This window comes from Sphingomonas sp. H160509, assembly GCF_024124765.2.
Lineage (GTDB): Bacteria > Pseudomonadota > Alphaproteobacteria > Sphingomonadales > Sphingomonadaceae > Sphingomonas.
Genome location: NZ_JAMXSR020000002.1, coordinates 1460167 through 1517302 on the forward strand (window position 1 = coordinate 1460167; position 57136 = coordinate 1517302).

Annotated in this window: 54 protein-coding genes, 1 tRNA gene and 12 pseudogenes (2 of these 67 running past the window's edge); 28 read left to right on the forward strand and 39 right to left on the reverse strand. The window is 65.7% G+C overall.

Features of this window, described 5'->3' with window-relative positions; translation table 11 throughout:
• The 9 genes and pseudogenes from NHF48_RS08820 to NHF48_RS08860 form a co-directional block, all read left to right on the forward strand.
• Window positions 1-1101 carry the 3' portion of an ATP-binding protein gene (locus NHF48_RS08820; protein ID WP_253070871.1) on the forward strand. 126 nt of this gene lie to the left of the window's left edge, so only the last 1101 of its 1227 coding nucleotides appear in the window; the start codon falls outside the window, past its left edge; the stop codon is at window positions 1099-1101.
• A 46-nt stretch (window positions 1102-1147) separates the two neighbouring features.
• Window positions 1148-2208: pseudogene (locus NHF48_RS08825) on the forward strand (substrate-binding domain-containing protein).
• Window positions 2209-2513: 305 nt separating this feature from the next.
• Window positions 2514-3890: a phosphate ABC transporter permease subunit PstC gene (pstC, locus tag NHF48_RS08830; protein WP_253070872.1), complete on the forward strand. Its 1377-nt coding sequence runs from the start codon at window positions 2514-2516 to the stop codon at window positions 3888-3890.
• Window positions 3883-5181 carry a phosphate ABC transporter permease PstA gene (gene pstA, locus NHF48_RS08835; protein WP_253070873.1) on the forward strand — a complete coding sequence of 433 codons (1299 nt, stop codon included), beginning with the start codon at window positions 3883-3885 and terminating at the stop codon, window positions 5179-5181. The genes pstC and pstA overlap by 8 nt, the downstream gene beginning before the upstream one ends.
• On the forward strand, window positions 5181-5960 hold the full coding sequence (gene pstB / locus NHF48_RS08840; protein WP_056489020.1) for a phosphate ABC transporter ATP-binding protein PstB: 780 nt from the start codon (window positions 5181-5183) through the stop codon (window positions 5958-5960). Before pstA ends, pstB begins: the two co-directional genes overlap by 1 nt.
• A gap of 14 nt (window positions 5961-5974) precedes the next feature.
• Window positions 5975-6664: a phosphate signaling complex protein PhoU gene (gene phoU / locus NHF48_RS08845; RefSeq protein ID WP_056057297.1), complete on the forward strand. Its 690-nt coding sequence runs from the start codon at window positions 5975-5977 to the stop codon at window positions 6662-6664.
• A pseudogene (phoB, locus tag NHF48_RS08850) lies at window positions 6664-7350 on the forward strand (phosphate regulon transcriptional regulator PhoB); the annotation flags it as partial. The gene phoU and the pseudogene phoB, both read left to right, overlap by 1 nt.
• Window positions 7351-7579: 229 nt before the next feature.
• Entirely contained in the window at window positions 7580-7837 is a 258-nt protein-coding gene (locus NHF48_RS08855; protein WP_253070874.1) for a hypothetical protein, read from the forward strand.
• A 98-nt stretch (window positions 7838-7935) separates the two neighbouring features.
• Window positions 7936-8834: pseudogene (locus NHF48_RS08860) on the forward strand (SDR family NAD(P)-dependent oxidoreductase).
• 144 nt (window positions 8835-8978) lie between these two features.
• Here the strand turns inward: NHF48_RS08860 and NHF48_RS08865 are convergent.
• Window positions 8979-9611, reverse strand: a complete 633-nt coding sequence (locus NHF48_RS08865; protein WP_253070875.1) for a S24 family peptidase — start codon at window positions 9609-9611, stop codon at window positions 8979-8981.
• Window positions 9612-9724: 113 nt separating this feature from the next.
• Between NHF48_RS08865 and NHF48_RS08870 the strand changes: the two genes are divergently transcribed.
• The 5 genes and pseudogenes from NHF48_RS08870 to NHF48_RS25895 all read left to right on the forward strand — a co-directional run bounded on the left by NHF48_RS08870 (window position 9725) and on the right by NHF48_RS25895 (window position 12754).
• Window positions 9725-9901, forward strand: coding sequence for a hypothetical protein (locus tag NHF48_RS08870; protein ID WP_192974860.1), 177 nt, complete (start codon window positions 9725-9727; stop codon window positions 9899-9901).
• 2 nt (window positions 9902-9903) lie between these two features.
• Window positions 9904-10224 (forward strand): hypothetical protein, encoded by a 321-nt coding sequence (locus NHF48_RS08875; protein ID WP_253070876.1) that lies wholly within the window; start codon window positions 9904-9906, stop codon window positions 10222-10224.
• A 67-nt stretch (window positions 10225-10291) separates the two neighbouring features.
• Window positions 10292-11477, forward strand: a pseudogene (locus NHF48_RS08880) (acyl-CoA dehydrogenase).
• A gap of 216 nt (window positions 11478-11693) precedes the next feature.
• Window positions 11694-12074, forward strand: a complete 381-nt coding sequence (locus tag NHF48_RS25890) for a CoA transferase (RefSeq protein WP_446741135.1) — start codon at window positions 11694-11696, stop codon at window positions 12072-12074.
• Complete coding sequence (locus NHF48_RS25895) at window positions 12071-12754, forward strand: CaiB/BaiF CoA transferase family protein (RefSeq protein ID WP_446741136.1); 684 nt, start codon at window positions 12071-12073, stop codon at window positions 12752-12754. Before NHF48_RS25890 ends, NHF48_RS25895 begins: the two co-directional genes overlap by 4 nt.
• A 61-nt stretch (window positions 12755-12815) precedes the next feature.
• Here NHF48_RS25895 and NHF48_RS08890 read toward each other — a convergent pair whose 3' ends face one another.
• The gene (locus tag NHF48_RS08890) at window positions 12816-14111 is read right to left on the reverse strand and encodes a sugar MFS transporter (protein WP_253070877.1); all 1296 of its coding nucleotides are present in this window, start codon (window positions 14109-14111) and stop codon (window positions 12816-12818) included.
• 105 nt (window positions 14112-14216) lie between these two features.
• On the opposite strand from NHF48_RS08890, the gene NHF48_RS08895 reads away from it, so the two are divergent.
• Window positions 14217-14762, forward strand: coding sequence for a (2Fe-2S)-binding protein (locus NHF48_RS08895; RefSeq protein ID WP_253070878.1), 546 nt, complete (start codon window positions 14217-14219; stop codon window positions 14760-14762).
• Between the two features lie 306 nt (window positions 14763-15068).
• On the opposite strand, the gene NHF48_RS08900 is transcribed toward NHF48_RS08895, so the two are convergent.
• The gene (locus NHF48_RS08900; RefSeq protein ID WP_253070879.1) at window positions 15069-15854 is read right to left on the reverse strand and encodes a hypothetical protein; all 786 of its coding nucleotides are present in this window, start codon (window positions 15852-15854) and stop codon (window positions 15069-15071) included.
• A 49-nt stretch (window positions 15855-15903) separates the two neighbouring features.
• On the opposite strand from NHF48_RS08900, the gene NHF48_RS08905 reads away from it, so the two are divergent.
• From NHF48_RS08905 to NHF48_RS08920, 4 genes and pseudogenes are all read left to right on the forward strand, one after another.
• Entirely contained in the window at window positions 15904-16182 is a 279-nt protein-coding gene (locus NHF48_RS08905) for an RcnB family protein (RefSeq protein WP_253070880.1), read from the forward strand.
• Window positions 16183-16295: 113 nt separating this feature from the next.
• Window positions 16296-16979: a prolyl hydroxylase family protein gene (locus NHF48_RS08910; protein WP_446741137.1), complete on the forward strand. Its 684-nt coding sequence runs from the start codon at window positions 16296-16298 to the stop codon at window positions 16977-16979.
• Between the two features lie 396 nt (window positions 16980-17375).
• Window positions 17376-19141, forward strand: a pseudogene (recJ, locus tag NHF48_RS08915) (single-stranded-DNA-specific exonuclease RecJ).
• A gap of 47 nt (window positions 19142-19188) precedes the next feature.
• Window positions 19189-19263 (forward strand) — tRNA-Glu (locus NHF48_RS08920).
• A 573-nt stretch (window positions 19264-19836) separates the two neighbouring features.
• Here the strand turns inward: NHF48_RS08920 and NHF48_RS24915 are convergent.
• A pseudogene (locus tag NHF48_RS24915) lies at window positions 19837-20270 on the reverse strand (DUF2239 family protein).
• A gap of 395 nt (window positions 20271-20665) precedes the next feature.
• Here NHF48_RS24915 and asd point away from each other — a divergent pair.
• The gene (asd, locus tag NHF48_RS08930) at window positions 20666-21517 is read left to right on the forward strand and encodes an archaetidylserine decarboxylase (protein WP_253070882.1); all 852 of its coding nucleotides are present in this window, start codon (window positions 20666-20668) and stop codon (window positions 21515-21517) included.
• A gap of 187 nt (window positions 21518-21704) precedes the next feature.
• Here asd and NHF48_RS08935 read toward each other — a convergent pair whose 3' ends face one another.
• Window positions 21705-22007, reverse strand: coding sequence for a cupin domain-containing protein (locus tag NHF48_RS08935; RefSeq protein WP_263816822.1), 303 nt, complete (start codon window positions 22005-22007; stop codon window positions 21705-21707).
• Between the two features lie 282 nt (window positions 22008-22289).
• The gene (locus NHF48_RS08940) at window positions 22290-23195 is read right to left on the reverse strand and encodes a TetR/AcrR family transcriptional regulator (protein ID WP_263816823.1); all 906 of its coding nucleotides are present in this window, start codon (window positions 23193-23195) and stop codon (window positions 22290-22292) included.
• A gap of 196 nt (window positions 23196-23391) precedes the next feature.
• Between NHF48_RS08940 and NHF48_RS08945 the strand changes: the two genes are divergently transcribed.
• Entirely contained in the window at window positions 23392-23991 is a 600-nt protein-coding gene (locus NHF48_RS08945) for an alpha/beta hydrolase family protein (protein WP_253070886.1), read from the forward strand.
• A 224-nt stretch (window positions 23992-24215) separates the two neighbouring features.
• On the opposite strand, the gene NHF48_RS08950 is transcribed toward NHF48_RS08945, so the two are convergent.
• The 4 genes from NHF48_RS08950 to NHF48_RS08965 form a co-directional block, all read right to left on the reverse strand.
• Window positions 24216-24899, reverse strand: coding sequence for a hypothetical protein (locus NHF48_RS08950; RefSeq protein WP_253070887.1), 684 nt, complete (start codon window positions 24897-24899; stop codon window positions 24216-24218).
• Between the two features lie 62 nt (window positions 24900-24961).
• Window positions 24962-25279 carry a hypothetical protein gene (locus tag NHF48_RS08955; RefSeq protein ID WP_253070888.1) on the reverse strand — a complete coding sequence of 106 codons (318 nt, stop codon included), beginning with the start codon at window positions 25277-25279 and terminating at the stop codon, window positions 24962-24964.
• Complete coding sequence (locus tag NHF48_RS08960) at window positions 25269-25577, reverse strand: hypothetical protein (protein WP_253070889.1); 309 nt, start codon at window positions 25575-25577, stop codon at window positions 25269-25271. Before NHF48_RS08960 ends, NHF48_RS08955 begins: the two co-directional genes overlap by 11 nt.
• 388 nt (window positions 25578-25965) lie before the next feature.
• Window positions 25966-26127, reverse strand: coding sequence for a hypothetical protein (locus NHF48_RS08965; protein WP_253070890.1), 162 nt, complete (start codon window positions 26125-26127; stop codon window positions 25966-25968).
• A gap of 246 nt (window positions 26128-26373) precedes the next feature.
• Here NHF48_RS08965 and NHF48_RS08970 point away from each other — a divergent pair, with 246 nt between their 5' ends.
• Entirely contained in the window at window positions 26374-26724 is a 351-nt protein-coding gene (locus NHF48_RS08970; protein WP_253070891.1) for a hypothetical protein, read from the forward strand.
• A gap of 1 nt (window position 26725) precedes the next feature.
• On the opposite strand, the gene NHF48_RS08975 is transcribed toward NHF48_RS08970, so the two are convergent.
• The 22 genes and pseudogenes from NHF48_RS08975 to NHF48_RS09080 form a co-directional block, all read right to left on the reverse strand.
• The gene (locus NHF48_RS08975) at window positions 26726-27565 is read right to left on the reverse strand and encodes a glucosaminidase domain-containing protein (protein WP_253070892.1); all 840 of its coding nucleotides are present in this window, start codon (window positions 27563-27565) and stop codon (window positions 26726-26728) included.
• A 92-nt stretch (window positions 27566-27657) separates the two neighbouring features.
• Complete coding sequence (locus NHF48_RS08980; RefSeq protein WP_253070893.1) at window positions 27658-29037, reverse strand: hypothetical protein; 1380 nt, start codon at window positions 29035-29037, stop codon at window positions 27658-27660.
• 10 nt (window positions 29038-29047) lie between these two features.
• Window positions 29048-29605, reverse strand: coding sequence for a protein kinase domain-containing protein (locus NHF48_RS08985; RefSeq protein WP_253070894.1), 558 nt, complete (start codon window positions 29603-29605; stop codon window positions 29048-29050).
• A complete protein-coding gene (locus NHF48_RS08990) occupies window positions 29606-29785 on the reverse strand; it encodes a hypothetical protein (RefSeq protein WP_253070895.1) in 180 nt (59 codons plus the stop codon).
• Window positions 29782-29994, reverse strand: a complete 213-nt coding sequence (locus NHF48_RS08995; protein WP_253072379.1) for a hypothetical protein — start codon at window positions 29992-29994, stop codon at window positions 29782-29784. The genes NHF48_RS08990 and NHF48_RS08995 overlap by 4 nt, the downstream gene beginning before the upstream one ends.
• A 21-nt stretch (window positions 29995-30015) precedes the next feature.
• Window positions 30016-30261 (reverse strand): annotated as a pseudogene (locus NHF48_RS09000) (AAA family ATPase); the annotation flags it as partial.
• 91 nt (window positions 30262-30352) lie between these two features.
• Window positions 30353-31141, reverse strand: a pseudogene (locus NHF48_RS09005) (type VI secretion system ATPase TssH); the annotation flags it as partial.
• Window positions 31142-31365: 224 nt separating this feature from the next.
• Window positions 31366-32259 (reverse strand): Clp protease N-terminal domain-containing protein, encoded by an 894-nt coding sequence (locus NHF48_RS09010; RefSeq protein WP_253070896.1) that lies wholly within the window; start codon window positions 32257-32259, stop codon window positions 31366-31368.
• Window positions 32256-33296, reverse strand: coding sequence for a type VI secretion system baseplate subunit TssG (tssG, locus tag NHF48_RS09015; RefSeq protein WP_253070897.1), 1041 nt, complete (start codon window positions 33294-33296; stop codon window positions 32256-32258). Before tssG ends, NHF48_RS09010 begins: the two co-directional genes overlap by 4 nt.
• A complete protein-coding gene (tssF, locus tag NHF48_RS09020) occupies window positions 33260-34435 on the reverse strand; it encodes a type VI secretion system baseplate subunit TssF (RefSeq protein WP_253070898.1) in 1176 nt (391 codons plus the stop codon). Before tssF ends, tssG begins: the two co-directional genes overlap by 37 nt.
• Window positions 34389-34703, reverse strand: a complete 315-nt coding sequence (locus NHF48_RS24920) for a type VI secretion system baseplate subunit TssF (protein ID WP_342454734.1) — start codon at window positions 34701-34703, stop codon at window positions 34389-34391. The genes tssF and NHF48_RS24920 overlap by 47 nt, the downstream gene beginning before the upstream one ends.
• A gap of 67 nt (window positions 34704-34770) precedes the next feature.
• Window positions 34771-35178 (reverse strand): annotated as a pseudogene (locus tag NHF48_RS09030) (type VI secretion system baseplate subunit TssF); the annotation flags it as partial.
• Window positions 35178-35690 (reverse strand): type VI secretion system baseplate subunit TssE, encoded by a 513-nt coding sequence (locus NHF48_RS09035; RefSeq protein ID WP_056488967.1) that lies wholly within the window; start codon window positions 35688-35690, stop codon window positions 35178-35180. The pseudogene NHF48_RS09030 and the gene NHF48_RS09035, both read right to left, overlap by 1 nt.
• Window positions 35687-36394 carry a type VI secretion system accessory protein TagJ gene (locus NHF48_RS09040; RefSeq protein WP_253070900.1) on the reverse strand — a complete coding sequence of 236 codons (708 nt, stop codon included), beginning with the start codon at window positions 36392-36394 and terminating at the stop codon, window positions 35687-35689. The genes NHF48_RS09035 and NHF48_RS09040 overlap by 4 nt, the downstream gene beginning before the upstream one ends.
• A gap of 22 nt (window positions 36395-36416) precedes the next feature.
• On the reverse strand, window positions 36417-37859 hold the full coding sequence (locus NHF48_RS09045) for a hypothetical protein (RefSeq protein WP_253070901.1): 1443 nt from the start codon (window positions 37857-37859) through the stop codon (window positions 36417-36419).
• 76 nt (window positions 37860-37935) lie between these two features.
• A complete protein-coding gene (locus NHF48_RS09050; RefSeq protein ID WP_056488962.1) occupies window positions 37936-38421 on the reverse strand; it encodes an Hcp family type VI secretion system effector in 486 nt (161 codons plus the stop codon).
• A gap of 45 nt (window positions 38422-38466) precedes the next feature.
• On the reverse strand, window positions 38467-39957 hold the full coding sequence (gene tssC, locus NHF48_RS09055; protein ID WP_056488959.1) for a type VI secretion system contractile sheath large subunit: 1491 nt from the start codon (window positions 39955-39957) through the stop codon (window positions 38467-38469).
• A 28-nt stretch (window positions 39958-39985) separates the two neighbouring features.
• Window positions 39986-40291, reverse strand: coding sequence for a type VI secretion system contractile sheath small subunit (locus NHF48_RS09060; RefSeq protein WP_253070902.1), 306 nt, complete (start codon window positions 40289-40291; stop codon window positions 39986-39988).
• Entirely contained in the window at window positions 40269-40544 is a 276-nt protein-coding gene (locus NHF48_RS09065) for a type VI secretion system contractile sheath small subunit (protein WP_253070903.1), read from the reverse strand. The genes NHF48_RS09060 and NHF48_RS09065 overlap by 23 nt, the downstream gene beginning before the upstream one ends.
• A 94-nt stretch (window positions 40545-40638) precedes the next feature.
• Complete coding sequence (locus NHF48_RS09070; protein ID WP_253070904.1) at window positions 40639-40980, reverse strand: hypothetical protein; 342 nt, start codon at window positions 40978-40980, stop codon at window positions 40639-40641.
• Window positions 40958-42298 (reverse strand): ATP-binding protein, encoded by a 1341-nt coding sequence (locus tag NHF48_RS09075; protein ID WP_263816824.1) that lies wholly within the window; start codon window positions 42296-42298, stop codon window positions 40958-40960. The genes NHF48_RS09070 and NHF48_RS09075 overlap by 23 nt, the downstream gene beginning before the upstream one ends.
• A gap of 259 nt (window positions 42299-42557) precedes the next feature.
• Complete coding sequence (locus tag NHF48_RS09080) at window positions 42558-43310, reverse strand: response regulator (protein ID WP_056488956.1); 753 nt, start codon at window positions 43308-43310, stop codon at window positions 42558-42560.
• A 338-nt stretch (window positions 43311-43648) separates the two neighbouring features.
• Between NHF48_RS09080 and tssK the strand changes: the two are divergent.
• From tssK to NHF48_RS09110, 5 genes and pseudogenes are all read left to right on the forward strand, one after another.
• Window positions 43649-46260: pseudogene (gene tssK / locus NHF48_RS25900) on the forward strand (type VI secretion system baseplate subunit TssK); the annotation flags it as partial.
• A gap of 97 nt (window positions 46261-46357) precedes the next feature.
• Entirely contained in the window at window positions 46358-49753 is a 3396-nt protein-coding gene (tssM, locus tag NHF48_RS09095) for a type VI secretion system membrane subunit TssM (RefSeq protein WP_253070907.1), read from the forward strand.
• Window positions 49754-49783: 30 nt separating this feature from the next.
• A complete protein-coding gene (gene tagF / locus NHF48_RS09100; RefSeq protein ID WP_263817027.1) occupies window positions 49784-50233 on the forward strand; it encodes a type VI secretion system-associated protein TagF in 450 nt (149 codons plus the stop codon).
• 78 nt (window positions 50234-50311) lie between these two features.
• Window positions 50312-50845 (forward strand): PP2C family protein-serine/threonine phosphatase, encoded by a 534-nt coding sequence (locus NHF48_RS09105; protein ID WP_253070908.1) that lies wholly within the window; start codon window positions 50312-50314, stop codon window positions 50843-50845.
• Complete coding sequence (locus NHF48_RS09110; RefSeq protein ID WP_253070909.1) at window positions 50842-51000, forward strand: hypothetical protein; 159 nt, start codon at window positions 50842-50844, stop codon at window positions 50998-51000. The genes NHF48_RS09105 and NHF48_RS09110 overlap by 4 nt, the downstream gene beginning before the upstream one ends.
• Window positions 51001-51067: 67 nt before the next feature.
• Here NHF48_RS09110 and tagH read toward each other — a convergent pair whose 3' ends face one another.
• The 5 genes and pseudogenes from tagH to NHF48_RS09135 all read right to left on the reverse strand — a co-directional run bounded on the left by tagH (window position 51068) and on the right by NHF48_RS09135 (window position 54792).
• On the reverse strand, window positions 51068-52012 hold the full coding sequence (gene tagH / locus NHF48_RS24925) for a type VI secretion system-associated FHA domain protein TagH (RefSeq protein WP_253070910.1): 945 nt from the start codon (window positions 52010-52012) through the stop codon (window positions 51068-51070).
• Between the two features lie 112 nt (window positions 52013-52124).
• A pseudogene (locus NHF48_RS09120) lies at window positions 52125-52289 on the reverse strand (type VI secretion system-associated FHA domain protein TagH); the annotation flags it as partial.
• Window positions 52290-52472: 183 nt separating this feature from the next.
• Window positions 52473-52661 (reverse strand): annotated as a pseudogene (locus NHF48_RS25905) (DUF6931 family protein); the annotation flags it as partial.
• Between the two features lie 162 nt (window positions 52662-52823).
• A complete protein-coding gene (locus tag NHF48_RS09130) occupies window positions 52824-53516 on the reverse strand; it encodes a bacteriophage T4 gp5 trimerisation domain-containing protein (RefSeq protein ID WP_263816825.1) in 693 nt (230 codons plus the stop codon).
• Window positions 53455-54792 carry a type VI secretion system Vgr family protein gene (locus NHF48_RS09135; RefSeq protein ID WP_253070913.1) on the reverse strand — a complete coding sequence of 446 codons (1338 nt, stop codon included), beginning with the start codon at window positions 54790-54792 and terminating at the stop codon, window positions 53455-53457. The genes NHF48_RS09130 and NHF48_RS09135 overlap by 62 nt, the downstream gene beginning before the upstream one ends.
• 113 nt (window positions 54793-54905) lie before the next feature.
• Between NHF48_RS09135 and NHF48_RS09140 the strand changes: the two genes are divergently transcribed.
• Window positions 54906-55895, forward strand: a complete 990-nt coding sequence (locus NHF48_RS09140) for a type VI secretion system protein TssA (protein ID WP_253070914.1) — start codon at window positions 54906-54908, stop codon at window positions 55893-55895.
• Window positions 55896-56082: 187 nt separating this feature from the next.
• On the opposite strand, the gene NHF48_RS09145 is transcribed toward NHF48_RS09140, so the two are convergent.
• Both NHF48_RS09145 and NHF48_RS09150 read right to left on the reverse strand, forming a co-directional pair.
• Window positions 56083-56268, reverse strand: a complete 186-nt coding sequence (locus NHF48_RS09145) for a hypothetical protein (protein WP_253070915.1) — start codon at window positions 56266-56268, stop codon at window positions 56083-56085.
• A 709-nt stretch (window positions 56269-56977) separates the two neighbouring features.
• Window positions 56978-57136: the 3' end of an SDR family oxidoreductase gene (locus tag NHF48_RS09150; RefSeq protein WP_253070917.1), read on the reverse strand. Its footprint extends 708 nt past the window's final position; the window shows 159 of its 867 coding nt (coding positions 709-867); its start codon lies off the right edge, out of view; its stop codon occupies window positions 56978-56980.

A 57136-nucleotide genomic window follows, 5' to 3' on the forward strand; every position in this document is an offset into this window, starting at 1 on the left:
GCCGCGCTGGTCGCCGCCGGCACCGGGGACGAGACGCCTGCCATGGATGACGCGACGAGCGTGTCGCCGTCGGTGCTCGACGACGTTCTCGATGCGATCGTCGCGCCGGTGATGCTGGTCGAGGACGGCCGCGTAGTGGTCGCCAATCGTGCCGCGCGGACGTTGCTCGGCGCGCATATCCTTGGCGAGGACGCGCGCGTTGCGATCCGCCATCCTGCGGCGGCAGAGCGCCTCGGGACGCCGGGGCCGATCGACGGCGAGCGACCGATCGAGCTGGTCGGGCTCGGCACGCGGGATCAGCGCTGGGAAATGCTGCTCAGCGAGACGTCGGAGGGCCAGCGGATCGTCCACCTCGTCGACCAAACCGGCAACTACGCCGCCGAGCGGATGCGGATCGATTTTGTCGCCAATGCGAGCCACGAATTGCGCACGCCCCTGGCGTCTATTCTTGGCTTCATCGAGACTCTGCGTGACGAGGCTGGCGAAGATGCGGAGGTCCGCGCGCGCTTCCTCAAAGTGATGGACGACGAGGCGCGGCGGATGCAGCGGCTGGTCGAGGACCTGATCTCGCTGTCGCGCATCGAGGCGGAGAAGTTTCGCCTGCCCGACCAAGCGGTCGATTTCGCGCAGCTGGTCGAGGACACGCGCGAGGAACTGGCCGATGCGGCGGGCGATCGGGGACATGATCTGGTCGCGACGATCGATCCGAACCTCTCCTCGGTGTCGGGGGATCGGGTGCAGCTGTCGCAGATGCTCCACAACCTCATAGGCAATGCGATGAAGTACGGGCGTGCGGGGACGCCGGTGACGATCGAACTGAAGCGCGACGATGCCGGGATGATCCGCTTGTCGATCCGCGACGAGGGCGACGGGATCGCGGCGGTGCACATTCCGCGGCTGACCGAGCGCTTCTATCGCGCCGATGCAGGGCGCAGCCGGTCGCTGGGCGGTACGGGTCTTGGGCTCGCCATCGTCAAGCATATCGTCGAGCGACACCGTGGCCGTCTCGATATCGCAAGTCAGGTCGGCGTCGGGACGGTGGTTTCGGTCATCCTGCCCCCGAGCGGCGGCGCTACCAAAGGCGCTGTCATAAAAGGGTAACCCAACTGTCACACAGGATCGTCTTAGGTACCGCTAAGGCCGGTGCATGACGGGAATTCTGGTGCAGCGGTTCGTTTTTCTTGGAGTGTTGGGGGCTCTGGCCGCGTGCGTCGATCAGGCGAATGGCGGTGGTGCGGGATCGCGCGACCAGATCACCGCGGTCGGGTCGTCGACGGTCTATCCGTTCACGACGATGATCGCAGAACAGCTTGTCGCGAACGATCCCGATGCGAAGGCGCCGGTGATCGAATCGACCGGGACCGGCGCGGGAATGAAGCTGTTCTGCGCAGGCGTCGGCGCGGCGCATCCCGATATCGAGGACGCATCGCGGCGGATGAAGGCGAGCGAGTATGCGACGTGCGCGAAGAACGGCGTGCGCGACGTGATCGAGATTCAGGTCGGGATCGACGGCATCGCCTTTGCCGAGGCGAAGAACGGCCCCAAGATGCAGCTGACGCCGACCGATCTCTACAAGGCTCTCGCCGCCAACCCAGGGGGCAAGGTGAATACGGCACGCGTCTGGCACGACGTGAACCCGGCGCTGCCGGCTGTGCCGATCCAGGTTTACGGCCCGCCGGCGACGAGTGGCACGCGCGATGCACTGGCCGAGCTGATCCTGACCAAGGGGTGCGAGGCAAGCGATCCTTCGGCCAAGGCGCTCGCGAAGTCGGATGCCGAGGCGCACAAGGCGCTGTGCACGCGGGTGCGCGAGGACGGCGTGTATGTCGATGCCGGCGAGAACGACAATCTGATCGTCCAGAAATTGCAGTCGAACCCGAATGCGATCGGCGTCTTTGGGTACAGCTATCTCGAAGAGAACAAGGACGACGTGAACGGGGTGTCGATCTCGGGCGTGGCGCCGACCTATGCAACGATCGCGGACAATGCGTATCCGGGGTCCCGGCCGCTATATATCTACGTGAAGAAGGCGCATCTGACCGCGATTCCGGGACTGCGGAACTTGTTGAAGCTGTATGCGGCGAATTGGGGGGGCGACGGGGCCTTTGGTTAAGCGGGGGGTTGATTGCTTCGCCGGCGGCGATTCAGGCGCGGTCTGCGGCGATTATTGCGAACGAGACTGTGCTGGATCCGGCGGTTTTGTCGTGATGCCACTTCCGTTCAACTGCACGCCCTTGCTAGTTCCCCCGCGAACGCGGGGGCCCATGAGCCGAGCGCGCGATCGGAACTTAGCTGCCCCCGCGTCCGCGGGGGAACGGCGGCTTGGCGTCGGCAACATCACGTAACGGGGACACCACCCCGGCGGAGGCCGGGGCCCAGTTGGGCTGCGTTGCATTGGTGGGCGCTGCGCTCCGTTACCCGGACCTTTCCAACTGGGCCCCGGCCTTCGCCGGGGTGGTGGTTGGTGGGATGGCGCGTGCGCGCGCGACCAAACGCCACGGGCGAGAACTATAATGTCCCCCATCGCCCTCCTCTTCCTAGTCCTCGGCTTAGGCCTGATCGGCTGGCTCACCGCCCGAGTCCGCGCCACGCGCTTCCGTGCCGGCAGCACCGTGCGGTTCAGTTCGCTCCCCTCGCATCACGGCTGGTACGTCGCGCTGTGGACCGCGATCCCGCCGCTGGTCTTCCTCGTGATCTGGTCGATGACCGCGCCCGCGCTAGTCACCGATGCGGTGCTTGCGACCCCCGCCGCGATCCAGCTCCCGCCGCCCGGCTTCGACCGCGCCTCGATCCTGTCCGAAGCGCGGAGCCTCGCGGAAGGTCGCAGCTTCGGTGCGTTCCACGGACTCGCCCGCACGCTCGCCCCGTCCTACGCCGCGGCGCAATCTCGCTACGACTGGATCGCGACCGCCGCCGCGCTGTTGCTCGCCTTTGCCGGCGGCGCGTTCGCCTTCACCCGCGTCAAACCCGGGTTCGGCGCGCGGACTCAGGTCGAGCGGGTCGTGATGCTGATGCTGCTCGGCGCGTCACAGATCGCGATCCTGACCACGGTCGGTATCGTCGCGTCGCTGCTGTACGAATCCGCACGGTTCTTCTCGGTCGTGCCGATCACCGATTTCCTGTTCGGGACGCACTGGAGCCCGCAGGTGATCGACGCGCGCGACCCGGGCGCGTCGCTCGGCGCGGTGCCGTTGTTCTGGGGGACGTTCTTCATCGGCGCGGTGATCGCGATGATCGTCGCGATTCCGTTCGGGCTGATGAGCGCGATCTACCTCACGCAATATGCAGCGCCGAACACGCGCAAGTGGATGAAGCCGATCCTCGAGGTGCTCGCGGGCGTGCCGACCGTCGTCTACGGCTATTTCGCCGCGCTGACCGTCGCGCCCGCGGTGCGTGACCTCGCCGTGTCGGTCGGGATCAGCTGGGCATCGTCGGAAAGCGCGCTCGCCGCGGGGCTCGTGATGGGCATCATGATCATCCCGTTCGTGTCGTCGATGGCGGACGATTCGATCGCCGCCGTCCCCTCGTCGATGCGCGACGGCAGCCTCGCGATGGGCGCGACCTCGTCCGAGACGATCCGCCGCGTGCTGCTTCCGGCCGCCCTCCCCGGTGTGGTCGGCGGCGTGCTGCTCGCGGTCAGCCGCGCGATCGGCGAGACGATGATCGTCGTGATGGCCGCCTCCGGCGTCGCGACGCTGACGCTCAACCCGTTCGCCAGCACCACCACGGTCACCAAACAGATCGTCGACCTGCTCACCGGCGAGGCCGAGTTCGATAGCCCCAAGACGCTCGCCGCATTTGCGCTCGGCCTGACGCTGTTCGTGGTCACGCTCCTTCTCAACATCGTCGCGCTGCGCGTCGTCAAACGGTACCGCGAAGCCTATGAGTGACACGCTCGTGCCCCAACTTCCGGTGACCAATGCCGAGCCGGTGCGCCGCGTGCCGACCGACTGGACGACGCAGGCGATGCAATCGCGCATCCGCCGTCGTTATGCGTCCGAACGCCGGTTCCGCTTCGCCGGGCTCGCCGCGGTGTGGCTGTCCGCCGCGTTCCTCGCCTATCTGCTGATCACGATGGTGATGCAGGGCGCGAGCGGGTTCGTCGAGACGCGCGTGTCGCTCCCGGTCGATCTTGCCGCCGCCAAGCTGCCGATCGAGCCCGCCCGCCTCGTCGGTCGCGGCGCCGATCTCGCGCTCGCCGGTGCAGGGCTGGAAGGCACGGTCGACCTCGCCGCGACGAAGGCGTTCGGCAAGGACGGCACCGACCTGCTTTCCGACGGCGCCTGGGCGGTGGTGCGCGATGCGATCAAGGCCGATCCGTCGCTGCTCCAGCGCAAGACCGTGTTCGAAGTCCCCGTCTCCAGCCCGATCGACGTCGCCGCCAAGGGCAACGGCACGCGCGACGCCGAAGCGGTCGTGGCACGGCTGAAGGCGAGCGGCGCGCTGACCCGTGGGTTCAACGCGGGCTTCCTCACCTCGGCGGACTCGACCGATGCCACCCGAGTCGGGATCTGGGGGGCGTTCAAGGGGTCGCTACTGACGATGATCGTCACGCTGTTGCTGGCGTTCCCGATCGGCGTGCTGTCCGCGCTGTATCTCGAGGAATATGCGCCTAAGAACCGCTGGACCGACCTGATCGAGGTGTCGATCAACAACCTCGCCGCGGTCCCGTCGATCATCTTCGGTCTGCTTGGTCTCGCGGTGTTCCTCGGGACGTTCGGTATGCCGCGTTCGGCGCCTATAGTGGGGGGCCTAACCCTCGCGCTGATGACCATGCCCGTGATCGTCATCGCCGGCCGCAACGCGATCAAGGCCGTCCCGCCGTCGATCCGCGATGCCGCGCTCGGTATCGGCGCATCGCCGGTGCAGGTCGTCTTCCACCACGTCCTGCCGCTCGCTTTGCCCGGCATCCTCACCGGCACGATCATCGGCATGGCGCGCGCACTCGGCGAGACTGCGCCGTTGCTGATGATCGGCATGCGCGCGTTCATTGCAGCCCCGCCGTCCGGGCTAAGCGATCCCGCGACCGTGCTGCCCGTCCAGATCTTCCTCTGGTCCGATCAGGTCAGCCGCGGCTTCGTCGAGAAGACCTCCGCCGCGATCATCGTCCTGCTCGTGTTCCTGCTCGCGATGAACGGCGTCGCGATCTACCTCCGCAACCGATTCGAGACCCGCTGGTGATGCCAAAACATTCTAAGCCTCCCATCCTCAAGATGACGGCGCGCAACGTCTCCGTCGCCTATGGCAGCAAGATCGCGATCAACGACGTCTCGATCGACGTCGACCAGGACGAGGTGGTCGCGTTCATCGGCCCGTCGGGCTGCGGCAAATCCACCTTCCTGCGCACCTTGAACCGCATGAACGACACCGTCGCCAGTGCGCGCGTGACCGGCGAGATCAAGCTCGACGGCCAGGACATCTATTCGCCCGACATGGACGTGGTGCAGCTCCGCGCCCGCGTCGGCATGGTGTTCCAGAAGCCCAACCCGTTCCCGAAATCGATCTACGAGAACGTCGCCTACGGCCCCCGCATCCACGGTCTCGCGGGCGCGAAGGCGGATCTCGACCGGATCGTCGAGAAGTCGCTGCGGCGTGCGGGCTTGTGGGACGAGGTCAAGGATCGGCTGAGCGACAGCGGCACCGCGCTGTCGGGCGGACAGCAGCAGCGGCTCTGCATCGCGCGCGCGATCGCGGTCGATCCCGAGGTCATCCTGATGGACGAGCCGTGTTCGGCACTCGATCCGATTGCGACCGCCAAGATCGAAGAACTGATCCACGAACTTCGCGGCCGCTACGCCATGGTGATCGTCACGCATAACATGCAGCAGGCCGCGCGCGTCAGTCAGAAGACCGCGTTCTTCCACCTCGGCACGCTGGTCGAATACGGCAACACCTCGGACATCTTCACCAATCCCCGCGAAGAGCGGACCAAGGATTACATCACCGGCCGTTACGGCTGAGTCGGGAAACGACCATGAACACGCATACGGTCAAGGCCTTCGACAACGACATCGGCGAGCTCCGCGGGTTGATCTCGCAGATGGGCGGGCTCGCCGAGGACGCGATCGACAAGGCGATGCAGGCGCTGCAACGCAACGACCTCGCGCTCGCGGAACAGGTGCGCGTCGCCGACAAGCAGATCGACGTCATCGAGGCGGAGGTCGAGCGACTGGCGGTGCGGATCATCGCCCTGCGCGCGCCGATGGCGGTCGATCTCCGCGAAGTGGTCGCCGCGCTGAAGATCGCGGGCGTCGTCGAGCGGATTGGCGATTACGCGAAGAACATCGCCAAGCGCGTGCCGATGATCGAGAGCGAGCACCGGATCGAGCCGATCTCGATCCTGCCGGCGATGGGCCGAATGGCAAGCGAGATGGTCCACGACGTGCTCGACGCGTTCGCCGCGCGCGATCCCGAGGAAGCCGTCCGCGTCGTCGAATGCGACAATGCGCTCGACGATTTCTACGACAGCATCTTCCGCACGCTCGTCACCTACATGGTCGAGAACCCCAGGACGATCGGCCAGGTCGCGCATCTGCTGTTCGTCGCGAAGAACCTCGAGCGGATCGGCGATCACGCCACCAACGTCGCCGAGATGGTCTATTTCGCCGCTACCGGCACGCAGATGGTCGATCGCGAACGCGGTATAAAGAAGGAGCAGGCATAATGGCACGCGCAAAAATGCTGTTGGTCGAGGACGACGCTGCGCTGGCCGAATTGCTGGTCTGGCATTTCAAGCGCGAGGATTTCGAGATCGCGCATACCCCCGATGGCGAGGAAGCCTTGCTGCTCGCCAAGGAGAAGGTGCCCGACATCGTCCTGCTCGACTGGATGGTCGAGGGGCTGTCGGGGATCGAGGTGTGTCGTCGCCTGCGCCGCGCACCCGAGACGCAGAACGTGCCGATCATCATGCTGACCGCGCGCGGTGAGGAAGAGGATCGCGTGCGTGGCCTCGAAACCGGCGCAGACGATTACGTGACCAAGCCCTTCTCGCCGCGCGAACTCGTCGCACGCGTCGGGGCCGTGCTGCGCCGTGTCCGCCCTGCCCTCGCCGGCGAAGCGCTCAGCTATGCCGACATCGAGATGGATACGGTCGGCCACAAGGTTCGCCGCTCGGGCGAAGTCGTGTCGCTCGGACCGACCGAGTTCCGCCTGCTGAAGCATTTCCTCGAGCATCCGGGCTGGGTGTTCTCGCGCGAACGGCTGCTCGATGCGGTCTGGGGGCATGACAGCGATATCGAAAGCCGCACGGTCGACGTGCACATCCGTCGGCTCCGGAAAGCGATCAACGTCGGCGAGCGTCCGGACATCATCCGCACCGTTCGTTCGGCGGGCTATTCGCTCGATACGGGGGGTAACGAGACTGTCCCGCGGTGGGGCGAATGGAATCGGATGCGAAACGAAGGACCCAAGCACGACTTAGTGCGTTCAGACGTCGCGCTACCAAAATGGTGCACCCATTTAGGAGATTCACATGAAGTCCATCCTTCTCGCCGCTGCCGCTCTTCTCGCGTCGCCCGTGATCGCCCAGACGACGCCGCCGGCAGACCCCGCCGCGCAGACCGCACCGGCCGATCCCGCGATGCAGACGGCACCCGCCGATCAGGCTGCCCCTGCTGACCCCGCAGCGCCTGCTGCACCGGCGGATCAGGCAATGGCTGCTCCTGCCGATCCGGCAGCGGCACCAGCCGCACCGATGGCAGGCGCACCGATGGCGCCTGGCGCAGGTCGCGTGACGTTCGGCCAGCCGACGGTAACGCCGCCGACGCCAGCACCGGCGACGTATCCGGTGTGCTCGAAGACGGTCAAGGACGGCTGCCGCAACCGCGGCGGCAAGTAACTGACGTCTGCGTAGGTGGCGGATCTATCCGCCGCTTGCACGGCTAGCTTTACGTTCTAGGAAAGGCGCTCCAACGATAAGAGAGGAGCGCCTTTTCCATGTCTATTCGCTTTGACGGCCGGGTTGCCATCGTGACCGGTGCGGGTGGCGGCTTGGGGCGCGAATATGCGCTCGAACTCGCCCGCCGCGGCGCGAAGGTCGTGGTCAACGATCTGGGTGCGTCGCGCGACGGTACCGGCCATTCCGACGCCGCGCTGAAAGTCGTCGAGGAAATCGAAGCGGCCGGCGGCGAAGCGATGTCGAACGGCGGCAGCGTCACCGACTACGACCAGATGGTCGAGATGGTCGCCCGCGCTTCCGAGAAATGGGGCGGCGTCCACATCCTCATCAACAACGCCGGCGTGTTGCGCGACAAGAGCTTCGCCAAGATGGAGCCCGCCGATTTCAAGTTCGTCGTCGACGTCCACCTCAACGGCTCGGCCAACGCCACCAAGGCGGTGTGGGACACGATGCGCGGCCAGAATTACGGCCGCATCCTGATGACCGCGTCGTCGACCGGCCTCTTCGGCAATTTCGGCCAGGCGAACTACGGCGCCGCCAAGCTTGGGCTCGCCGGCTTGACCAAGACGCTTGCGATCGAGGGCGCCAAGAACAACATCAAGGTCAACACGATCGCGCCGACCGCGGGTACGCGGATGACTCAGGACATTTTCCCCGAGGAAGCGTTCAAGGCCTTTTCCCCGACAAGGTCGCGCCCGCCGCGGTGTTCCTCGTGTCGGAGGACGCGCCTACCAACATGATCGTCGGGGCCGGCGCCGGTGTGTTCCAGGCGGCGTATGTGACGCTGACGCAGGGCATATTGCTGACCGGCGACGACCTGTCGGTCGAGGGTGTCGCGGCGCACTGGGACTCGATCATCGACCGGACTGGTGAGATCGTCCCGCAGTCAGGCTCGGAACAGTCGATGACCATCCTGAGCAAGCTTCAAGGGCGCTGAGCACTTGCCCCACATGGCGGGCTAGAATATTTCCTACCGTTCCCCCGCGAAAGCGGGGGCCCAGGACCACAAAGGGTGTAACCTGTAACCCTGGGCTCCCGCTTTCGCGGGAGAACGGGATTGGTTCGGGAAAACTGCTAGCCCTCAGCGCGGTTCGCGCATTTGCCAGACTACGCGGCCGTTGACGGCGATCGCTCCGTCCGGCACAGCCGCCGCGTCCGGATTATCGCTCGTCGCCACTAGCGCACCGCGTACCAGAGCTACACGCTTCACCATCACCGCATCGTCGATCCGGATGACGTACACCCCGCCCTTTGCGCGCGGCGTACGGTCGGCGGTGTCGACCACGATGTGATCGCCGTCGAACAGGCCCGGCTCCATCGAATTGCCGCGCACGCGGATGATCGCCGCCTGCCCGTCCCTTAGCCCGAGTTTCCGCGCGAGGCCGGGGTCCAGCGTGTCGGTGCCGAGCACGATCTCGCCATCGACCAGCGCGCCCGGCCCCGCCGACGCCGCGACGTCGAGCTTGCGGATGCGGAACCCTGCCGGCCGGTCGGCGGGCGCGCCCAGCGTTGCTTCGCTCACCCCCAGATAGTCCGACAGCAAGCGGCGGTCGCGTTCGCCCAGCACCCGCGGCGATCCACGCCGAACATATTGCTGAAGATAGGCCGCGTTGCGCCCCAGCATCGCCGACAGCGCTGCAAGACTGTCGCCACGCGCGGCGGCCAGCGTTGCCAGCGCGGTTCTTGGATCGGGATCGGACACGGTTCTAGCCACGCCCGAACCGTAGCGTAGGAATTTTCCTAGACAAGTAGGATTTGCCGGAACAGATCAAGAACGAAGGCAAAGACTCGGGCGGGGTCTTGGGCTAGGAACAGGAAGGAGCGACCATGTCCGTTCTCATCAAGATCGACCGATATCTGCGGCAGACCGGCATGCCGACGTCGAAATTCGGCCGACTGGCGGTCGGCGATCCGCGGTTGGTCCACGATCTCCGACTCGGTCGCCAGCCGCGCGCGCCGATGGTGGCGCGGATCGAAACCTTCATAGAACGGCACGGCGCGTGAGGATGGACGCGATCCGTGGCCCCGATGCGGGCACGCTGTTGATCCGCGCGGTTCGCGGCCATGCGGCGGCGACAGGCCTGACGATGCACGTCGAGTCGATCGCGTGCACGCCCTGGGCAAGCGCGACCTTCGTCGGCACGCTGCACCGGCTGACGATCGCGGCAATGCCCGTACCCGGTCTTCGAGACTGGATCGACGCGTTGCCCGAAGCGGAGTTCGCGATGCGCGGGCATATCGTCGCCGATCTGGTGGTCGACCGCATCGAGTCGATCGGCGACCGCGAGCATGTGACGATCGCGGTGCTGACGCTGATCGACGCGTAAACGTCTCGACAGGGGTGGACTTTCGACGGCCGAACCACGAAGTCGGCGGTCAACGAAGGAGATTCATATGGCCGGGATGGGCAAGTTCGACTGGGCGGATCCGTTCCTGCTCGACGATCAGTTGAGCGAGGACGAGCGGATGATCCGCGACAGCGCGAAGGCCTATGCCGACGACAAGCTCGCGCCCAGGATCATCGACGCATTCCAGCACGAGCATACCGATCCCGCGATTTTCCGCGAGATGGGTGCGCTTGGGCTGCTTGGGCCGACGATCCCCGAGGAATATGGCGGCGTCGGTGCGTCCTATGTCGCCTACGGACTGGTTGCGCGCGAGGTGGAGCGGATCGACTCAGGCTATCGCTCGATGATGTCGGTGCAGTCGAGCCTGGTGATGTATCCGATCAACGCGTTCGGCTCCGAGGCGCAGAAGCGCAAATACCTGCCCAAGCTTGCGAGCGGCGAGTGGATCGGCTGCTTTGGGCTGACCGAGCCGGATGCGGGGTCCGATCCCGGCGGGATGACGACGCGCGCAAAGAAGACGGCCAACGGCTATGTGATCTCGGGCGCGAAGACGTGGATCTCGAACTCACCGATTGCCGACGTGTTCGTGATCTGGGCGAAGTCCGACGAGCATGGCGGCGGCATCCGCGGCTTTATCCTGGAGCGCGGGATGAAGGGACTGGAGACGCCGAAGATCGAGGGCAAGCTGTCGTTGCGCGCGTCGATCACCGGCATGGTGATGATGGATGAGGTCGAGGTTGGCGAGGGCGCGCTGCTGCCCGACGTGCAGGGGTTGAAGGGCCCGTTCGGCTGCCTCAATCGCGCGCGGTACGGGATTTCATGGGGTGCGCTCGGCGCGGCGGAGTTTTGTTTCCATGCCGCGCGGCAGTACGGGCTCGATCGCAACCAGTTCGGAACACCCTTGGCGGGGCGGCAGCTTTTCCAGAAGAAGCTGGCGGACATGGAGACCGAGATCGCGCTCGGGTTGCAGGCGTCGTTACGCGTCGGGCGGTTGATGGACGAGGGCCGGTTCGCGCCGGAAATGGTCTCGATCGTGAAGCGGAACAACGTAGGCAAGGCGCTCGATATTGCGCGGATGTCTCGCGACATGCATGGCGGGAATGGGATTTCTGGGGGAGTATCAGGTGATGCGCCATTTGATGAACCTGGAAACGGTCAACACGTATGAGGGTGCGCATGATGTTCATGCTTTGATCTTGGGCCGGGCGATCACGGGTATTGCTGCGTTTTGAGTTCACCCCCCTACGTCCTTCCACCCCGGCGGAGGCCGGGGCCCAATTGGGGGACGCATATTGGCTAACGCTGCGTGTCGTTACTCCAACCTTGCCAATTGGGCCCCGGCCTTCGCCGGGGTGGTGTTATGACGGAGGAACGCAAACCTTCCCCCCCTCACCGGCCTGAAGGTCGTCGAACTTGCTCGGATTCTTGCAGGGCCTTGGGCGGGACAGGTGCTCGCCGATCTCGGCGCGGACGTGGTCAAGATCGAAAGCCCGGCCGGTGACGACACGCGAACCTGGGGTCCGCCGTTCATCGACAACCCTGACGGCACGCGCGACGCCGCGTATTTCCATGCCGCCAATCGGGGCAAGCGGTCGGTCGTCGCCGACTTTACCACCCCTGAAGGACAGGCGATCGTCCGCGACCTGATCGCCGACGCCGACGTCGTGATCGAGAATTTCAAGGTCGGCGGGCTCGCCAAATACGGGCTCGACTATGCCGCGCTGTCCGCGATCAACCCGCGGCTGGTCTATTGCTCGATTACGGGGGTTCGGCCAGGACGGGCCCCTACGCTCCTCGTGCGGGTTACGACTTTATCGTCCAGGGCATGAGCGGGATCATGGACCTGACCGGCGAGCCGGACGGCGCGCCGCAGAAGATCGGTGTCGCGTTCGCCGACATCATGACCGGGCTGTATTCCGTGATCGCGATCCAGGCGGCGCTGGCGATGCGCGAGCGGACCGGCAAGGGTCAGCAGATCGACATGGCGTTGCTCGATACGATGACGGGGGTGCTCGCCAACCAGGCAATGAACTGGTTTGCGAGCGGCGTGTCGCCGACGCGGGTCGGGAATGCGCATATGAACGTGTGTCCGTATGCGGTGTTTTCGTGTGCCGATAGGTGGTTCATACTGGCGGTCGGGAATGACGGGCAGTTCCGGCGGTTCTGCGATGCGATGGGCTTGCCCGAGATGCGCGACGATCCGCGGTTCGCGACCAATGCCGGGCGGTTGGCGTTCAAGGATTTGCTGTTCACAGGGATCGAGGCGGCGACGTCTCTGGTGCCTAAGCTCGAGTTGCTGGCGCGGCTGGAGGCGGTGGGTGTGCCGGCCGGGCCGATCAATACGGTGGCGCAGGCTTTCGAGGATCCGCAGGTCGTCGCGCGGGGAATGGCGATAGAAGTCGCGCGGCCTGATGGGTCTCTGGTTCCGGGGCTGCGTACGCCAATCCGGTTTTCGGAGGCCGATCTTGCGACCGGGCGGGCGGCGCCGATGCTTGGCTCTACCGACTAAGCATGTGTCCCCGCGAAGGCGGGGACCCAGTCTGGGCCCCCGCCTTCGCGGGGGAACACGCTCAGTAGGCCGCTTCGACTACCGGCTTGCGGGCATACAACCCGTACGCCAGGATCAGCGCGTAGCAGATCGCCGGGAGCAGCAGCGCGAAGTGCAGGCTGCCCGACTTGTCCGCCAGCATTCCCGTCAGATACGGGACGATCGCGCCGCCGACGATCGCCGTGGCGATCACGCCCGAGCCTTCCGCCGCGCGCTTGCCGAGACCTTCGGAGGCCAGCGAGAAGATCGTCGGGAACATCACCGCGTTCATCAGGCCGATCGCGAGCAGTGCCCAGCCCGACAATGCACCCTCGGTGTTCGCCGAGATCAGGATCAGCGCCAGCGTGCCCGTCGCGACGCCCGCAAGCACCTTGCCCGGCGACACCTTGTTCAGCACGTACGCGCCGATGAACCGGCCGACCAGCGCGCCGCCCCAGTAGAACGGCACGTGCTTGCCCGCCGCGACGTCGCTCAGGCCCATGACGCTCGGCTGCATCAGGTAATTGACGATCAGCGAGCCGACCGCGACCTCCGCGCCGACGTACAGGAAGATGCACGCCGTCCCCATCGCGAAGCGCGGGCGCTTCAGCAGCGTGAACGCGTGGAAGATGCTGCCGGTCTGGTCCTGCTCCTCGTTGAGCCGGTTGCGGCGGGTCCACACCACCGCGGCGACGATCAGCAGCGCGATCGCGAGGCCGATATAGGTGTGGACGACGGTCCGCGACGATTCCGTCCGGTAGGCGTCGAGCGCGGCGCCGGTGAGGGTCGAGGAGTCGACCGTCGCCAGCCCACCGAGGATCAGCGCGGAGCCGACATACGGGAAGATCGTGGTGCCGAGCGAGTTGAACGCCTGCGCGAAGGTCAGACGGCTCGACGCCGACTTGGGATGGCCGAGCGCCGAGATCAGCGGGTTGGCGACGACCTGCACCACGGTGATGCCGGCGCCGAGCACGAACAGTGCGAACAGGAACATGCCGAAGCTCGCCTGCCCTGCGGCGGGGATGAACAACAGGCAGCCCGCGGTCATCGTCACGAGGCCGATCGACGCTGTCCGCATATAGCCCGCTTTGCGCACGATCGCAGCGGCGGGGATCGAGAACAGCGCATAGGCGAGGAAGAACGCCGACTGGACCAGCATCGCGGTCGCGTGGTCGAGCGTGAAGAGCTCCTTCATCTTGGGGATGATGATGTCGTTCAGCGAGGTGATGCCGCCGAAGATGAAGAACAGCGCGAACACGAACACGCGCAGGTCGGGCGCGTCGTAGCCGTGGCTGGCATCGCCCCCGGCCGCTGGTGTGGATTTGGTATCGACGTGCATCGTGGTGCGCCCCCTCGCGGTATTATCTGCGCGACATAAGCCGGGGCGACGGCGCGTGGCAATGCCGCGTGGTGCGATCCGTCCCGGCGAGCTAGGACGGCGGGCATGAGCCGCTTCACCGTCAACAACGAACCGATCGAATACAAGCTCGACAATGCTACGCCGCTGCTGTGGGCGTTGCGCGATGCGTCGAACCTAACGGGGACGAAATATGGATGCGGCACGGGGCAGTGCGGCGCGTGCACGGTCGATGTCGACGGGCGCGCGGTGCGGAGCTGTCGGGTGCCGATCGGCTCGATCGAAGGCGCGTACGTCACGACGATCGAGGGGCTGTCGCGCGAGCGTAACCATCCGGTGCAGCTGGCGTTTATCGCGGAGTCGGTGCCGCAGTGCGGGTTCTGCATCCCGGGGATGATCATGGCCGCCGCAGCTTTGCTGAAGCGCAATGCCGACCCGAGCGAAGCGCTGATCCGCGAGCAGATCACGAACCTGTGCCGATGCGGGGTGTATCCGCGGGTGGTCGAGGCGGTGCAGCGCGCGGGGCGGGCAATGCGCGGGGAAGAGGTTATTCCTGCAGGGCCGAGGCCGGGGATCGACCCGGCGGACTCCGCGCGGCTGGTGCCGGCGCTGGTGCCGCCGCCGGCGCGATAGGGTACGCTTCAGTCCCAGCCAAAGCTTGTTCTCCCGCGAAGGCGGGAGTCCAGTCTGGGCTCCCGCCTTCGCGGGAGAACAAGGTGGGGGAAACAAACCGTAGCCTAACGCCCCGTAAGGCTCGGAAAAACCGGCGCCCCCCCGTTCTTCACCTCCCCGGCGGAGGCCGGGGCCCAGTTGGAACGTCCAGAGTAATGCATCGCCGCACTCAGTCACCCACCATCCCCAACTGGGCCCCGGCCTCCGCCGGGCCGGTGGCTGTTTGGAAGATAAGTTTCATGCATCCGCTACGAAGACTAGCCGACATCAACTTCCGCCCGCCCCGCAACTAAACCTGTCTAATCGCTGACGAACCCATTCAGCCTCTCCACACACGAGATCGACTAGACCCGACACATCATGGGGAGCCGGCTCGTGCGCCGGCAGTCGAGGACGACGGCGATGACGGGCAAGTTTCTCAAACTCTTGATGGCGGCTTCCGCGTTGGTGCCTGCAACCATGATGGCAACGACCGCGACCGCGCAACAGGTCGACCAGGACCGCGGTGACCAGGGCCAGCGTCCCGACCGGGGCCAGCGTCAGGATCGTGGCGATCGGGGCCCACGTCCGGACGGACAACCCTTCCAGCAGCAGCGCCCCGACCGCCCCACCGTGCCCGACCAAGGCCAGCGCCCGCAACGCGCCGATCTCGGCACGCAGCGGCAGGTCCGCGGCGACCGTCCCGACGGGCAAGGCCATCCCGACTGGAACGGGCAGCGCGGCGACCGTAATGCTTGGAACGGCCAGCGCGGCGCCGGCCAAGGCTGGAACGGCCAGACCCGTCCCGACCCGCAAGCCGGCCAGAACCGCCCCGACTGGAACCGCGACCAGGGACGCCCCGGTTTCGATCGCGGTAACCAGCAAGCGGATCGCGGCCAGTTCGACCGCAACGGTGGACGCGGCGATTGGCGTAACGACGGGCGCAATGACAATCGGGGCGACAACCGCGGCGACTGGCGCAACGGCGGCCGCGATGGCTACCAGAACCGCCAGCCCAACCGCGCCTACGGCAACGTCCAGGGCTATGGTCGCGGCGGCTACAACCAGGGCCATTACAACCAGGGCGGCGCATGGAACCGTGGCTGGCGTAACGACAACCGCTATGCCTGGAGCAATTACCGCGCATCAGAATCGCGGCGCCTACCGCCTCCCACGCTACTACGCGCCGAGCGGCTGGGGGTCGGGCTATCGTCGCTTCGGCGTCGGCTTCTCGCTGAACAGCATCCTCTACAACCAGAATTATTGGATCCAGGATCCGTACACCTACCGCCTGCCCGAGGCGTACGGCCCGTATCGCTGGGTGCGCTATTACAACGACGCGTTGCTGGTCGACCTCGACAGCGGCCGCGTGGTCGACACGGTGTACGACATCTTCTGGTAGGCCCTTTCTGAGAATTGCGGCCTGCCGTCACGCAGTAACAGGGGGAGCCCCGCGGTGGTGAAGATCACCGCGGGGCTCTTGCGTTTTGAAGGCGTTTCGCCAAATCCTGCGGCGTGGGTATCTTTTCAAAAGCCAAGAAGGTCGATCCGGCCATGGCGCTTCGCCAGGCCTTCGGATCGCAGGTCGCCGCGCGCCTCGACGCCAATCCCGCGGTGCAGCGCATCGCGATGGACACGGTGCAGTTCTATTATCAGGACAAGTTCCTCGATCCCGCGACCTGCAAGCGGCTGATCGCGGTGATCGATTCGAAGCGGCGGCCGTCGACGCTGCTGTCCGATCGCCCGAACAGCAATTTCCGGACCAGCGAGAGCTGCGACATGGACCGCTGGTCGCCCGACGTGCAGCCGACCGACGAGGCAATCGCGACCTTGCTCCGGATCGACCTGCTCCACGGCGAGACGATGCAGGGCCAGCGCTACGCCCCCGGCCAGCAATTTCGCGCGCACCATGATTACTTCCACGAATCCGAGAGCTATTGGGCGAAGATGCAGGAGCAAGGCGGCCAGCGCACCTGGACCGCGATGGTGTTCCTCAACGACGTCCCCGAAGGCGGCGCGACGTGGTTTCCGCAGGCCGGCGTGAAGATCGCGCCGAAGCGCGGCATGCTGCTCGCATGGAACAACATGAACCCGGATGGGAGCCCGAACGGGCTGACGCTGCATGAGGGCATGCCGGTGGTGGAGGGCGTGAAGTATATCGTGACGAAGTGGTTTCGCGAGCGACCATGGATGAAGTGAAGGGGCTTGAGCAGAGCATAATGTCACCTGCCCGCCTCCGTTGCCGAGCTACGGTCGCGCCCCCCTCCCCGTTCGTCCTGAGTAGCCGTCGAGTAGCCGCCGCAGGCGGCGTATCGAGACGGCGTATCGAAGGACAGTTGGCGCACGAAACCCTGCTTCGATACGCGCCCTCGATACGCTTCTACGAAGCTACTCGGTCGCTACTCAGCACGAGCGGGGGAGAGTTTACATTCCGCCAGTCCGCGCAAAACCGTTTCCCCGCGAAGGCGGGGACCCAGACTGGACTCCCGCCTTCGCGGCAGAACAAGACGCAAGTGGTGCACGCGGTTGCCAGATCGCCCTGACCACGCGTCCCTCCCCGCTCGACAATCCCCCCGCAGCCACTACGTCCGAGGCATGACAGTTCTTGGCGTAACCTCCTCCATCCTCGGCCAACCCTGGCGCTGGCGCGCGCTTGCCGCAGACGGCCGGGACGGTTTCGGGATCAACGGCTCGGGAGACGACCTCGTCACCCAACTCCTCCTCGCCCGAGGCTGCCCGCGCGAAGGCCTCGACGCGCACCGCACCCCCTCGATCCGCGCATTCATGCCCGACCCGTCGATCTTCCGCGACATGGACCGCGCCGCCGACCGCCTCGCCGACGCCGTGCAAGCCGGCGAACAGGTCGCGATCTTCGGCGATTACGACGTCGACGGCGCCACCTCAGCCGCGCTGATGGTCCTAGTCCTGCGCGACCTTGGCATCGAAGCGCGCCCCTACATCCCCGACCGCCTGCTCGAAGGCTACGGCCCCTCGGGCGAAGCACTCGTCCGCCTCGCCGGCGAAGGCGCCACGCTGATCGTCACGGTCGACTGCGGCGCGCAGGCGTTCGACGCGCTGGACGTCGCCCGCGACGCGCAGGTCGACGTGATCGTCATCGACCACCACAAATGCTCGACCGCGCTCCCGCACGCGCTCGCGCTGGTAAACCCCAACCGCCTCGACGAGACCGAAGGCGCCGCGCATGGCCATCTCGCCGCGGTCGGCATGTGCTTCCTCGCCGCCGCCGCGCTCGTCCGCACGCTCCGCACGCGCGGCTTCTTCAAGGACCGCGCCGAGCCGAAACTGATCGACCTGCTAGACATCGTCGCGCTCGGCACCGTCGCCGACGTCGCGCAGCTTCGCGGCATCAACCGCGCGTTCGTGTCGCAGGGCCTCAAGGTCATGGGTGCGCGCAAGAATATCGGCGTCGCCGCGCTGATCGAAGCGTCGCGGCTGACGCGCAACCCGACCTGCACCGACCTCGGCTTCGCGCTCGGCCCGCGCATCAACGCCGGCGGCCGCGTCGGGCGCGCCGATCTTGGTGTCCGCCTGCTCACCACGCAAGACCCCGACGAAGCCCGCGCGATCGCCACCGAACTCGACCGCCTCAACGAAGAACGCCGCGCGATCGAGACCGCGGTGCAGGAGGCCGCCGACCTCCTCTCCAGCCGCGACCGTGCCGTCGCCGTGGTCGCTGGGCACGGCTGGCACCCCGGCGTGATCGGCATCGTCGCCGGCCGCCTCAAAGGAGAAACTCGGCCGCCCCGCAATCGTCATCGCGATCGACGAGAACGGCATCGGCAAGGGCTCCGGCCGCTCGATCCCCGGCGTTGATCTCGGCGCCGCGGTGATGGCTGCCCGCGAACACGGCCTGCTCGTGGCGGGCGGAGGCCACGCGATGGCCGCTGGCCTGACGATCAGCGAGGCGGCGATCCCCCGCCTTTACCGACTTCCTCGAAGAGCGCCTAGCCGTCGCGGTCGAACGCTCGAACGGCGACCGCGCGCTCCTGCTCGACGCGGTCCTCGCGGCAGGTGGTGTAAACCCCGGCCTCGTCGAGTCGATGGCAGCCGGCGGCCCCTACGGCATGGGCTGGCCAGCCCCTCGCGTCGCGATGGGCCCGGTCCGCGTCATCAAGGCGGACGTGGTCGGCAACGGCCACGTCCGCACGATCGTCGCGGGCGACGACGGCCGCAGCATCAAGGCCATGGCCTTCCGCTCGGCCGAAAGCGCGCTAGGCCAAGCGCTGCTGGGCGCCGCCCCTCACCGCAAGCTCTGGCTCGCCGGCCGTGCGAAGATCGACGACTGGTCCTCGCGGCCGTCCGCGGAATTACACGTCGAAGATGCCGCCTGGGCCGATTGAGGGGTTGACGCATCGGCGGCTTCCTTTTAGGCGCCTCCAACCACGCAGGCCCCTTCGTCTAGCGGTTAGGACGCGGCCCTTTCACGGCTGAAGCACGGGTTCGATTCCCGTAGGGGTCACCATTCGCCACATTCGTGGCTGAAACGTGCGATTAAGCCATTCTTTCTTCTCTGCTGGTACAGCAACCTGGTGCAGAGAGCACGGAAATGGCTCGCATGGCGACGCCCTAGAAGCACCCGACTACCGATTTTTATTATTTGCGTTGGCAGATACCGGCAAAGATGCGCCCAGCCTTCGGCGGTAAGGCACTATGAAAGGTTTCGCTCAACACGAAGTGGGCCGCAGCAGCCCATATTCTGTTCCTTCAAGCCAACGCGGCTTTGAAGCAGCAGTTCGAGAAGATCCGGGTTCCGATCAAGGCAACTGGCGAACCACTTCCTTCACAGCGTGATCGGGCTCGCGACATGATCGCTACGTACTTTCAAGGCCCCCCAGCGCGATGCAGGTGGATTGGATGGCACGGAACGCCTTCTCCTGGCTCGCCTGGAGATCGACCGCGGACTTTGGAACATGACGCTACCGGGTGCTCCCCGGTTGCGGCGTTGACGACGTTCTCTCGATCGGTGGTTTGCAGCGGGCCGCTGCGTGCGCAGGCGACAATCCTAACGATCCTTCGGTTTTCGGATTGGGTTGGGCTAACGCAGGGCATAGTCCCGAACGTCTGGCGGCCACGTCGCCATCCGGCCCGCAAACGCTTGATGCGCACCAGCAAACAAGGCACGGATCGCTTCCTCGTAGCCGGGAAAATCGCCGGTCAGCCCAGACAGGAAGCGATGCGTGCGCTCATGTGCGGCTTTGCGATCGGTCTGGCCGCCATCTGCACGACGCGCTTCGTCAACAAGGCGGCGCAACGCCCGCGAGGCTCCCCCGGCTGCGTTGCGAGCCATTCCCAATGACGCGGCAGCAGCGTCACTTCGCGCGCAACCACGCCAAGTTTTGGTCGGCCTCTCGATCTGATCGAGCTATCTGCCAGTTCGCGCCGCGCTGTCGCAAGCGCCTCGAGTTCGCCATGGTCTGTAAATCGCGTAACGATCTCCGCCGCAGTGCCTCGAAGGTCGAGGTCGATCACCGCGCCTGACGTATCATCGAAGGTAAGGACAGGGCCCTGCGTGTCGGCTTCCGTCGATTGCTCATTCCCGAAATCGTCTATCTTGCCTGAGAAACGGGAAAGATCGCGCTCAATGAATGGCCGCTATCAGTCCCCGGATCCGCACTCCGGACGTCCGGGTGTGGGCGAACTACCAGGCAGTGTGGGGCTTCGTAAGGGATCTACGGGCAGGCATTTACGCACCCCCTCCCCGCTGCCCGACTTCAGCCATTCGTTCCGCTTGGGAAGTGATGGTCTCGGCGCCAAGCCGGTCTACTTCCGGCGATCAGGATGCCTCGTCGCTTGAACGCGAATTGCGTAGGTCGGCCTGACCGTTCATAGCCCTACGAGGATGGTATCGACGCTCTGAGGTTCTGATGTCTGATCGCCTGCCGGTCCTACTCCAATACATATTGCCTAAGCAGCGCCTCACCGCGCTGGCAGGTCACATCGCCAGGGCGCGTGGGGGTGCGATGACAACGCGGCTCATCCGCTGGTTCGTTGGCAAATATTCCGTCGATATGAACGAAGCCGCGGATGCGGACATTCGGAGCTACAAGAGCTTCAACGAATTCTTCACCCGTCCCCTGAAAGCGGGGTCACGCCCTATCGCGGCTGCCGACTTTGTCTGCCCAGTCGACGGCGCAATCAGCCAGTTCGGCTCGATTGATGACCATCACATTCTACAAGCAAAGGGGCATCGGTTCACCACGACGCAGCTTGTTGGCGGCGACGCCGCACTGGCCAGTCAGTTTCGCCACGGCAGCTTCGCAAACCTGTACCTATCCCCCAGAGACTACCACCGCCTGCACATGCCCTGCGATGGCAAGCTCACCCGCATGATCTACGTGCCTGGTAAGCTTTTTTCAGTAAACCCTGTCACAGCACGCGGCGTGCCGAACCTGTTTGCGCGCAACGAGCGAGTAGTTTGCGTCTTTGAATCGGTAGAGCACGGCTTATTCGTCATGGTGCTGGTGGGAGCCACCATCGTTGGAAGCATGGCGACTGTGTGGCACGGTGTAGTCAATCCTACGCGCATCAACAGGACGTCGGAGTGGGCATATACCGACCAGGACATCGTGCTGAAAAAAGGCGAGGAAATGGGCCGCTTTCTCCTTGGCTCAACGATCGTGATGTTGTGGAAGCGGGGCGCCATTGCGTTCAACGAAGACTGGGTGCCCGAACGGAATGTGCGCTTGGGCGAACTGATGGGGCAGCGCGCAACCTGAACTTCGTGCGCCGTTGGCCGGGATGGAAAGACCCATTCCAGATACTCAGACGCCCCTCTCCTACTTCCCAGATTCGGACGCTCGTTCATCTTGGCGAATTTACCGCTCTGACGTTCGGCTACTGGCTTACGAACGACGTCATTTGGAAGCAGCGGACGTTCTCCTAAAGAGACGCGGATGGAGAGGGTCAGCTTAGCTGCTCTTTCAGGCTGCGAGTACGCAAGGTCATCTCATCGCCGGTATGCTTGGTTTCGGCCGGCTCGATCAACAAGACCCAACACTCATCCAGTGCCACGGGATTATGCCGAATGCCGCTTGGCACTGTCAAAAAATCCCCTTTTTCGAGCTCAACCGCACAATCTTCGAACTCGATCCGCAGGGAACCTTTGACAATATAGAACAGCTCGTCTTGCCCGTCATGGGCGTGCCAGACCAACTCGCCCTTCAGCTTTGCAGCCTTTAGCAACTGGTTGTTGACCCGGCCGATCACCTTCGGCGACCAATAGTCGGTTACTCTATCGAACGCAGCCGCGAGTGCTGTAGGGGACAACATACCTATCTCCAGGTGGATATCGGACTGGATGCAATATAATTGAGCGATAGACATTGGCGATCGTGCCACCGCTTTTGCTCGTCAGATTAGCTTGGCGGGCCGGCTCCTGACGACGATGCTGGTTATTATAAACATACGACGCTTCCAAAATCCTGTTTGGTGAGCGAAGAGGAAAAAGAGTAGCCGATGGGGTGGGCGCATGTGGGCTGCCTGATCCGCTCACGAATGTGACTGCCGGTGGCGTAATCCATCGATCAGCAGGTTCAGGATGCGCCCGGCATGTGCAGCGCCATCCTCGCCTGTCGCCACTCCGAGATTCCCAATCGCTCGCAGCAGGTCGTAAGGCTCGACGTCGTCCCGTACTTCCTTCGTCGCTGCTGCCGCATCGAGTAGGGAAGCAAGCGCAGGCTCGAAATGCGCTCGAAAATAGGCTGGCAGCTCGTCGAACGCCGGGTCGCCAGAGTGGAGAGCGACTGCGAGGCCCTTCTTCGTGCCAAGGAATTGCGCGTACCGTTTCAGCCAACGCTCCAGTGCCTCTCCAGGCGTGTAGCGTGTCGCCAGTGTTGCCGCTTCCGCAGCGCAGGCATCGACTTCGCGGCGAAATACCGCGGCAATAAGGTCCGATCGCTTTGGAAAGCGACGGTAGAGCGTGCCCATACCAACACCGGCCCGATCTGCGATCTGCCTCACCGTCGCATCGACGCCCGCCTCCGCAAAGAGAGCTTTGGCCGCCTCCAACACAGCGTCTTCACTGCGTTGCGCATCAGCGCGAACGCGCCGCTTTGGTGTTCCTTCCGCGCTAGTCGCGGTCTTCTCACGTTCCGTCAAAGTACCATCCAACATAAACGGCTTGTCATACGGAGCATTGCTCCGCATAAGTATATACGGAGCAATGCTCCAGCTAGCGCGGAATAGCCAACCGACGTTGGCTTGCAAACATATGAAACGAGATATGACGTGAACAATCTTATCGACAAAGCTCGGCGGCTTCCCGTGAATGCGGCAGTCACCACCATCTCGATCAGCCCGGTAACTCTGTCGATCCCGGATCACGAGCGGGAACTCGAACTCCGTATTACCGCGCCGATGAGCGGTCGCGACCTCCCGATCATCCTGCTTTCGCACGGACACGGTCCCTCGCTCTACATATCGTCGAAGGACGGTTACGCACCGCTTGCGAACTTCCTGGCGGAGCACGGCTTCGTCGTCATCCAGCCCACGCACGCAAATTCGAGGGCGGGAGGCCTGGCACCTGACGGACCAGGCGGCCCCCCTGTTCTGGCAGGAACGCGTCCAGGAACTGACCTGCATCCTCGATCAGATGGAAACTATCGACGCATCGGTTCCAGCCCTTACCGGCCGAATTGATCACGATCGGATCGCGGCTGTCGGCCACTCGCTGGGCAGCCACACCGTAAGCGTGCTGCTAGGTGCCCGCCTCAGCGACCGAAACGAGGCCGCTCGTGACGTCGACATGCGTGACCCCCGGGTAAAGGTGGGCGTGTTGCTTGCTGGGCTAGGTCGCGGCGAAGACCTCGACGGACCTATGGGCTCGCGCTACCCCGCGCTCAGGCTCGATTTTTCCACCCTCACCACCAAGACCCTGGTCGTATCGGGGGACGCCGATGTTAATCCGCACCTGACGACCCGCGGTGCTGACTGGCATGCAGATGCCTTTTCCGATGCCCCGGGGGCCGACAGCTTGCTGACCTTGGCGGGAGCCAAGCATGGGCTTGGCGGCATCGCCGGCTACGACGCGAAGGAGACGGACGACGAAGATCCCGACCGCCTCGGCGTCACGCAACGCATGGTTTGGGCATACCTGTGGTCGGCCCTAAACCCAGGCAATCCCGCTTGGCAGGACGCAATTTTAGCTCTCGAGAACGAAGCGACCGAGTTTGGTAAAGTAGATAGCAACTGACTTCTGCCCTAGCGCTTTTTGACAACGGGCGACGGGGCAAAATCTGAAAAGAACGTATCGAACTTGCCGAACAGCCGCGGCTGGTGGTCGAGAGGATCGCGGCGTAGCGTCTGGCCGGCGTCACGCGTTCGCGACCGATCGCGCCATCCGACGCGGACGCGATGGATGCGACACCCGCTGCGGTTGATGATCGAGCCAAAGCGCCTGGCTCTCGCATATCGATTTCAGGCCGAGTGCCGGCGCGTGGGCGCGGCGCGTGGGGGCGCGCCCGGCAACGCCGCGAATTCCAGCCGCACCTCGCGTTCCCTGGCCGCGGTGCCGGGATCGTCCGGAAGCGCGCCTTTCATGATCCCGAACGCATCCTTAAGCGTCCCGATCGCATCGTTGAACATTCCGAACGCCGCAGCGGTAACCGCCGATCCTTCGCCATCCACCGCGAAGGTCGCTGCCGCGGACCCGCCACCGGCCCCGTTGAAGATCGCGGGGTAGTTTATCGCGGCAAAGCCTGCGTTGGTCGTTACCTCCGCTGCCTGTACTGCCATCGCGACAAGCCCGGCGCGGCCGTCACGTGCGCGCAGATCACGCAGCTTCGTCGCATACGTCTCGGCCGTCTTCGTGCGCTCGGCGCACATAGCGATGCCGACGGGGATCGTGTAACGCCCCCGAAAGCCGACAAAACGTCCGCGCGCCGTGCCGCGTCCCTCGAGTAGCGCCGAGATGCTTCGGGCTACGCGCTCGTTGTCCTGCACTTGCTGCTGATCGAGCAGTTCCACCAGCCGCATCGTCATCCGATCGAGGAACGCGTAAAGATGGGCGACCTTGCCGCGATACACGGCGATGTTGCCCTCGATCGATGCGATCGACGGCGTCAAATCGCGACCGCTGACGAGCGTCGCGGCCTTGCCCAAGCCACTGCTCCGAAGAACGCCGCCCCCGATCTGGGTGGCTCGCCCAGCGGCGAGCCCCCTGATCATAGGCCCGATCGAGCGACTTCACGTCGTTGTCGATGCGGACGCCCCATTCGTCGACGGTCTTCCAGCATTGTACGAGCTTCTCCATCCCGTCGATGATGCCGCGCACCAGCCCGATGATCGCCGCCGCGCCGCTCACCCCCCATGGTAAAGCCGGAGAGGCCGAACGCCGCGGCGCTGAGTGAAAGCGTGACGGTGACGATGGCGCCGTCTATCGCGGTGTGCTTGCGGACGGCATGCCACTCGCCAAGAGTGCTGTAGTGCTGGGCGATCTGTGCTTCGATCGCTTTTCCAACACCCGGGCTATTATCCGCCAAGATCTTGCTGACGCTTGCCCGCAGGATATCGTCCACAGGCCGGGACGGATTTATCTTCGGCGCGATCTTTGTCTCGAATCATGGCCTGCATTGTCTTCGACACGTGGGCCACCACGTGCTGGTAGAGTTGCCCGTGCTTGTTGAGGTCGGCGGCGACGCGGTTCGGCACCTCGGCGATGACAACCAGTGGGATTGCGTCGAAGCGATCGTCGAACTCGTGCTTACCCGCTCCGCGCAGGGCGCCGCCGAGCGTGTGAGTGTACACTTTGATCTTTTCGCGCGGCGGGCCTGCTGGCACGATCCCGTCTCCTCTCCTGGACGGTGGCGACGGGATCGTCGCGCCCGGGGTTACGAAGACGACAATGGCTTTCGGTGCGCTTCAGCAGGATTTCAAATGAGCCGTTCTACGCTACGAATGACATATTCGGCGGACGCGTCGGTCGGAGGCGGCGGGGGACCGAGCGAGTCGCTGCCGGGCGCAAGCGCCGCCGGATGTAAAGTATAGCGCAGCATCATCGCGTCGGCCGCGGGCTAGAGCGCCGCCACCAGCAGCGGCGCGGCGATGCCCGTCCGGAGGACCGTCTCGGCGAGCACGTCGACGTGGCGCGGAACGATGCTCGCGACGATGCCATATCGACGTCCCTGTGGACCGCACCGAGCGAGCCTGTGTCGGCGACGCCGATCGGCTAGTGCCCGAGCACCGCAAGCAGCTCCTCGTCGCTCGACATTCGCCGGGCGTCGGTGTTGACGATCAGCACCGTCTCGCTCTCGTAGCGACTCGCGCCGTCTGCCGGTACGGCGGCATCAGCGTCGATCGGTGCTGCCGACGTCGATCGCGCCGTTATCACTTTCTAATCCTAGTGCTCCAATGACAACGCTACTAAATCGGGTCGAGGACACTTATTTTTCATTTCCAAAGGATTATAGCTTTGCGCTGAGAGCGGGATAGTATTCTAATGAAACTCGTTATGCGATCCGTGGTACTGGCCTTTGGTTTGGCGGCAGGTTTCAACGCTGGCATCGCCAACGCCGAACATACATGGGGTCGCTATGTAAACAATCGGTATCGATTCCAAATCTGCTACCCGGCAGTGTTGAAGGCGCAGGCAGAAGCGCCAAACGGCGACGGCCGTGTATTTCGTGGCGCGGATGGTGCGACGCTCACCGTTTTCGGCCGCAACGACGTGCTGAACGCCGGGATCGACGCTACCGCAAAGGAGGTCGCAGCTGATCTTGCCGGTCGAGGAGGTCGAACGACCTATGCTGCGGGACGTGGCAATTGGCGCGTCGTGTCGGGTGCCGATAGAGCCGGAACGATATTTTACGGCAAGGTGCTGCAACGCGGCGACCAGTTGGCAATCTTCCAGTTGCGATACCCGAAGACGGCCAACCGGTATCAGTCGATCGCTGCCCGGATGGGCGCATGTTTCTCCATGCTGAAATAGGCTATCGCGAGCCTGCTGCCGGCGCGTTGTAGCGGTACAAGTCCCGGCTGCGCATGATCGTCTTGAGCAATGTTCCGTAGTGGGTGTCGGTAGCGTAGCGCCCGGTCAGTGCGTCGGCATAGGCGTCCGGATTATCGGCATGGCGGCGCGCTTCGCCATAGGCTCGGTGCGTGGCGAGCAGCCGGCCATGCGCTTCGAACGCCTCGGCCAGGGTTGCGAACTTTCGGAACGGTGCGCGGATGTGGAAGGATCGGCCGCTGCGCGTCTCCTCGCGCGTGCGCACGGTAACTGACGGCTGCCCCGCCGCCGCCTTGATCCCGAACGGGTTGTTCGAGCCGGGCGGCATATGCCGGCCCTCGCCGCTTTCGAGTATCCATTGGGCAATGCTGATCGAGGCGGGAACGTGCCAGCGCTGTTCCGACTGTCGGGCTGCATCGATCACCTCGATGGGGGGCTCGCGGCTAGCACGCCGGGCCGGTACGGCGTGCGATACCGGTCGCGGCGTGGGTGGTAGGACAGCACGCGGTAACACCGGCGGCGGCGTCGAGGTCGCGCGGGGTGCAGCGCGCGGCACGGGGCGCATGGCGTTGAGCAATCGCAAGGTGGGGCCATTCGGGTCGATGCGTCCGTCGGAGCGCGGTCGACCGACGAGGCGGTGCTGCGCCTCGGCGATCGCACGAAGCGTTTGGGTCCCGCACATCCCGTCCACGCGCAAAGGCCGCGACGACCAAGCGGATCGCCGGATGTTGAGCAATTGCTGGATCGCGCGCACATCCGTCGACCGATTGACGCCGCCACGGCCGACCGCTCCGCCGATCGTGACATGAGGATAGCCCGCCATGTCCCGCCTACCGCGACGATGCCGCCGGACGGCCGTCGGTCCGAGCGTCGAGACGCGCCCACTGCCCGTTTACCTTGGTTTCGACGTGACCGTCATACCGCCGCAGCAACGTAAAGCCGTATTGCGCATAGCCCGAGAACCCACGCTTGAGCGCGGCGGAAATGCAGGCGTCGCGGCTGCGTACCCCGACATCCTGCCAGCGCCCCCTCTCTGTAGCGGCGACAAAACGCGGATGTCTTGGTCGGCGGGGAAACCGAAGATGTTTCCGTTCCGACGGAGGTCGCCCCCTGCACCGGGTAACCGTCGGCGATCGGCCTCGAGGACGTGCCGGGTAATCCCCGACCAATTCGTGTCTGGGCAATGGCTGGAAGGACGATCCAGGATACGATCACGGGCCAGTTCTTCCGAACGGCAAGGCTGCGGTAGCGTTCGATGCTGGCTCCCGCCGACGCCGCCGGCAATACCGGCAACGAGGACGCGCCATCGAGAACCGCCAGGACCGCGTTCCCCGGTTCGTTCGCGCAAAACCGTACGCGGTATCGTCCCGCACCATCCTGTCGAACCGTCCCACGCCGATCCGCGGATCGTGCCCATTGCTCCGCGCTGCCCGAAACGAGTGTCCGCGGCTTGCCCGACGGCGAGACAAACACCAGCGTTGCCGTACGCGCGTCGACCATGCCGTCGATCGTCGCGGTGATCGTCGTGCCGCCGTTCCTCCGGCACAGAGCGGTTCCCCGGCGCCGGTCGGCGCTGGTAGCCGCAACGATCGACAAGGGTGGAAGCGCACTGCCGATCGGCGGGGATTGCGCAGCCGGTGAGGAGGACTGCGGCGGCGTTGCAGAGGGCGTTGCGGGCGGCGTCGATCGAACCGACGCAATTGCAGGCCGTGATGCGGGAATGGCAGGCGCCGGCTTGGGACGAGACGGCTGCGAGCCCGTGCCGGGCCACGCCAGCCATACCAGCACCGACGCGACGACGACCGTGACGAGCGCGACGACTAGTCTCTTGTCGACCGATCGAGCCGGCCTGGACTTAGGGCGGCCTGCGCGTTTCGGCGTGGCGGGCGGCGCGACCGTCGGGCCGGCTGGCGGCTTGGTCGACGGTGCGGCCGGCCGGAGGGCAGGTGGAGCGGCGGGCGACGCGGCAGACGTCGCGGCCCGGACGATCGGTGCAGTATCGAGTGCTCCGACTACCGCATCCATCGATGCGGGACGCTCGGCCGGGTCCGGCTGCAACATGGCGCGGAACAGCGGATGCAGACTATCGGGCAGCGCGGACAGATCGGGCACGCTGGATCGGCGCTCCATCGCCTCGGACATGGTCCGTCCCATGTCGATGGGTTCGGACCGCGCGAAGGCGAGCAGGACGAGCGCGGTGCTGTAGATGTCGGTCCACGGACCGATGCGGTTGCCGTACAGGCCGAACTGCTCGGGGGCGACATAGCCGAGCTTGCCGGCGAACCCCTCGATCACGACGGTCCGATCATCGGGCTCGACATATTTGGCGATGCCGAAATCGATGATCTTGGCCTCGTCGATCCGCCCCCCCGGGAAGCAGGATGTTGTCGGGCGACATGTCGCGGTGGACGGCGCCGAGCTCGTGCGTGACTCGCAGTCCGCCCGCCAGCCGCCGGATTAATCGCGCGACTTCGTCTGGCCCCGGAACCTCGCCGTGCAAGCGCGCGGACAGCGCGTCGCCGTCGATGAAGTCGGTGACGAGATAATGCACGCCGAGCGTCGCATCGCGCGCGAACACGCGGTACTGAGCGACTGCCGGGTGGGCGACGCGGATCAGCAGTCGCGCCTCGCTGCGGAACAGCGACAGGATCTTCGGGTCTTCGGAGAGCCGCGGCAACATGACCTTGATCGCCACCAGCTCCTCGGTCTCGACATTGCTGCCGAGATAGACGTCGCCCATGCCGCCACGCGTCAGGAACCGGTCGATCCGGTAGATACCGTTCAGGATGGTGCCCGCGCTCAACCCGAACGCTGCCGCGATCGCCGGCGAACTCTCATGCGGATCGCAAATCCCGGTGTCCATCTATTCGGCCGCTTCCGCTCGGACGATCTGCGGTCCGGCCGTCTCGATCGCGCGGAAGGCGAGTTCGTCGTCGTCGACCCACAGCGCGATCTCGGCAGGAAGTTCGCCCAGCGCCTGCGCACGGAGCACCATCGTCGACAGTTCCGGCAAGACGTCACCCGTCAGGATCGCATCGATCATGCGCCCCCCGATGCCGATACGCGACAGCGCGACACGATCAGGTCGACGACCGCCTCGTCCCAGCGCAGCCGGATCACGTGATTGTCGGCCATCCGCCGGGCAATCCGCCCAAGCTGGAGGCGGACGATCGCGGTCAGGGTGGCAGCATCAAGCGGCCGATAGGCGAGTACCTTGAGCCGACCGAGCAGGGCTGGCGGAAAGGTCTGCAAAAGGTCGTCGCGGATCGCGTCGGCCAGCCCCGGCCCGTCCGGCGCAGTGAGATCGTCCGCACACAACGCCGCGATCGTGTCGGTGCCGATGTTCGAAGTGAGGAGGATCAACGTATTGCGGAAGTCGATGAACCGCCCTTCCGCATCCTCCATATAGCCCTTGTCGAACACCTGGAAGAACATCTCGTGGACGTCCGGGTGCGCCTTCTCGATCTCGTCGAGCAGGACGACCGCGTAGGGCCGCCGCCGCACCGCTTCGGTCAGCACGCCGCCCTGGCCGAAGCCGACATAACCGGCCGGCGCGCCCCTTCAAGGTCGAGACGGTATGTGCTTCCTGGAACTCGCTCATGTTGATCGTGATCAGGCTGTCGTCGCCGGAATAGAGAAGTTCGGCAAGCGCATGGGCGGTCTCGGTCTTGCCGACGCCGGATGGTCCGCAGAGCAGGAACACGCCGACCGGCTTGACCGGATCGTCGAGCCGGGCGCGGCTGATCCGGATGCGCCGCGCGATCGCATCGAGCGCCGCGTCCTGGCCGACGACGCGCTCCTTCAGGCGGTCTTCGATCACCAGCGCGGCGGCGATATCGTCCTTGACCATGCGGCCGACGGGGACGCCGGTCCAGTCGGCGACGACCGCTGCGATGGTGTCGGCATCGACCTCGCCGAAGACCATCGGCTGATCGCTGCGCAACCCGCGCGATGCGGCGATGGCATGGTCCAGCGCTGTGCCGGTGGCTTCGTCGTCCCCGAGTGCGTCCCTCGCCGCGTGGATCGCCGCGACGGCATCGCGCTCGGCGCGCCATTGCGCCTCTGTCTCGACGAGCGTCGCGCGGGCGAGTTCGAGTGTCTCGGCGAGCGGTGCCGCCGCCGCGCCGTCGGCGTAGCGCTGGCGCTGTTCGCGTTCGGCCGCCTCCAGCGCCGCCTCGACACGGGCGATCCGGCTGCGGGCGTCCTCGACCCGCGCGGGCGTCGCGTGCTGCGACACGCCGACCCGTGCCGCGGCGGTGTCGAGCAGGCTCACGGCCTTGTCGGGAAGCTGGCGCGCGGGGATGTAGCGCTGTGACAGCCGCACCGCCGCGTCCAGCGCCTCGTCGAGAATGGTCACGCCGTGATGCCGCTCCATCGGTTCGCGCACCGAGCGGAGCATCGCCACCGCCGTCTCGTCGTCGGGTTCGCCGACCGCGACCGGCTGGAACCGGCGGCTGAGCGCGGGGTCTTTCTCGACATATTGGCGGTATTCGGCCCAGGTCGTCGCCGCGATCGTCCGCAGGCGACCGCGGGCGAGCGCTGGCTTGAGCAGGTTCGCCGCGTCGCCGGTGCCTGCCTGCCCTCCAGCGCCGATCAGCGTATGCGCCTCGTCCACGAACAGGATCACCGGCTTGGCGGCGGTCTCGACCTCGTCGATGACCTGCCGCAGCCGCTTTCGAACTCGCCCTTGACCCCCGCCCCCGCCTGCAGGAGGCCGAGGTCGAGCGCGTGGAGCGACACTTCGGCGAGCGCGGGCGGCACGTCGCCATCGGCGATACGGCGCGCGAGACCCTCGACGATCGCGGTCTTGCCGACGCCCGCTTCGCCCGTGAGGATCGGGTTGTTCTGGCGACGACGCAGCAGGATGTCGATCATCTGGCGGATTTCCGGGTCGCGCCCGACGATCCGATCAATCTCGCCGGCGCGGGCGCGGGCGGTCAGATCGACCGCATAGCGCGCGAGTGCCTCGCCGCCCGCGGTCGGCGCCGCAGCGGTGCCGCCAGTTGTCGCGCTATCCGCAGCGGCTGCCGGCATCGTCCGCTCCGCGCTTCCCTGGACCAGCGTCTCGAACCGGTCGACGACCGTATCGGCGGAGAGGCGCCGGAAGGTCTCCGAGATCGCGAACAGATGCTCGCGCAGCCGCGGGGTCTTCAGGATCGCGACGAGGAGATGCCCGGTACGCACCTCGCCCGCGCCGAACAGCAGCGACGCGTAGAGCCAGCCACGCTCGATCGTATCCTCGATCTGCGGTGCGAAGTCGCTGACCGCCGTGGCACCTGATGGCAATCGATCGAGCGCCGTCACGATATCCGCGGACAGACGCGCCTCGTCGAGGCCACATGTCTGGATCAACGCCGCCACGTCGGTATCGCGATCCTTCACCAGCATATGCAGCCAATGGACGAGTTCGACGTACGGGTTGCCGCGCAGGCGACAGAACCCGGTTGCGCTCTCGATCGCACGGGTCGCGGCGGGGCCAAGCTTCCCGAACAGCACCTGCCGTCTGATATCCGTCATGCCGGTTCCTTCCGTTGCGATTGCGTCATCGTCCGCGCGCCGGCGCCGAGCCGGATATCGGCGCGCGAGCCGGTCTTCGATCGCGATCCGAGCCACCCGGTCCAACCGGGCCGGGAGCCGCTGCCGAGCCGAGCGGGCCGCATCGCGGCAGGCAAGGTCTCGATTTCGACGTCCCAATCGAGATGCGTCGGCACGAAGGCCGCGATCGCCTCCTCCAGCAACCGGTGGCGACCGCCGCCCGGCAACAGCGCGATCACCTCGCGATGACTCCCGGCGGTGACCGTCACGCGAAACGCGTCGGCGACCGTGCGGACACGTCCGCCTGCCAGCGCCTCGCGACCGAGCACCATCATGCCACCGCCAAGCGTGGAACGATCCTCCGGCTCGAGGTCGCGCCAGCGCGGCATGAATTCGGTGAGACGAACCGGCATCCGCATCAGATCGGACAGTGCGTCTGCGATACCCGCCGGGCTGCGCGGCGTGATGAACACCGGCGCATATCGGAGCCGCGCGCGCGCCGGGAAGGCGGAATCGTCGGTTGCGCCGTCCTGCGCGCCCGACAGCGCCGCGATCCGGTCGGCGGCGTAATCGTCATCGGGGCGATCGCCGCTCGCGGTGGGCGACGTGCTTGCCCAGGCGCGATAGAATAGCTGGAGCATCCGTCCGGCAATGACGTCGAGAAAGCCGTTGAACGGGCGCTGCTTCGAGTAGCGCCGTTCATACGACGCGAACTCGCTGATGTGCAGCGGTAACGGCGCCATCGGCCCGGTCAGGCCAAGCCAGTGCCCCTCGACGCGCGCGCGCTCGTCGTCCACTGCGATGCCTTCGATAGTTGCGGCAGGAAAGGCCAGCGACGGCGTCTGGGCAATCTCGACGACGTCTTGCTGCGGCAGCCGCGCGGTACCGATCCGCGGCAGCGCGCCCGCCCGCGCCTCTGCACCGCGCAGCAGCTCGAACGGGGCGAGTGCCTGCACGCGCTGGGCGCCAAGACGCAGGTACGTCAGATGGTCGGTCGACGACCGAGCCTTGCTGGCCATTGCGTCACGCCCTCCCTTCCCGTGGTTTCGAGTGCGGTTTCCGTGAAGCTGTTGATCGAGGCGAACTCGGCAAGGAACCGATCGATCACCGCCCCGAACAGCACCATCCGGCCATTGTCGAACCCGGCCTCGTCGAGACCCAGATGCAGGCGCTGGCCTCGCACGAACGCGCTGGGTCCCGCACCCGGAGCGCGCCGCGATACCGGTTCGGCACGTACCGTCTTGACCGCCTCGACCTGGCGCCGGGCGACGGCGTCCTCAGGCCGCGCATACAGCGCCAGATGATGGCGCAGTGCGCCCGCGTCGCATTCGTCCGTGCCGCGGCCGGCAAAGCCGAACTGGTTGGGTGTCAGATGCGCGATCACCCGCCACGCCCCGTCGTTCAACCCGAGCGGCGCACGCGGCGGCGTCGGCGGCCGGAGCATGGTGATGCCGCTGACCGCCACGCCGTCGATCGAGAAGGCGGTGCCGCGACCGCGGCCCATCCGTTCGGGCAGATCGCGGTTGGTGACCAGTGCACGGATCGACAGTTCGTGAATGTCCTCCGTCCTGTTCGCGCGGGCAGGTGCAGATACGCTGATCCACGTTTCCGTGCCGACATAATCGGACCGTCCATTCGCCCGGCGCTCGCGTGCGGGGAGACGTCGCGGCGTCAGGCGCGTGGCGTAGAACAAGGTGTCGCTCCAATCATACGACAACCCGGCAAAATCGTGCATCGGCACCACCGGCACAGTACCACCGTCACGTCGATGTGCTCGGACGTCGAGCAGCCGGTTGACCTCGAAATCGAGCGGGCGCGTGCGATCGGCGATCGTCAGCCGCTCATGATCGAATGCAGTGACGGCGACCCGGTCGAGCTGCTTCTCGAACAGGTTGACCGCCGGGGTCGCGTACAGCCGCAGGTTGGCGTCGGTCACCGATCCGACGAGCGCGGCGGCGCGGCGGCGGAACAGGATGACCACGTCGCATTCGGTCGCCTCGCCGCACGCGGCGAAGCGGCGAGCCAGTCCGTCGAGCGCAATGAACAGGAACCGTTCGGGACAGGCGAAATATTCGGACAGGAGACGGTAACCGCGATGCGTCCGCCCGTCGCTAGGGATCAGCGCGCACTCCTCCTCGAAGCCATGGGCACGCGGCAAGGGCAAATCCGCCGAAGGAGTCCCGACGCTGTCGGCAGGGGCGCAATACGACCGACACCGCATCCGCCACCAGTTGCCGGTACAGCTCGCCCGGGATCGCCTGTGACCCATCGAGGTAGAGCGGTAGCGGACCGGGCGCGAGCTCCGACAATTTCGCGCCGCCCGTCGCGGTCAGGCGGATCCGAAGCCCGGCCTCGGCACCCTCCCCCGGCGCCCCTGCCTCCTGCGTCCCTGCCCCCAGCGTCCTTGCCCCCAGCGTTTTTGCCAAGGAACGGTGCCAGCGACGCGCGCGACGGAAGATACTCCGCCTGGGTCAGTTGCAACGGCCAGAGCGTCACGTCGTGCCCGGTCCGGAACGTCACGGTCGCGCCGTCCCGTTCGCCTGCGAGCGCATTGAGGTGACTCAGCCGCGGGATGTCGATGCCATCGGCCAGCGCGCCGTCATTCTCCCGCGGTTCGAACGCCACCACGCACATCGACGGCGTCGGCGCGAGGTAATTGGGCTGGAGCGCGTGCAGCAGATGCTGGGTGAAATCGGGAAACTGGTCGCGCAGCTTGAGTTGCACGCGCGCACCGAGAAACGCGACGCCCTCCAGCAGTCGCTCGACATGGGGGTCGACTTCGGCGGGGGACTGCAGGCCCAGCCGGCCCGCGACCGTCTGATGCTCTTCTCCGAACTCGCGCGCGGCCTCGCGCAGGTAGACGAGTTCGTCGTTATAGGCCTGGAGAAGACGCGGATCCATCAGCCGACCCTCAACGATACGCTGCCGGTGTCGATCTCGACCTCGGTGCGCAGTTCGACCGGCACCATGTCCGCAAGGTCCCCGCGGATGACGAAGCCGACGCTGTTGGGACGATCCGGATCGACGTCGACCTCGACGTCCAGGCTACCATGATCGATCCGCGGCTCGAACCGGCCGATCGCCTCGCGCATGTCGCGCGCGCGCTGCTGCAGTTCCTGGCGGTAGAGCATCTTGCCGGTCAGGTCGCCGAGACCGTAGTTGAGCGTCGACAGCGCGACTTCGGGATACGCGGAAAGGTCGGCGACGGCGGCCAGATTGGTGGTGTTCAGCAACCAGTTCAGCTCGCGCAGCAGTGTGGCCCGCAACGCCTTGTCACCGAACCGATCGAGCCGTGGCACGGCATAATGCCGGAGCGCGCGGTCGAGATTCTCGACGTCGGAATCGTCGCGTAGGCCGTCGAGCGCGAGATCGCCCACCAGCTTGTCGAACAGCGTCGGTTGCGGACCACTCACGCGGTGTTCTCAAAGCTGAGGTGGCGAAACTCGAGGATCGGCACGTCATGTCCGGTCGAGGTCGTCCAGATCCGCTGGCCGACCCCGTGGATGCCGCCACCATGTTCGCGCCATTCGGTGCGTCGAGCCAGCCGCAGCATGGTATCCGCTTCGGCGGCGGTGCCGGGGTAGGTCACGGGCAGCAGCGCGGCGAGCGCGCTGCCGTCGCGCAACCGGATCTGCGCGGGCAACCAGACTAGGTCGCGCAGGTCGACGGGGCCCTCGGTGTCGATCGAGAGGATGGTCGCGAACGGGATCAGCCTCCTCGTACCACCGATGATCGCCTCGAGATTCGGGCCGAACCGCGTGTCGCCGTCGAACAGGAAATCGAACCGCTGGCCGTCAGCCTCGCCCGGCGTGTCCGGCGCGTCGGTGAAATCGGCTTCCACGATCTCGCCGTCGCGCGCCTTCATCGCCTCGATCGCTTGCGCATACGCGCGTGCGAGCATCTGTAGATCGGGAGATTGACCGCCCAGCACGCGGAGCTGCGCCTGTGCGCGGTCCCAGTCCGCGCCGACGCAGAGGACCTGGAACAGGACCATGCGGGTATCGCGATCGCCGGGTGCGGCACGCAGACGCGACGCCAACGCGGCCACCGCGCCGGACAGGTCGCCGGCGCGGACAACGGCCTCGATCTCGGGGCCAGCCAGGGTCGAACGCGTCATGCGAAATCTTTCAGCGGCGCGATCATGCCGCAACCGCACCCTTCACCGCGCTGTAGGCGTCCAGCGCGCCCAGGCCGAATTCCTTCGACGTCGCGAGATACTCGACCTTGCAATCCTCCGAGATCGAAGACTTCGCTTCCTCGGGATAGTCGTGCCGCAGCGCGTTGATCACACCGCCGGCCGAGGCGCGCCATTCGTTGAGGGTGGTGGCAACACCGATGATGCCCGTCACGTTCGGGACCTCGCTGTCCGTGACGATACCGACCTTGCTGGCGAACCCCATCAGCGATCCACTCGTCAATGCTTCGGTCTGGCCGGCGAACCACATCCCGACTCCGAAGACGAGTGCGCCGCCCTGCTCGGCCGCATCCAACCGGTTCATCGTGGTTTCGCGCTGAAACTGCTGGACCTGCGTCCGCATCTTCTGTGCGATCACGCGCCCGACATCGTAATAGGTCTTCAGCCAGAGGATCGACACCTGGCCGCGAAATCCGTCTCGCTTGCGCGAGACGCCGGCCGTACCGCGCTCGTCGCTGATGATCCGCACGGCGAGCGCCTCGTTGGTCGCAAGCTTCGCCCTGTCGTTGGGGTCGGTCGACATCGCGAGCTCCTCGTCGACGTCCAGAAGGTCCATGAGGATCGCGGTGAGTGCGTTCGCCTCCTTGACGAGGTGCGACAGTTTGACTTCATATTCGGCGATCGCACTTTGAAAGCCCGATACCGATGGCCCCAGCGATCGTCCGTTGGCGAAGGGAAGCTGGTTCAGCTTCAGGTTGGTGGCCATGATGTTTGCAACGGCCTTCCCGCCGAGCGCAGCGTTCTTCGCCATGCCGCGGTTCGACTGAGCGCCGTGCAACTGGCTGCCATACGCCTCGCCCATCTTGCGCACGTGCCGCATGACGTTCGCCTCGGACGTCTGGACGTCTCGCCACGCGCCGGCGAGCGCGCCTATCGTCGTCGCGACCGCCGACCATGCGCCGAATATGGCGGGAATGGACGTCGCGCCGAACGATGCGGCGGCACTGGCCAGTCCCGCGCCGGACGATACCAGGCCCATCACGCACTTGGCGCAGGTGAGCGCGTTTTCGACCTTCGCCTTACGCCAGCGTCGCAGGCCGCCCTTCTGGCCCTGTCCCGCCTGCTGTACCCATAACGGCACATCGCTGGCCGCCTTTTTGAGGATCGGGCTGTTGGCGCTCAGCGTACCGGTCCGCTTGAATTCGGCAGCGAATTCGGGCGCGATCCTGGTCGACATCTGACGCCCTACCGCGAGCAGGATTTCGGTGTGAAGAAGAGGCGACCGCACGACTAGCTTGTACGATGCACGGTCGAGCACTGCCGTGTAGACGACATCCTCCGCCTGCAAGCCGGGCGGTGCCGCGCCGCCGCCGGCCCGGAGCAGCGTCGCCGTCGTGCCGCGAAACACGACCAGCGGATAGGTCGTATTCGATGAGAAGATCGACATTCCTCGACTCCGCTGGTCAAAACGTCGTGGTCGCCGCGGGCCCAAGCTCCGGCGGCGATCGTATCCATGGCGGGGATCAGGCGGCCTGATTCTTGCGGATGTCCCATTTGAACGGAATGTCACCAGCCGAACCGCCGGTGGCGGACTGCGGCTTGTACTTGACGTTCACCTTCTCGAAGTTGAGCGTGACCGTCTCGGTGGTCAGCTCGTCGCCGAGGCTGCCGCCATGCTGGACGCCGGATACGAACACCTGGTCCATCTCGATTTCCAGATATTCGAGCGGCGCGTCGCCACCGACCTTGCGGCAGAACAGCGTCGCCTTGGTGAAATGCTTGCCCTTGGCGCAGTTCTCGAGGATCGTGCTGGTCGCCTTGTCGACGTATTTGGTGATCGTCAGATCGTGGAAGCTCGCCTTGCCAGTGCCGGAGCCGCCGCCCAGATGGCCGGAGCCCTGGTTGGCGACACCCCAGTTCCAGGCGAGGATGTCGACCTGGTTCTCGTGACCATTCGCAATCGATTCGCCTTTGCACGCATCGAGATCGAGGAACATTTCGACGGCCATGATGATCTCCTAGACAGTAAAAAAACGGGAACAGGACGTTGTGGATCAGTTCGACTTGGGGAGGCGCGAGACCATGCTCAGCGTCACGTCCATGCCTTCCAGCTGGTAGTGCGGCACCATCTGGAAGATGCCGCGGTAATAGCCCGGGTTCTCCGGGTCCGGCAGCACCTGGACGTTAGCCTGCTTGAGCGGCTTCCTGGCCTTGGTGTTCTCGTTCGAATGCTCGGGCTGCAGATCGACATACTGCATGATCCAGCTCTGCAGGTCGCGTTCGAGCTGCGGTGCCTCGCGGGTGCCGCCAATCCAGTCTCGGACCATGCATTTCAGGTAATGGCCGAAGCGGCAGCTGGCGAAGATGTACGGAAGCCGCGCCGACAGGTTTGCGTTGGCGGTGGCGTCCGGATCTTCGTAGGCCTTGGGCTCGTGCACCGTCTGCGCGCCGATGAAGGTCGCGTGGTCGGTGTTCTTGCGGTGGATCAGCGCCATCAGCCCCGCCTTGGACAGCTCGGCCTCACGACGGTCCGAGATCGCGATCTCGGTCGGGCATTTGACATCGACGCCGCCCTCGTCGGTCGGGAACAGCGATACCGGCAGATCCTCGACCGTGCCGCCGGATTCCACGCCGCGGATGCGGGTGCACCAGCCATAGGTCTTGAACGCCTCGGTAATCCTTACCCCCAACGCATAGGACGCGTTGAGCCAGAGGTAATTATCGTGGTTGCCATCGACCTCTTCCTCGAACGAGAAATCGGCGACCGGTTCGGTCAAGGCACCGTACAACGGGCGACCGAGGAACCGTGGCAGGGTCAGCGCGAGATAGCGGCTGTCATGCGAGGCGCGGAACGATCGCCACGCCATGTAATCCGTCGCATCGAACTGCTTGGCGATGTCGCGTGGATTGGCGAGTTGTCGCCAGCTGTCCATGCCGATCAACTGCGGGGCCGCCGCAGCGATGAACGGGGCGTGCGCCGCCGCGCCGATCTTGCTCAGGCCCTTCATCACTTCCAGGTCCGGGCCATAGTGATCGAACTGGTAGTCGCAGATCACCGCACCGTAGGGCTGGCCGCCAAGCTGTCCGAACTCCTGCTCGTACAGCTTCTTGAACAACGGGCTCTGATCCCAGGCAGCGTCGCGATATTGCCGCAACTGCCGCCGCGTCTCTTCCTTCGAGATGTTGAGCACGCGGATCTTGAGATCGCGCCCGGTCGACGTGTTGCCAACCAGATACCAGAGCCCGCGCCACGCCGATTCGAGCGCCTGAAAATCGGGATGGTGCAGGATCAGGTTGATCTGCGCGGTAAGTTTCCGATCGATTGCCGCCTTCAGCGCGTCGACCGTGAGGTAGACGTCCTCGCCGATCACCGCGGTATCCGCCAGCGCCTGTTGCGCCATCGTCTTGACCGCCTGCTCGATCCGCGCCTGCTTGGCGTCCGAGCCGGATTTGAATTCGCGTTGCAGCAACGCGGTAAAATCGTCGACCACGGCGTCCTGCACGGTCGGCTGCAACGCGTGGTCCTGCACCATCTGTTCGGCCATCACCTGTCTCCAGTTTGCTAGTTCGCGGTCACTTCTCGGTGCCGTCGGGGTCGATGGCGGACACGGCGTCGGATGCTGCGGCCGCATCCTCTCGTGCACGCTCTTCAGCGAGCGCCTGCATCAGCGCAGGATCCTTCAGCACACGGTCGAGCAGGTCCTGCGCACCCGCCTTGCCGTCCATGTACAGCATGAGGTCGTTGAGTTGCTCGCGTGCTTCCAACAGCTTGGCGAGCGCTGGAACGGTGCGCGCGATCCTGCCGGGCGAAAAATCCTCGAGCGTCCTGAACGTGATGTCGACGCCAAGCCGGCCTTCACCGGTCAGGCTGTTCTCCACCGCAAATGCGGCACGGGGGGGCGATCGAGTCCATCCGCTCCTCGAAGTTGTCCATGTCGAACTCGAGGAAGTCGCGCTGTTCGAAGGGCTTCTTCTCCACGTCGCTCTTGCCCGACAGATCCGACATTACGCCCATCACGAAAGGCAGTTCGATCTTCTGTCGGGACCCGTAGGTCTCCACCTCATATTCGATGTGGACGCGTGGTTTCCGGTTTTCGCGGATGAAGCGCTGTCCGCTCTTGTCCATCAGCATGTTTGGCCTCGCCGGTTGCTGCGGGCACCATGCCGGTGCCGCCTGCGCCAGAGATGCGGCTGCCGGGCTTCACCCGGATTTCAGATCGGGCGTTCTATGCTACGATTGTCACATTCGACGACACCCGCGGGTGGGTCGAAGTACCTTCGGGGGTGTTTGGAATCAGGCTCAGGGCAAGCGCATGGGCAAGGTTCGCGGGCTGGAATGGGTAGCGGACGACCGCTCCCCCCTGTACCACCTGCCCAAGAAACTCGGGTTGCGGCACCGCGACCAGCAAGGGCGCCGTAATGCCCGCGATCCGCAGACGCGCGGCAAGTTCATCCGCCAACCGCGGATCGAAGCTTGCTACGACCGCAACGTCGATGTCCCCCTCGATAGCGTCGAGCGTCTCGGGACTGGTGATGCCAATCGGCTCATAGCCCAGCGCGGCGAACAATTCCTCGTCGTTGGACAGCCGTTGCCCGTCTGTGTTCACGATCAGCACCGTTTCGCCCGTACCCCCTGTTGACGTCGCCCGCCAGCGGAGCGTCGCCGTCCGCAGCCAGCGGGATCCAGACCGTGAAACGGCTGCCAACGCCGACGATACTGTCGATGTCGATCGCGCCGCCAGCAGCCTCGATGATCTCGCGGGCCGTCGACAGACCCAGGCCGGTGCCCCCCTGCCGCGTGGTATAGAAGGCATCGAAGATGTGCGGGATCGCCTCGGCGGGAATCCCGCGCCCTTCGTCGGAGACCGCGATGGTCGCGTAGCGCCCTCGGCGCAGCACGTTGTGGCTCAACTTTATCGGATCGTCGAGCAAACGAAACGTCGACTGACAGGTGATCGCGCCGCCGCCCGCCATGGCGTTGTCGGCATTGCTGCACAGGTTGAGCAGTACCTGCTGCAATTGCCCGAAATCGCCCTCGACGTGCATCGGCTCCTCGGCAGGTTGCCAGTCCAGCGTCACGCCGCTTGGCAAAGCCGCCGTGACGAGTTTGTGCGTTTCGGCAAGCAGTGCGGCCAGCGAAACCGTCTCCGCCGGCCCTTCGACCCGGCGGCCGAAATGAAGCACGTCCGACACGAGGCCGCTCGCGCGTTTTACCGCCTGCCCGATTTCAACGAGGTTGGCGGATACCACGCCGTTCGCTGGCACGTGCAACGCGGCGGTCGCGCGAAACCCGTCGATCGCGGTCAGAATATTGTTGAGGTTATGCGATAGCCCGCTGGCCAGTGCGCCGATCGCCTCCATTCGACGACCGAGCGCCATTTTCTGGTCGATGACCAGCCGTTCGGTCTCCAGCCGGTGACGCTGCTCGAGTTGCAACGCGGTTTGCAGCGCGGAGGCGAGCCCGTGGATCGTCTCGGGATAGACGACCCATCGATTGCGCGCGGTCAAGCACAGCAGCACGAGGTCCTGATGCTCTCGCGAGCGCATCATCAATGTCGTCGCCCAAGTGCCGCGCTTTCGGGTCATGACCTGGTTCCAGGAAGCTACCGACCGCGCGCCCGGTTCGACCAGGATCGTATTTTCGTCCCAAGGAAAGCGATCAACGATCCTGGCGGTTCGCGCCTCCGCGTCCAGCTGAGTGAGAGCCTGGTGAGACCCGTCTGCGGACCAGCCGTAGAATGCGTCGACATCGGCATCCCCACCGACCAGAAGCCATACCTGATCCACACCGATGATCGAGCCAAGGTCGGCAAGCGCATCCTCGATCCGCAGACCGAGTTCCGATGACGGCCCGTCCAGCAACAGCGTGAATACGGTCGAGTGCATCGCTTCCAGACGCAAACGACGGTCATGTGCCCGCCGGTGGAGGCACCAGACCACGGCCATTGCAACAGCCAAGCCCAGCAAGATGATTGCCGGACCTGCCTCGCTCGGCAAATGTGTTGCCATCAAGTCGGTCTACTTGGTTCTACCGGCAGCAATCGCGCCTGGACCCTATGCGACGCCATGGGAAGCGGCGGCGCAACACATCGTGCCCGCTCGTCCACGTGTCGGCGTGCTCGAGCATGAACGGATCTCACGCCGCTCAGTGGATCGTTACATCGGCGTCAAGAAGATAGCCGAGGCCGCGCTCGGTTCTGATCAGTCTGGGCGAACGCGGATCGATCTCCAGCTTGCGACGCAGACGTAAAATCTGGACGTCGATGCTACGATCGAACACGTCCTCGTGCAGACGGGTCGCCTGCAACAAATGCTCGCGGCTGAGCGGCCGGCGAGGCGCAGTGACAAAAGCGCTGAGCAGCGCAAATTCATTCTTGGTAAGCGTGACCGTCTCGCCCGTCGGGCTGATCAGCCGCCGCGTCCGCTGTTCGAAACGCCAGCCTGCGAACGCGTAATCGAGCTCGGCATGCCGCGCAGGCGCACTGCGATCCATCGTTCGGCGGCGGAGGTTCGAACGAATCCGGGCAAGCAACTCGCGCATGTCGAAGGGCTTCAGCAGATAATCGTCGGCACCCAGCTCCAGGCCCACGACCCGGTCGATCTCATCGCGCAAATGCCCTGTCATCAGAATAACCGGCACGACACTCTTGCCGCGAATCTCACGCAGGAGATCCAGGCCGTCCTCTTCGCCCAGATGGATATCCATGACGATCAGGTCGGGTTCGCGCACCGCGAGGGTATGGAACAGCCCCTGGCGACCCGGAACGGCAGACGCACGGAGGTTATGCTCGTTCAAATAATTAACCACTGAGCGTCGCATTGAATCTTCGTCATCGACGACCAAAACTCGCGCGGAATGAAACGAATTGTTCGTTGAAATCGCTTCGATAAACGACATGCGGTACCGCTCCGACAGCTCGACGCCCTTTTTAAGCGAACGCCTTGTTATTACCGTAAGAAAAATGTCACAAACATCAGCATAGACTTAATACTGAATTGTTAAGCACATTCTTACAATACCTACGTAGTCGAACTTTAAACCTTACTGGCAGATGAACGTCCAGACGGTAGGAACGGGGTCATGTTTCAACCGTAACCCGCCGTGCAGTCCTCGACACGGCGTTGAAACCGGAACGCCGCAAGACGGTGGCCATGTCCATCGTTTCGCCCCTCGACGTTCCGCCCGACGACGCCCGCAGGTCGCAGTCATGGTAAGCCGCAGCCGGGTCGCATGGCGTGAGGGGCCTGTTCCTGCGCCAGCAGCATTTCCAGCAGCAGGATCGGCATCTCGACGCGGCGATCGCCGCGCAGGGACGCAATGCCGGACCGTACCGCTGGGGCGTGACCGAGCTGGTGATCGACCGCGAGCTCGCCGGGCTGGGCAAGTTCGCGATCGAACATCTGCGTGGCGTGATGCCCGATGGAACGTATTTCGCGATTCCCGACGATCTGCCGCCGCCAGCCCCGATGGACATGCCGGCCGATGCGCGCGACGCGATCGTCTTCCTTACCTTGCCCGCGAACCAGCCCGGTGCGGTCGCGTTTCGCAACGACGCGCATCCCGCCGCGCACACGACTCGGTTCGTGGTGGTGGAGGACGAAGTGATCGACACGTTCTCCGAAGATCGCAGCGCCGAGGCGGTCGAACTCGCTCGACCCAACCTCAGTTTCGGCGTTTCCCGCGACCAGACCTATGGACGCGTGATCCTGGGGCTGGCGCGGGTACGCGAGACCGTCAACGGTGCGGTGCAGTTCGACGCGCGCTATGTCCCGCCGGTGCTCGACATCCGGGCGAGCGACCGCGTGTCGGCGATGCTGCGCGACATTCTCGGCCGCGCCGCGCAACGTATCGACGAACTGGCACTGCGCGCGGTGGAGGCGACCGAGGGCGGCGCCGAGACCTTCGTCAACTTCCTCCTGCTGCAGACGCTCAACCGCTGGCACGCGCAACTGGCGCATCTTACCGCGCTGCCGATGGTGCACCCGGAACGGCTGTACGAAATGTTGCTGGGCATGGCGGGCGAGATCACCACGTTGACGCATGTCGACCGGCGTCCGCCGACGTTCCCGAGTTACGATCACGAGCGACTCGCGGACAGTTTCGAGCCGGTGGTGGAGTCGATCCAGGCCGCCTTGTCCGCGATCTTCGACCGTGCCGCCTTCCAGCTGCCGCTCGAACAGGCGGGCCCCGGTGCGTACACGTCGCGCATAACGGACCCTGCGCCTTATGTGTCGGGCTTCCTCTACATCGCGGTAAGCGCCCGGATGCCGCTGGAAGACGTTCGCACACGCTTCCCTGCGACCGCCAAGATCGGCCCGGTCGGCAAGATGCAGCAGATCGTCGAGTCCGCGCTGGCCGGCGTACCCCCTGCGTCACGTGCCGACCGCGCCCCCCGCAGATCCGAACGCTGCCCGGCTACGCCTATTTCGAGCTCGACCGACAATCGCCCGACTTCGCGGCGCTCGCGACCTCGCCTGCGCTCGGCCTGCATCTGTCGGGCGACTGGCCCGAGCTGCAGATCGAATTGTGGTGCGTCAAGCGGGGGGCCGAGGCGGTGAGCCGGCGCGGCGACGAGAGCGAGCAGACGATCTTTCGGCCGAGCCCGCTGCAGGAGTTGCGCGCGCGGCAACAGGGCGCGACGCTGTTTGTATCGTCGGATCGGAATGATGCGCCGCCGGGTGCTACGCACGACTCCCTGCCGCCCTTGCACCCTTCGTCCCTGCCCCCGTCGATCGACGAGGACTTCCCCGATCCCGGGGTAGCACGGACGGCGCGCAATCCGGTGCGCGAGGCGGCGACCCCGCTGCTCGCGCTGATCTCCGCGGTGCGGTCCGGGCGGATAGACCTGCCGCTGCCCGAGCTTCATCGCCGCGCCAGTGCCGCCGCCGCGCGGTTCGACCAGGCGTTGCTGCAAATCGGCCTCGACGTCGAGGAACAGCGGCGCGCGCGCTATGCGGTCTATGCCACCGTCGACGATGTCGCGCAGACACTGCCGGGGCGCGGCGCGGAAGGCGTCGAATGGGCGCGGCGCAGCATGGTGGTCCGCGGTTTCGGCGAGAATATCGGCGGCGACCGGTTCTGGATGCTGCTGGCGGACATGCTCGCGCATCCCGCCGGTCATGCCGACCTGATCGAGCTTTACCACGCCTGCCTAGCCGCGGGGTTCCACGGCCGCCACCGGGTCGGCAACACCGGCAGCGCCGACCTCAACCGGACGATGGCCGACGCCTATGCCGCTTTGCCGCATGTCCGCGCCGTGTCGGAGACCGAACTCGTGCCGGCGTGGCGCGGCCGCCCCACGCCGCGCCGTACCGCCGGGGCATGGGCGCCGCTGTTGCTGGCCGCCAGCGTACTTGCCGGGGGGCTGCTTGTGCTGCTGCTCGTGCTGCGGCTTATCCTGGGGCAGACCGGCCAGCCCGCGCTGGCGGCGATGGCAGCGATCAATCCCCAGACCCCGCTGCGCCTGTCGCGCCGCGCCGATGCCGCCGCCCAGCCGACGAGTGCCCAGCAATCGCGAATCGCCGGGCTTCTCGCACCGGAAATCGCCCAACATCTCGTCACGCTCGACGAGGATGCGAACAGCGTGCGCGTACGGACCACGATCGGTCAGCTCTTCCGTTCGGGCTCCGACGTGCTCGAACCCGGGCGGCAGGCACTGTTCGAGAGGATCGCGCGCGCCGTCGCGCAGGAGCGTGGCGCGATCCGGATCGAGGGTCATGCCGACAGCGATCCGGTGACCAGCCTGGCCTTCCCGGACAATCAGGCGCTGTCGGACGCACGCGCACAGGCGGTTGCGACGGTGTTCCGCGGGTTGCTCCCCGATCCTAAGCGGGTGTCATCGCAAGGGTTCGGGGCAACCCGCCCCATCGCCACCAACGCCACCGCAGCGGGGAAAGCACTCAACCGCCGCGTCGAAATCGTCGTGCCGCGCACGGGAGTAGACGATGAGCGGAATCGAAAAACTGCAGCGCAACTGGTACGTGATGATCGTGCCCGCGGGCGTCATCATTGCACTGCTGGGCTCGGTCGGCCTGCCGATGCTGTTTCCCGCACTCAACAGCTCGCGCTTCCGGTTCGGGCTGATCATCGCGGTGGTCGTCGTGTTCGGCGCGGTCGCGGGGTGGCGCGCGTGGCGGGGGCGCCGCAACGCCGGCGCGATCGCCGAGGGCATCGCCACACCCGACCGGGGCGAGGCAGACGCGGCGGCGGTTTCGACGCGGCTGCGCGAGGCCTTGGCCGAGTTGCGCAAGGCGTCCGGGCGCCGCAAGAACTATCTCTACGCCAAGCCGTGGTACGTGATCATCGGCCCGCCCGGCTCCGGCAAAACCAGCGCCTTCCTCAATTCCGGGCTGCGCTTTCCCTATGCCGACGGTGCGCTGAAGGGGGAAGGCGGCACCCGCAATCTCGATTTCTGGTTCACCGACGATGCCGTGCTGGTCGATACCGCCGGCCGCTACACGACGCAGGACTCCGACCCGCGCGGCGATGCCAAGGGGTGGGAGCGATTCCTGACGCTGCTGCGCCGGACACGCCCGCTCGAACCCGTCAACGGCATCATCGTCACGATCGGTGTCGACATGCTGGTATCGGAGGATCGCGAGCGGATCGACGCGCACGCCGCAGCGATACGGCGTCGGCTCCAGGAACTTCGGTCCACGCTCCGGATTGCCGCACCGGTCTATTTGCTGCTGACAAAGACCGACCTGCTCGAAGGCTTTGGAGACTTTTTCGCAGATCTCGCCGCCGATGGCCGCCGCGCGGTGCTGGGTGGCACGCTGGCGATCGACGAGCCCGTCACCGCCGCGACCATGACCGCGGCGTTCGATCGGATGGTCGAGGCGATCGACGCACGAACCGCCAAGCGCCTGCAGGACGAGCCCGATCGCCAGCGCCGTAGCCGGATCATCGGTTTTTCCGCGCAATTGCTGTCGCTGCGCGAACGGTTTGCCCGGCTGGTGGGCGGCATGCTGCCCGAGGACGACGCGCCGGGCCATCGACTCCGCGGCTTTTATTTCGCCAGCAGCAAGCAGGAGGGGTCGCCGATCGACCGGCTGCTGGCATCGCTCGCCACCTCGTATGACGGCATTGCCAGTCCGGCGGCCACCACGCGAACGCGAGCGTTCTTCCTGAACCGCCTGTTCGCCGAGGTCATGTTTCCGGAGGCCGGGCTGGTCGAACCGGAGCCCGTCGTGCAGCGACGCCGGCACCTCGCCAATATCGGCGGTATCGCCGCATTCGCCGCGGTTGCGATCGTGATGCTGTTCCTGTGGGATGGCTCGTTCCAGGCCAACAAGGGCTTGCAGGCGGCCGACCTGTCGGGCGCGCGAGCGGCAGCGGCGGCAATCACTGCCAGCGGCGCCGACCTGGCGGAGGTGCGTGCCGACGATCCCGACCTGGAACAGATGCTGCCCGTGCTCGATCGGCTGCGGGCACTACCGGGCGGCTATGCCGCGCAACTGTCGGGACGGCCGTCGTGGCGAATGCGGCTCGGCCTCTACCAGTCCGGCCATGCGCAGGCGGCACGCGCGACGTATCTGGAGTCGCTGCAACGGATCATGCTGCCCCGCCTGTTGCTCGAACTCGAACAGGCGCTTCGGACCGACGCGCAGACGCCCATCCGACTGTACGATCCGCTCACGACCTATCTGATGCTGGGTGGCTACGGCCCGATCGACACGCGTGCCGTGGGCGCCTGGGTACGGAACGACTGGGCGACAACCGCCTTGCCGGGCGCGGACCGGGAGGATGTCCGACACCGCCTGGCGGTACATCTCGATGCGCTGCTTGCCGACGACGATCTCGGACGGGTGTGGGCGAACCGTCGGGCACCGCTCGATGGCCGGTTGCTCGCCCAGTCGAGAGCGGCGGTAATCGGGCTGCCGCTCGCCGACCGTGCCTATGCGATGTTGCGCCAGCGTGCCGCCGCCTCCGGGCATCCCGACTGGCTGGCAAGCGCGGTGATGGCCGAAAGCGATGGCCGCGCATTCCGCAACGGCGACACGGTCATGGCGCTGTCGGTGCCGTGGTTCTTCACCCGGGATGGCTATAAACGCGCGTTCGGTCCGGGGCTCGCCGACATCGGCGCGGAACTCGACCGCGACCTGTGGGTATTGGGGTCCGACGGGGCCAAGGTGTCGGTTCGCGATCAGTTGCCCGCGATCAACGATACCGTCGCGCGCAGCTACGCACAGGACTATATCGCCGCGTGGGATCACGTGCTGGCAACGCCACAGCCGGCTGATTATTTCGGCGACCGCCAGGCGCTCGGCAGCTTCACGCGGACGCAATCGCCGCTGCGGACGCTGCTCGATCAGACCGTTAGGAACACCACGCTCGGGACGTCGCAAGCATCGAGTGCGCGGTTCGACGCGGGAACCGCGATCCAGGCGCATTTCCGGCCAGCGGCGGCCTTCACGCGCGGTGAGGCCGGAGCACCGCCGCCGGTCGACGCGCTCGTCCAGGCGGTCCGGCAGGCTGCGTCAGCCGCGTCGGCAGGCGCCATGCCAGGCGCGAACGTCGGCGGTGATGCGCTGCGTGGCCAGTTCGCCTCGGCGCTGGGCGATCTCTCCACCGCCGGCGTGTCCGCCCCACCACAGTTGCAATCCTTCGTCGGCGGTATCGGCCGCAACGGTCGCGGTGCCGCCGCCAGGACGACGGAGACCATGCTGAACGACCAATACAGCGCGACGATCCTCGCCAGTTGTCGCACGACCACGAATCGCCGCTTCCCGTTCGACGCCGCCGCCACGACCGAGGTGTCGCCGGCCGAACTGCAACGCGTCTATGGCAACAACGGCGAAATCGACGGGTTCGTCCGCGGCAACCTGCAGCCGCTGCTCGTCCAGGCACCGGAGCGGTGGCGCTGGCGGACGAACGATACGGTCGCCAGCCGGTTCTCGCCGTCGAGTGCCGACTCGTTCCGCAAGGCCGCGGCGATCCGCGACCTAACGGCCGGCGGGCTGGTCCTGCAGGTCTCGCTCCAGACCGCGGGTGCCGATGTCACGACCGTCGACCTCTCGGTCGGCAACACCCGTTACGCGCTGGCGGCGCGCGATCCGGCCTCGTACCCGATCGTCTGGACACCGACGACGCTGCCGCAGGCGTCGCTCGCGCTGATGAACGGCACGCAGACGCTGTCGCGGATCGACCGGCAGGGGAGCTTCGCGCTGTTTCGGTTGATCGCCGCCGCCGAACGCATGCAGAATGCCGGCGCGCAGGCGATCGTCGTCTGGTTCGGCGACGCACCCCATCGCACCGCATTACGCGTGACCTACGCATCGGCCGACAACCCGTTCGCGCGCAACGGCCCCTTCTCCTTCCGCTGCCCGGAGCGGTTATGAGCGAAACCCGCCCCCTTCCTGTTCGGCAAACTGCCCGCATTCGGCGACTTCCTGTGCCGCGGCCTGACGCTGGAGGCGCAGCGTATCTGGGACCGGCGCTGCATCGACACGCTAGCCACGACACGCGCGCGCGGCGGCGAGGCGTTCGACCGCATCCTCGAGACGACGACGCCCCGTGGCTTCGTGCTGGAGCCGGGACGCGGCGAAGCCTATTGGCAAGTGGGGTGCGCGGCCTTTTCGTGCGACCGGGTCGGCCGGCCGTTCCTGTTCGTACTGGGCGTGGTCGGCGGTCGCGGACTGCGCGACGACGGCGAATGGATGGCGCCGAGCCTCGAACGCTGCCTGTACGACGCGTTCCTCCAGCAGCGTGATGCCGCCGCGATCCTCGACGATGCCGTCAACGCGCTGGCCAATATCCCTCCCAAGGCCGAGATCGCCTCCCCGCCGATGCGGGAATGGCAGGCGGACTGGACGTTATGACGATGCGATCGCCGGCAGCCCTCCGTCTCGAGCAGGCATATCGAACTCATCCGGGGACGGTGCGTGCGGTCAACGAGGATGCAGGCGTGGTCCGTCTGCAAGCCGGGCTATGGGCCATTGCCGACGGGATGGGAGGGGCACGAACGCGGCCAATGGGCCTCGCGCACGATCGCCGACGCCCTGGAGCACATCGCGCTTCCGCTCGCGATAGAGGGCGCGGCCGATGCCGTGACGGAGGCGCTGAAGGCTGCGAACGCGACGATCTGGGCCGCGACCCGCAAGAGCGGCGCACCGATCGGATCGACCGTGGCGATATTGCTGATCCGTGACGACCGCTATGTCGTGTTGTGGGCCGGCGACAGTCGCGTCTATCGCCACCGGGCGGGTACGCTGACCCAGCTCACCACCGATCACACCGAGGTGGAACGGATGATCGCGCGGGGGCTGCTCGATCGCCGGGATGCCGCGGACCATCCGTTTCGCAACGTGCTTGCGCGGTCGGTCGGTACGTCCGAGGCCCTGCTGCTCGACCGGATCGAGGGATCGCTCGCGGGGGGGCGACGTGTTCCTGCTATGCAGCGACGGGTTGAGCGGAATGGTCGACGATCGTGAAATTCGCCGTGCACTCGTATCCGCATCACCCGACCGGGTCGCGCAACTGCTGCTCGATCGCGCCCCTCGAACGTGGCGCGCAGGACAATGTGACGGTGACGATCATCGGCTGCGAACAGGCGACACAGATCGGCGCGCTGCTGCTCGAAATCTGATGGCGTGGGAACGGCGCCGTGACGATCGTTCCCCCTTTTGCGTTGGCGACCCGCGCCGATCTGCTCCCTATCGACGTGGGCGAGCAACCGCCGCAGCATCCAGGCAGCGCGCGTATTCGGTGCGGAAGGCCTTGCTGAACAGGTCCATGAATGCTTCGTCGGCATCGCGCACCACGCCCTCGAACTCGTCTTCATAGGCGTGCCACAACGCCGCGGCGCGCGCTTGCGGCAGCAGCTTCGCCAACCAGCCGCCACCCCGCCGCCGCGCGCGGATCGCGGCGGGCGAGAACCGCTTGATCGTCTGCTCGATCGCCGCACGCATCGCCGCCGCCGTCGCCATCTCGTGCAGCTGGATATCGCGGAACGCATCGTCGATCGCCAGCTCCGCCGGCATGAAACCCGGCTGCGGCGGCTGCAACAGCGTATCCAACATCCGCTCGGGCGACCGAATGAACTTGATCGGATTGTTGCCGTCGAGCTCGATCGTCGTCGACACGACGCCGAGATCCGCCTTGGCTCGCGCCCGTGCCTCGACCAGCGCGGCCAGGCCACCCAGCATCCGCAGCATCAGATCGGTGCGGGGCGGAACGGTGACGTCCGGCTCGGGATCGCGCGGTTCCGTGCTGTCGTTTCGCGGTTCGGTACCGTGCGTCGGGACATCCTCCAACGCGCCCCAGCCACGCGTGACCGCGGGCGGCGGCGGAAGGACCGCATCGACCGCTTTCGGGCCGCGCTCCGCCAATTCTCCCCAGAGCTGAGCGGCGGACGGCGACGACTGTTCCGACGGTTCGCTCGCCCATGCCGAGACCGAGAGCGGCGCCGGCGTGTCCCATCCACCCCCGTCGAACGGCAGCGGTACCGCCTCCTCGTTCGTGTTGGCGGTCGGTGAAGCCGACCGGGATGACGGTGCCGGCGCGACCTCGTTCCATTCGCTCCATCCTGAGCCGACGACCGCGGCGGGTGGCGATGCCGCGCCGGCACATTCCGCCAGCACCTCGTAAGCGCCGATCACGATCCGGTCGCCGTTCGCAATCCGGTGCGGCGCCGTCAGCCGCCTCGGTCGCGCCGTTGACGAACGTCCCGTTGGTGCTGCGGTCGGTCAGTACATAGGTCCCGTCGCGGTAGCTGATCTCGCAGTGGCGCGACGACAGGTGGTTCTTGCGGTCCGGCAAACTCCAGTCGGCATGGACCGACCGCCCGACGATGGCGCCGTGCCGTACCAGCCTCAGCATCGTCGGCGCACCATTCTCGAGCGTGTCCATGCCCTGTATCGACAAAACCAGCGTCATGCAGCGCACTCCATCGTTTCGGCCATCCGCGCACCGGCGTCGAGGATCGCGTCCAGCCCGGCATCGCCGTGCGGTGCCGCCGCCAGGATCACCGCGGCCGCGGCAAAGCGACCGGTCGCATCGCGCGGCGCGAGGAACGGCGCGGAACCTTCGGGGGGCTACGGATCCGCCCGCCATGAACGCCGCCCAGGCGCATAGTCGCTCGGGTGTCGGCGTGCGCATGGTCCGCGCGATCGCTTCGGCGTCGCGACGGCGCGCTTCCGACGGGTCGCGCAACCAGGCCGTGACGGTCGCCATCGCATCCGCGTCGGGCTGGCGCACGAGATCGTACACGCCCCGTGCCGCCCACAGCACCGCCTCGTAGCGCGGCATCGCCACCGCGAGGAAACAGGCCGCGTCCGCCCCCCTGCGTCGTGCCCGCAGTCGCGCGAAGCAATCATCGGGTGCCAGCCGGTCGTCGGCACCCGCCGGCCACTCCAGCAGCGACCGCACCTGCCCCGCCTCGGTCCATACCGATCCATGCCAGGGGCCCGCTCATGCAATGACCACCGCGCCGCCGAGCACGTTCACAGCCGCCTTGCCGTGGAGCGTGCTGACGGTGCCTTCCCAGGTGAGCGCGGACAGAGCGTTGCCGGTGATGGTCGTGCCGTTCAACGTGATCCCGGCGGGCGTCAGGCTGATCATATTGGGGCCGACCGCGAGCGTGATGCCGGTCGACGTCATCGTGATCCGCGACGTCCCCTGTGCAACGGTTATGGTCGCAGGGGTCATCAACACGCGGCTCGTGCCGACGCGCAGCATGATGCGCTGGCGTGCCTGCACGGTCGACGCGCCGCGGGTGATCGTCAGGCTGTGGTTGCCGGTCTCGACCGTGGTGCTGTCGTTGCGTCGGACGGCGGTCTCGCGGTCGCGGCCGACCCGGTTCGCCTGGTCGCGGTTCACGGTTTCCGCGTCGTCGTACAGCACGTCGGTGCGGCGATTGCGCTGCGCACGCAGATAGATTTCTTCGGCCCCGCCCTTGTCGTCGAAGCTGAGTTCGTTGAACGCCGGCGCGCGCGGCCTGGTCTCGGCCCCCGCATAGCTGCCCATCTTGCCGATCGTATTCGACCGGTACAGCGACCGCGTCCGATTGGCGGGCAGCGCGTAAGCATGTTGGTGACGTGAATTATAGACGCGGCCGGTCACGATCGGGCGATCGGGGTTGCCGTTGAGGAAATCGACGATCACCTCCTCGTCGAGCCGCGGCAGCGTCACGTGGCCGAAGCTCGCCCCCCGCCGACGGATGCGAAACGCGCAGCCAGCAGGACCGCGCCTTTATGTCGGCCTCGTCGGATTTCTTCCAGAGGAAGCGAACCCTTACCCGGCCCATGCGGTCGACGCGGCTGTCGTCGGCACCACCCTCGATGACGATCGCGGTCTCCGGCCCCGCGAACGGCGCCGGCGTCACGATGGGCGCGCGCCACTTCGTCTGGCTGGTGATCGCCTCGATCGAGACCTCGCGCCGTGTCATGTCGCCGTCGCTGCGCCACGGTTCCGCGTCCATGGCATAGTCGAGCGTGATCACGATGAACTCGCGGCCACGATCAAAGGCGTCGGCGGAGTCGAGCTTGAACAGCCCCCCGCAGGCGATGCCGATCGTGTCGCCCGATCCCGTATAGACCCGTTGGTCGGCGCGCGACGCCTCCAGCCGCACCTGCGCCCAATGCTTGGCCAGCGTCGGATCGACGAAGTCCCCAGTATAGTCGTGGATTTCCTGCGTATCGGCCGGGCCGCGCGTACTGCCGTCCGCGCGTCCATCGCGGACCAGGGTCTTCTCATAGTCGAAGCTCTGGATCAGCACGCGCCGTTCGCCGCCGCTCCGTACATGCTCGTGCCACTCCCACAGCGAGTCCTCGGTACCATGACCGCCGACGAGGTCGGGACGAAGCTTCACGGTCGCGGCGCGGGGCGAGGGCTTGTGAGCGGCCCGACTGTCGCACAGCACCATCGTGTGCTCACCCTTATCGTGGCGAAAGTAGAAATAGATCCCCTCTCGCTCCATCAGGCGCATGACGAACGACAGGTCGCTCTCGCGGTACTGCGCACAGTAAGGCCAGGGCCGATAGGTCTCGGTCAGCCCGCCATAGTCGATATGTCTACTATGGGGCGCGAGCACATCGCGCAGCATCTGCACTACGGTCTTCTGCTCGAAGATCCGATACGCACGATTGCTGTCGAGCAGGTGCAGCCAAGGCCGCAGCACCAATGCGTAATGATGCCCCTCGTCGGTCTGTCGCAGGTGATGCGCCTCGATCACCAATCCATGGAAATACCGGACCGGCGCGTCCACCTCGTAGACCGTGATGCAGGCGGGCTTGCCCAGCGCAGGCAGGATGTCGACCCGGTCCTCCAGCACGACTTCCGCTTCGATCTGGAAAGGCTGGCTCAGCCGCTCGGCCGAATGGAAGCCGATCAACCGGGCCCTGGATCCCAGCGCCACATCGATCTCTGCCTGCCGCTTCATGCGACCGCTCTTGCGTTACGTTCGACATCATTGCGGCGATTGCTGCACGCCGACTGACGGGTTAGCCCGCATCGCCGCCATCGTGGCGTCACGACCGACACGGAGCGGCCTGCATGACGATCGATCTCGAACGCTTCCTCGCCCCGATATCCGGCGACGATCCCGCCGGCCCGGACCTCGCCTACGACCCCGACCGTTTCCGTATCGAACAGGCGTTCGACATGCCGTCCGGAAGCGATGGATCGACGGATGCTCCCGCCACTTCGGTCGACTGGCGCGAGATCACCGCGCTGATCGTCGACCAGGCGGATCGCACCAAGGATATCTGGCTTGCCATCTATCTCGCCCGCGCCGGTGCCAGGTCGGGACGCCTGGACGTGACCGTTGCTGGCGTACAGGCGCTCGCCGGGCTCACCAATCGCTTCTGGGATACGGTCCACCCCCGGCTCGAGGATTACGGCTTTCCCGGCCGCCGCGGCGCCTGCGACACGCTCGCCAACTTCACCGCGTTCGTCAGTCCGCTCCAAGGTATCGCGCTGATCGAGCATGAACGTTTCGGACGCTTCGACGGCGCTGATCTGATCCGTTTTGCGCGTGGCGGTGCCAACGAGGACGATTATGGTGCGTTTCGTGCCGCGCTCGACGATACGGCGATCGGCCCGGAGAGCCTGATTGCAGCCATCGCCCATCTCGACGTGCTCGCCGAGGCGCTCAGGGAGGTGGACGCAACGCTGGTTGCCTTCGCCGAGGGCGATACCGGCAGCAATTTCGCGCCTGTCTACGTTGCGATCCGCGCGATCCGGGCTGCGGCGAACGCGCTGCTGCCGGCGGAACTGCGCGACGATGCCGACACGGAAACGATTGTCGCGGCACCCGGCAGCAGCGCCCTCCCCGATGTCCTGAACGGTCGCGCCGACGTCGCCAAGGCGCTCGACCTGGTGATCGATTTCTATCGCCGACAGGAGCCATCGAGCCCCATTCCTCTCCTGCTGGAACGCGCGAAGACGTGGATCCCGCTCGATTTCATCGAGATCCTCGACGATATCGCCCCTCGTTCGATCGAAGAGGTCAAGAACATACTGTCTGCGCGTGCGCAACGTTGAAGGGCCAGGATCGCGCATGTTCGCCATCGTACTTTCCCGCGTTACCTTGACCTGCCAGATTGCTTAGGTCCGCGGGTTTGGCGGAGAAACATCATTCGGGTTTCATACGAAACATCAACCGCGCAGTTGCGAGTATGGGATCGACGTAGAAGGCATCGACACGAAGTTGCGCAGAGGCGAAACCCGTTTACCCGAACGAGCCGTCCATCAGCCAACTGTGGTGCGAAACCAATTCACTGACAGGGCCAGCTTCACCCCCCAGCGCAAGTGCCAGCAACCGCGTGACGCGGGCATCGATCGGCTCGACCAACCCGCTCCGTGCCCGGACCGGCAGCCCATCCCCGTCGGTGCGATGGACGACAATCTCGCTCACCCGGGCCCTGCCCACTGGTCCGTTATCGAGCGCTACCGGCGAAGTGGCAGCCGCATCCTATGTTCGCATCATGAATGGCACCGTTGTGCTGAGCATCGTCCTGGCGATCGCTGACGAGGTGGCGGCGTTCAAGATCGGGACGAGGTGTTCTCTATGGTGCGCTGCCAGAAAGACCTGATGAAAGGCAGCGTTACACATCCTCAGTATTTCAGGGCGTGAGCTACAGCGCTGACCCACAAGCTCGTGGGTATCGATCACGTCGACACCGCGGCCACACCTGTATCCCTGCTGACCGCTTGGAAGTCCTGACCGAGGCAAGACACGACGCACCCGATCCATTCCATGCGTTTCACCAGGAGCCGTGCCGGTCGAAGGCAAGACGGGGGGTAGTGACGGCACCCGCGATGGGGTCGGCGACCGCCTCGTCCAGCTTGCCAGATGGCAGGGGACGCAGGTGGTCGCCGTCGTATCGGCCAAGGACGCGGAGCTGATGCACCAGCTGCTACCGCTTCGTCGACTCTACCAAGGGTGCGGCCAAGGATGCTATCGACGATGCGGAGCTTGTCGTTGACGCGGTCGGTGCCGCGAACATGGCGCGTTTGTCGCCTACCTTGAAACCGGGCGATGGCCTTTTCCTAGTCCAACCGCGCAACGGTGACCGCGCGTTTGCACAAAAAGGCTCATTGCCAGGTTCGAGGAATGCCCGCTGCTAGCCAGCAGCAAGTGCCTCGGCAGTCTCGCGATAGGTGTGCAGTCGACGGCCCAGCAGTGTCGTGAGACGCTCGACGTCGTCTTCCTTCGGGATCATGCCGTCGCTGACGTAGCGCTCGGCCATCAGGCGCATTTCGTAGGCGCTCCACTTGGGCAT

Coding starts and splice junctions, on each gene's coding strand:
- NHF48_RS08985 (WP_253070894.1), bottom strand. CDS start 29,605: ATGGACACCGGGATTTGCGATCCGCATGAGAGTTCGCCGGCGATCGCG.
- NHF48_RS09040 (WP_253070900.1), bottom strand. CDS start 36,394: ATGACGCGTTCGACCCTGGCTGGCCCCGAGATCGAGGCCGTTGTCCGC.
- NHF48_RS09080 (WP_056488956.1), bottom strand. CDS start 43,310: ATGTCGTTTATCGAAGCGATTTCAACGAACAATTCGTTTCATTCCGCG.
- NHF48_RS08855 (WP_253070874.1), top strand. CDS start 7,580: ATGCAGACGGCACCCGCCGATCAGGCTGCCCCTGCTGACCCCGCAGCG.
- tssC (WP_056488959.1), bottom strand. CDS start 39,957: ATGGCCGAACAGATGGTGCAGGACCACGCGTTGCAGCCGACCGTGCAG.
- pstB (WP_056489020.1), top strand. CDS start 5,181: ATGCCAAAACATTCTAAGCCTCCCATCCTCAAGATGACGGCGCGCAAC.
- NHF48_RS25895 (WP_446741136.1), top strand. CDS start 12,071: ATGAGCGGGATCATGGACCTGACCGGCGAGCCGGACGGCGCGCCGCAG.
- NHF48_RS08900 (WP_253070879.1), bottom strand. CDS start 15,854: ATGGCCCTGGTTGTAGCCGCCGCGACCATAGCCCTGGACGTTGCCGTA.
- asd (WP_253070882.1), top strand. CDS start 20,666: ATGTCTGATCGCCTGCCGGTCCTACTCCAATACATATTGCCTAAGCAG.
- tssG (WP_253070897.1), bottom strand. CDS start 33,296: ATGGCCAGCAAGGCTCGGTCGTCGACCGACCATCTGACGTACCTGCGT.
- NHF48_RS09050 (WP_056488962.1), bottom strand. CDS start 38,421: ATGGCCGTCGAAATGTTCCTCGATCTCGATGCGTGCAAAGGCGAATCG.
- NHF48_RS09045 (WP_253070901.1), bottom strand. CDS start 37,859: ATGTCGATCTTCTCATCGAATACGACCTATCCGCTGGTCGTGTTTCGC.
- NHF48_RS09140 (WP_253070914.1), top strand. CDS start 54,906: ATGACGATCGATCTCGAACGCTTCCTCGCCCCGATATCCGGCGACGAT.
- NHF48_RS08875 (WP_253070876.1), top strand. CDS start 9,904: ATGGACGCGATCCGTGGCCCCGATGCGGGCACGCTGTTGATCCGCGCG.
- NHF48_RS08990 (WP_253070895.1), bottom strand. CDS start 29,785: ATGATCGATGCGATCCTGACGGGTGACGTCTTGCCGGAACTGTCGACG.
- NHF48_RS08890 (WP_253070877.1), bottom strand. CDS start 14,111: ATGCACGTCGATACCAAATCCACACCAGCGGCCGGGGGCGATGCCAGC.
- NHF48_RS08905 (WP_253070880.1), top strand. CDS start 15,904: ATGCCTGGAGCAATTACCGCGCATCAGAATCGCGGCGCCTACCGCCTC.
- NHF48_RS08895 (WP_253070878.1), top strand. CDS start 14,217: ATGAGCCGCTTCACCGTCAACAACGAACCGATCGAATACAAGCTCGAC.
- NHF48_RS09105 (WP_253070908.1), top strand. CDS start 50,312: ATGCAGGCGTGGTCCGTCTGCAAGCCGGGCTATGGGCCATTGCCGACG.
- NHF48_RS08945 (WP_253070886.1), top strand. CDS start 23,392: ATGGAAACTATCGACGCATCGGTTCCAGCCCTTACCGGCCGAATTGAT.
- pstC (WP_253070872.1), top strand. CDS start 2,514: ATGTCCCCCATCGCCCTCCTCTTCCTAGTCCTCGGCTTAGGCCTGATC.
- NHF48_RS08870 (WP_192974860.1), top strand. CDS start 9,725: ATGTCCGTTCTCATCAAGATCGACCGATATCTGCGGCAGACCGGCATG.
- NHF48_RS08975 (WP_253070892.1), bottom strand. CDS start 27,565: ATGGCGGGCTATCCTCATGTCACGATCGGCGGAGCGGTCGGCCGTGGC.
- tssM (WP_253070907.1), top strand. CDS start 46,358: ATGAGCGGAATCGAAAAACTGCAGCGCAACTGGTACGTGATGATCGTG.
- NHF48_RS09135 (WP_253070913.1), bottom strand. CDS start 54,792: ATGAAGCGGCAGGCAGAGATCGATGTGGCGCTGGGATCCAGGGCCCGG.
- phoU (WP_056057297.1), top strand. CDS start 5,975: ATGAACACGCATACGGTCAAGGCCTTCGACAACGACATCGGCGAGCTC.
- NHF48_RS09075 (WP_263816824.1), bottom strand. CDS start 42,298: ATGCACTCGACCGTATTCACGCTGTTGCTGGACGGGCCGTCATCGGAA.
- pstA (WP_253070873.1), top strand. CDS start 3,883: ATGAGTGACACGCTCGTGCCCCAACTTCCGGTGACCAATGCCGAGCCG.
- NHF48_RS09010 (WP_253070896.1), bottom strand. CDS start 32,259: ATGACGGATATCAGACGGCAGGTGCTGTTCGGGAAGCTTGGCCCCGCC.
- NHF48_RS09065 (WP_253070903.1), bottom strand. CDS start 40,544: ATGCTGATGGACAAGAGCGGACAGCGCTTCATCCGCGAAAACCGGAAA.